33 protein-coding genes and 1 tRNA gene are annotated in these 44,816 nt (G+C 42.9%); 21 read left to right on the top strand and 13 right to left on the bottom strand.

From position 1 onward, the window contains the following. A partial coding sequence (locus KAH81_09600; GenBank protein MCK5833906.1) for a T9SS type A sorting domain-containing protein occupies positions 1-1,818 on the top strand: 1,818 nt, incomplete at its 5' end. A 79-nt stretch (positions 1,819-1,897) separates the two neighbouring features. Here the strand turns inward: KAH81_09600 and KAH81_09605 are convergent. From KAH81_09605 to KAH81_09615, 3 genes are all read right to left on the bottom strand, one after another. Then, a complete protein-coding gene (locus tag KAH81_09605; GenBank protein ID MCK5833907.1) occupies positions 1,898-2,704 on the bottom strand; it encodes a diguanylate cyclase in 807 nt (268 codons plus the stop codon). A gap of 2 nt (positions 2,705-2,706) precedes the next feature. Further along, positions 2,707-3,504, bottom strand: coding sequence for a sensor domain-containing diguanylate cyclase (locus tag KAH81_09610; protein ID MCK5833908.1), 798 nt, complete (start codon positions 3,502-3,504; stop codon positions 2,707-2,709). Between the two features lie 356 nt (positions 3,505-3,860). Further along, positions 3,861-8,045, bottom strand: coding sequence for a hypothetical protein (locus tag KAH81_09615; GenBank protein MCK5833909.1), 4,185 nt, complete (start codon positions 8,043-8,045; stop codon positions 3,861-3,863). Positions 8,046-8,303: 258 nt separating this feature from the next. On the opposite strand from KAH81_09615, the gene KAH81_09620 reads away from it, so the two are divergent. The 4 genes from KAH81_09620 to KAH81_09635 all read left to right on the top strand — a co-directional run bounded on the left by KAH81_09620 (position 8,304) and on the right by KAH81_09635 (position 11,514). Beyond that, the gene (locus tag KAH81_09620) at positions 8,304-9,350 is read left to right on the top strand and encodes a DUF933 domain-containing protein (protein ID MCK5833910.1); all 1,047 of its coding nucleotides are present in this window, start codon (positions 8,304-8,306) and stop codon (positions 9,348-9,350) included. 3 nt (positions 9,351-9,353) lie between these two features. Next, positions 9,354-10,559 (top strand): DUF401 family protein, encoded by a 1,206-nt coding sequence (locus tag KAH81_09625; protein MCK5833911.1) that lies wholly within the window; start codon positions 9,354-9,356, stop codon positions 10,557-10,559. A 125-nt stretch (positions 10,560-10,684) separates the two neighbouring features. Next, on the top strand, positions 10,685-11,161 hold the full coding sequence (locus KAH81_09630) for a hypothetical protein (GenBank protein ID MCK5833912.1): 477 nt from the start codon (positions 10,685-10,687) through the stop codon (positions 11,159-11,161). 101 nt (positions 11,162-11,262) lie between these two features. Beyond that, positions 11,263-11,514: a hypothetical protein gene (locus KAH81_09635; GenBank protein MCK5833913.1), complete on the top strand. Its 252-nt coding sequence runs from the start codon at positions 11,263-11,265 to the stop codon at positions 11,512-11,514. A gap of 213 nt (positions 11,515-11,727) precedes the next feature. Here the strand turns inward: KAH81_09635 and KAH81_09640 are convergent. After that, positions 11,728-11,801: transfer RNA gene (locus KAH81_09640), tRNA-Gln, on the bottom strand. A 147-nt stretch (positions 11,802-11,948) separates the two neighbouring features. On the opposite strand from KAH81_09640, the gene amrB reads away from it, so the two are divergent. From amrB to KAH81_09685, 9 genes are all read left to right on the top strand, one after another. Continuing rightward, positions 11,949-13,514, top strand: coding sequence for an AmmeMemoRadiSam system protein B (gene amrB / locus KAH81_09645; protein ID MCK5833914.1), 1,566 nt, complete (start codon positions 11,949-11,951; stop codon positions 13,512-13,514). Between the two features lie 7 nt (positions 13,515-13,521). After that, complete coding sequence (locus KAH81_09650; protein ID MCK5833915.1) at positions 13,522-14,445, top strand: UbiA family prenyltransferase; 924 nt, start codon at positions 13,522-13,524, stop codon at positions 14,443-14,445. A 10-nt stretch (positions 14,446-14,455) separates the two neighbouring features. Further along, entirely contained in the window at positions 14,456-15,199 is a 744-nt protein-coding gene (locus KAH81_09655) for a hypothetical protein (GenBank protein MCK5833916.1), read from the top strand. Beyond that, positions 15,199-17,292, top strand: a complete 2,094-nt coding sequence (locus tag KAH81_09660) for a DUF3857 domain-containing protein (protein ID MCK5833917.1) — start codon at positions 15,199-15,201, stop codon at positions 17,290-17,292. Before KAH81_09655 ends, KAH81_09660 begins: the two co-directional genes overlap by 1 nt. Positions 17,293-17,374: 82 nt before the next feature. Continuing rightward, positions 17,375-18,388: a peptidoglycan DD-metalloendopeptidase family protein gene (locus KAH81_09665; GenBank protein MCK5833918.1), complete on the top strand. Its 1,014-nt coding sequence runs from the start codon at positions 17,375-17,377 to the stop codon at positions 18,386-18,388. Next, complete coding sequence (locus KAH81_09670; GenBank protein ID MCK5833919.1) at positions 18,366-19,475, top strand: hypothetical protein; 1,110 nt, start codon at positions 18,366-18,368, stop codon at positions 19,473-19,475. The genes KAH81_09665 and KAH81_09670 overlap by 23 nt, the downstream gene beginning before the upstream one ends. Next, on the top strand, positions 19,465-20,649 hold the full coding sequence (locus KAH81_09675; protein MCK5833920.1) for a hypothetical protein: 1,185 nt from the start codon (positions 19,465-19,467) through the stop codon (positions 20,647-20,649). Before KAH81_09670 ends, KAH81_09675 begins: the two co-directional genes overlap by 11 nt. Then, positions 20,650-22,824, top strand: a complete 2,175-nt coding sequence (locus tag KAH81_09680) for a hypothetical protein (GenBank protein MCK5833921.1) — start codon at positions 20,650-20,652, stop codon at positions 22,822-22,824. Further along, entirely contained in the window at positions 22,796-23,119 is a 324-nt protein-coding gene (locus KAH81_09685; GenBank protein MCK5833922.1) for a YbaB/EbfC family nucleoid-associated protein, read from the top strand. Before KAH81_09680 ends, KAH81_09685 begins: the two co-directional genes overlap by 29 nt. Before the next feature lie 2 nt (positions 23,120-23,121). On the opposite strand, the gene dnaX is transcribed toward KAH81_09685, so the two are convergent. After that, a complete protein-coding gene (dnaX, locus tag KAH81_09690) occupies positions 23,122-24,684 on the bottom strand; it encodes a DNA polymerase III subunit gamma/tau (protein ID MCK5833923.1) in 1,563 nt (520 codons plus the stop codon). Positions 24,685-25,026: 342 nt separating this feature from the next. Here dnaX and KAH81_09695 point away from each other — a divergent pair, with 342 nt between their 5' ends. From KAH81_09695 to KAH81_09710, 4 genes are read left to right on the top strand one after another with little or no spacing between them, the layout of a single operon-like run. Next, entirely contained in the window at positions 25,027-25,992 is a 966-nt protein-coding gene (locus KAH81_09695) for a terpene cyclase/mutase family protein (protein ID MCK5833924.1), read from the top strand. A gap of 7 nt (positions 25,993-25,999) precedes the next feature. Continuing rightward, complete coding sequence (locus KAH81_09700; GenBank protein ID MCK5833925.1) at positions 26,000-26,641, top strand: histidine phosphatase family protein; 642 nt, start codon at positions 26,000-26,002, stop codon at positions 26,639-26,641. 24 nt (positions 26,642-26,665) lie between these two features. After that, positions 26,666-27,703, top strand: coding sequence for a hypothetical protein (locus KAH81_09705; protein MCK5833926.1), 1,038 nt, complete (start codon positions 26,666-26,668; stop codon positions 27,701-27,703). A gap of 3 nt (positions 27,704-27,706) precedes the next feature. Beyond that, positions 27,707-30,775 (top strand): ATP-binding protein, encoded by a 3,069-nt coding sequence (locus tag KAH81_09710; GenBank protein ID MCK5833927.1) that lies wholly within the window; start codon positions 27,707-27,709, stop codon positions 30,773-30,775. Between the two features lie 143 nt (positions 30,776-30,918). Here KAH81_09710 and hypD read toward each other — a convergent pair whose 3' ends face one another. From hypD to KAH81_09725, 3 genes are all read right to left on the bottom strand, one after another. Next, a complete protein-coding gene (gene hypD / locus KAH81_09715) occupies positions 30,919-31,962 on the bottom strand; it encodes a hydrogenase formation protein HypD (GenBank protein ID MCK5833928.1) in 1,044 nt (347 codons plus the stop codon). 27 nt (positions 31,963-31,989) lie between these two features. Further along, positions 31,990-32,772, bottom strand: coding sequence for a class I SAM-dependent methyltransferase (locus KAH81_09720; GenBank protein ID MCK5833929.1), 783 nt, complete (start codon positions 32,770-32,772; stop codon positions 31,990-31,992). An 82-nt stretch (positions 32,773-32,854) separates the two neighbouring features. After that, positions 32,855-33,709: a homocysteine S-methyltransferase family protein gene (locus tag KAH81_09725; GenBank protein ID MCK5833930.1), complete on the bottom strand. Its 855-nt coding sequence runs from the start codon at positions 33,707-33,709 to the stop codon at positions 32,855-32,857. Between the two features lie 341 nt (positions 33,710-34,050). Here KAH81_09725 and tadA point away from each other — a divergent pair, with 341 nt between their 5' ends. After that, positions 34,051-35,736, top strand: a complete 1,686-nt coding sequence (gene tadA / locus KAH81_09730) for a Flp pilus assembly complex ATPase component TadA (GenBank protein MCK5833931.1) — start codon at positions 34,051-34,053, stop codon at positions 35,734-35,736. 7 nt (positions 35,737-35,743) lie between these two features. Beyond that, positions 35,744-36,196 (top strand): SsrA-binding protein SmpB, encoded by a 453-nt coding sequence (gene smpB, locus KAH81_09735; protein ID MCK5833932.1) that lies wholly within the window; start codon positions 35,744-35,746, stop codon positions 36,194-36,196. Between the two features lie 35 nt (positions 36,197-36,231). Here the strand turns inward: smpB and KAH81_09740 are convergent, their stop codons facing one another. From KAH81_09740 to ligA, 3 genes are all read right to left on the bottom strand, one after another. Beyond that, complete coding sequence (locus tag KAH81_09740) at positions 36,232-36,462, bottom strand: hypothetical protein (protein MCK5833933.1); 231 nt, start codon at positions 36,460-36,462, stop codon at positions 36,232-36,234. Continuing rightward, entirely contained in the window at positions 36,463-37,374 is a 912-nt protein-coding gene (locus KAH81_09745) for a peptidyl-prolyl cis-trans isomerase (GenBank protein MCK5833934.1), read from the bottom strand. Positions 37,375-37,708: 334 nt separating this feature from the next. Next, positions 37,709-39,739 carry an NAD-dependent DNA ligase LigA gene (ligA, locus tag KAH81_09750; GenBank protein MCK5833935.1) on the bottom strand — a complete coding sequence of 677 codons (2,031 nt, stop codon included), beginning with the start codon at positions 39,737-39,739 and terminating at the stop codon, positions 37,709-37,711. Between the two features lie 403 nt (positions 39,740-40,142). Between ligA and KAH81_09755 the strand changes: the two genes are divergently transcribed. Next, on the top strand, positions 40,143-42,011 hold the full coding sequence (locus KAH81_09755; GenBank protein MCK5833936.1) for a peptidylprolyl isomerase: 1,869 nt from the start codon (positions 40,143-40,145) through the stop codon (positions 42,009-42,011). A gap of 25 nt (positions 42,012-42,036) precedes the next feature. Here KAH81_09755 and rlmB read toward each other — a convergent pair whose 3' ends face one another. Both rlmB and KAH81_09765 read right to left on the bottom strand, forming a co-directional pair. Continuing rightward, positions 42,037-42,765, bottom strand: a complete 729-nt coding sequence (gene rlmB, locus KAH81_09760) for a 23S rRNA (guanosine(2251)-2'-O)-methyltransferase RlmB (protein MCK5833937.1) — start codon at positions 42,763-42,765, stop codon at positions 42,037-42,039. A 1-nt stretch (position 42,766) separates the two neighbouring features. Continuing rightward, positions 42,767-44,431, bottom strand: a complete 1,665-nt coding sequence (locus tag KAH81_09765) for a hypothetical protein (protein ID MCK5833938.1) — start codon at positions 44,429-44,431, stop codon at positions 42,767-42,769. Positions 44,432-44,816 lie beyond the last annotated feature (385 nt).

Below are 44,816 nucleotides of genomic sequence, written 5' to 3' on the forward strand. Positions count from 1 at the left end.
ACGACGGTTCCGCCGGACTTCGAGGTCACATATCTCAATCCCGAGGATTCAGTATGGGTCGGTTGCGAGGATGAAGAGATACTGTTTACTGTCGAGCCTTATGTGCCGGAAAGCCTTATTATATATGTTAATTACGGATTTTATATCGTTGGAGTTTCTCCGGAGCTTTCGGTGTCTGGCGATACCATAACCTACACACCCTCAACGCCTTGGAGCGAAGGTCTCGTCAGTATCGAGGTCCTCGGGCAGAGGCTTTTCTTCAACATCGATATTTCCGATCCGATGATGTTCCCGATTTACCCGGCAGATGGCGCAACCATACCGATTTCAACGAGTGGAATCGAGGTTACATACAATATTCACGATATTCGTTCGGGTATCGATGAATCGGGAATCTCAGTTGTCATTATGGTCAACGCCTTACCCGAAGGATCATTCGGATTGGCTCATGCCGGAGTCGATTATACCGGCCACGAACTCACATTCAATTTCGATGACGCAGGTATCGATGTCGCTTCAGGAGACAGTATCTCGATGATCTTCGCTGCTTCTGATAATGTTCCCGCCATTTATTGCGGGCCGAACACGCGTGTTGAGGACCTTCATTTCACAGTGTGCGATCCCGATTCTGGGAGGCACTATTTGATGGGGTATCTAGTGGATGCAGGCTCGGGGATTCCAATTGAAGGGGCTATCGTTCGGCTTTTCCATTATCTTGGAGGACCGATACCCGGAATGCTGGACACTACCGATATCGAAGGAACATACTCTTTCGATGTTTATTCGGGACGCTATTCGCTTGGGGCCTTCGATCCGATCAGCTCTCATATACCGGTGTTCTATCTGGATAGACCTGATCTTCTGGTAGCCGATCCTATCGATGTTACCAGCCTCGAATCGGATACGATAACCCTCGATACTCTTCACATGATCTCACATGGAACCGGTTTATTTTCGATATCCGGCACTATTATGGAAGAAGCCGACGGCCCAATCGACGCAGCCTATGTGGTCGCTATTTCTAGCGAAGACGACGAAATTCAGGATGCTGTAATCACAGGACCAACAGGCGATTATGAACTCACTGTCACGCCAGGCGATTATTATATACTTGGCTTCCACAATGATTACTGCCCGTCATTTTACGGCGGTTCGTTCGATTATTCCGGGGCGCTCGAGGTGAACATCACAACATTCGATATCTTCGATATCGATTTCGAGCTAATTCCAATCTACAGTGGAGGTGATCGAATTCTCTGGGGCCATATTTTCGGTGAAGATGATGGCAGAATTACCGAATCAATCAGTATCCGCGGTGTGAGAATATACGTGCTCGATGCGCTAAGCGAGCGACCAGTAGGATTCTCGGTCAGTGATTTCAACGGAAATTACAACATAGATTACCTCTCTTCCGGAACATATCGCGTGTTTGCCGACAGAAATGGTTACACTCCCATGACATCGACAGCAACGGTTAGTATAGCCGGTTCGGACTATAATCTCGATATCGAGATGGTTCCTGTGACGGGAATCGAGGAGAAGCCACCGAGAGCTAATTCATTCGATTTGGGACCAATTTACCCAAATCCTTTCAATTCCTCGTGTGTGATCGATTTTTCCTTAGACGAAAAATCCGAAGTGCTCATTGAGGTTTTCGACATGTCTGGTAGGGTAGTCGATATTATTGAAAGTGGAAAACTTTCGCCCGGGAATTATATAACGCTGTGGTCTCCGGAAAAACTCCCTAGTGGAGGGTATCTCATCAAGATGTCCGCAAACGGGGAATTGCTGACAACAAAGGCAATTTACATTAAATAGACTAGTTCTCTATAAACATTTTTCTTTGATGGATTAAGGCTCCCCAGCCGGCCTCGCCCCAATCGGGGGCGGGGCTTTTTTATATGGAAGATATAGGTTGGTCCGAGTGCTCAGCAACATAAAGGGCGCGTTTGGCCGCATCGATAACATCATCGGCAGATGTTGCCGAGCCCATGTTCGCTACTCCTACACGGGCTCTTTGAATTCCCAAGTTTTTTATTTTGGAATAAAGCCTATCGGCAACGCCTAAACTGGAGTCGAGGTCCTCTCCTGGAAGTATCACCGCAAAGGTGTCCCTGTCATAACGAAAAGCGAGATCATAAGCGCGAAGATCATTCCCTAGAATTTCGCCGATGCCCCTGAGAATCCTTGTAACAATGGAGGGAATGCTGTTAACTCCCGGATGAGCTAAATCGCTAATCCTAAGCATAATAAGACCGATATTCGTTCCGAACCGCCGTGCACGGCTCATCTCGCGTTGCAAATGATCATGAATAAGGCTATTTTTTAGCAAGCCGCTTTTGGAGTCCGAAATCATAGCTTGATCTAGCTCGCTTTGCAGAACCCTATAGGAAGTAATATCACGAAGCTGCACTAAGATGCTACCCGAATCGAGTTTAGTCCGGATACATTCGATGACTTCATCCGTATCGGCGGGCTTTATCTCACAAATATCGATTAGACCGGTTTCATCCTGTAAATAACAATCGTCGCAGGGACAATTATCACATTTAAGAAATTCGTAACAGAAGGTTTCCTGAGTGTATCCCTTTTTCCCAAGCAATCGAAGGGCATGCAAATTTGAAAACAATACACGCTTATTCCGATCGATCACCACGATTCCAATTTGGATCTTATCGAGGAATTCCCCGGATAATTCCTTCATGATTATCCGATAACGCAGGTATTACCGCCCCTGTGTTTGGCGACATAAAGCGCTCTCTCCGCAAGACGAACCATGTCCCTTCCAGTAAATGCGCTCGCGGATCCGCCAATACCAATGCACGAATTGATCTCCCCAATGGCATTATGGATGCGCCTAAGCAAGCGTTCAGCAGTCTTTTTTGCAGCATCTTCAGTACAATGTGGCATCAAAACAGCAAATGTATCGCTGTGAAGACGGAAAATAAGATCGTAGCTTCTAGCTGTATCGATGATGATCTCAGCAATCTTCATAAGATGGCTTTCATGCGTCTCTTCGGTATCTCCAGGAATCGAATCAATCGAAATGAACATAAGAGTGACATCAGTGTCTGTGCGTTTGGAGCGATCAAGCTCCTTCTCCAACTCCTCACGAAAACCATCGCTATTGCGAAGGCCAGTTACAGGATCTGTCCCAGACTTCTTAAGCCTATTCTCAAGACTAACATAATCGGAAACATCCCAAACTGTTATAACAAGATGATCGTCATCAAGAGGGTAAGAGCGAACAAAAAGACAAGTGCCATCATCAAAAGTGCGCTCGGCGCTGGCAACCTCGTGGGTCTCAAAAGACATAAAACTCGGCGAACGACCCTCAAGATTAGCTCTCCCCCAAATGGCTTCATAGGAGGTTTTGCCAATAAGCTCCTCGCTCCGTAAAAGCTTCTTCGCCGGTTCATTGATGAATTCAATAATATAATCCCGATTGACTATGAGAAGTCCATCCTCAATAATATCAAGTGCTTTTACAATATGTTCGTTCATCTCTTAGCCTCCTTAGTGATTATTTTAAATATCAAAATACATGACATAAACCAACATGTCAACGAAAAGCTGTCAATAACTAAAAAAATCAAACCTCAAATGTAAATCATAAATGCAAAATAAAAGGCGCTGGCGCGGGTGGTAGGGAAACGAAGGCACGAAATTTGCCATTGCAAATTTCATGACAGAGTAGAGGAATAATGGATTTTTGCGGGTGAAAATAGCTCTATCAAAATTAGATTAGCGAAATAGCAAAAATCGTGACAGCGCCGGTCGTAAGGATAAATCTTAAAAGCGCGCGACTTTTTGATAGGGGATAGTTGCTTCTTATTATTTTTAGCCGCGCACTTTTAATTTTATTTTATTAAACTAATTTTTCGAGTTTGCATGAAAGCCTGATCGTTATTTTGTGTTATAACACACATCTTGCAAAAATATGCACCTGATGGTAAATAGTCTCCAATCATACTTCTTCCATTCCAGGTTGTTTTATAAGTGCCAACTTTCAGGAAGTCCCGGACAATACTTGCTATCCTAATTCCCGCAAGGTTATATATGTCGATGGTTATATACGATTCGAAAGAAACATCAAATTCTATGTCCACTGTAGTATTGAATGGGTTTGGAACCGGATGCGCCAGAAAAAAGCTATTTGGGCAACATTTCAACCCATTTTCGCAAACTATTACCGATAATTCTGAGTCAGCTACACATAACGAATCGCGGAATTCGCTTGTAAGATCGATATAATCCGGCGCTTTTAAAGTATCAAAATAGCAGAAATCTGCCTCGATAACAGCATCAACACCATCAAAAGTCCATTCGGATAAGTCGGAGTAAAAACAGTTATGACCCGAACTACCACTACCAAAATCCAAGTGGCCCTCAGCTAAAACACAAGCATGAGTGAAACCTTCGAAAATGCAATTCCGGGCCGAAGTTTGACTCTTTTCTGAAGTAATCATATTATATTTACCTAAATTTGCATTGAATTGACAAGCGGAAAAATCGCTCTCCCCACGGTTTATAATAGCGGTTCCCGGACCACCGAATATACAATTATAGAATTCCACGCTTGTAAAAACCTCGATTTGGCATCCATAGGAAGAAGGCGTTTGAAAAATACAATTGTCAACAGATATCGAATTATCTTCACTATCAAGCTTTAAACCAGGAGCACCATCAAAGCAAGAACCATAGATACATGACAATGATCTCCATCCAGTTAGCTCGACCGGACAATAAAAATTGCAGTCATTAATTGAAACTCTAGCTCCGCTTTTACAAGAATCACCATCGATGAACATATTATCGCAGTCGATGAAACTCACAGACAATAATGAGCATGCACCGCAACTCCCAGCAGAACCAACCATTTCAACGACACTAGCATTTCTAATGTCGGCATGTTCGATAATAAGACTCCCGCCTTTAAGGGCGAAAATACCACCCAAATTATCATCGATGGTTCCTATTGGCAATCCAATAGAAATTGGATTTTCGACAGTTCCCTTTATGTAAAGGCACGATGCTTTGCCCTCGCAGATAATTTCAGGACCTGCTAGCCCCGAATCACTTTCAGATCGACAACAAGTAACGCTTGTGCCATCCAAAACAAATAGCGTATCCTCAATACCTACAGCAATTTGACCGAATATTTTGACATCGTCCCAAATATGCGTGTTTTCTATAAAACATGTCGCTGTCAAAATTTGAAAATCTTTATATCCAGGTTTTTTAATGAGCAATCGCATTGGAATACTCGGCTCGATATCGAACGGAAGGGCATATTCACCCGAAGTTTTTAGGCTTTCGCTGAAAATAAACCTTATCGAATCGCCTACTTGAATTAAAATCAATACCTGTTCTATAGGAACGCTACATTCGCTCGATGTAATCATTATTACATCTTCTTCCCAGTCGATATCTACGGACATATGAGCTGTATCGAGAATCGATAGACCATCCGAATCCGGGGGATTTGGGAGACTACAGAGTATGTCAAATAATTCATTGTGAGACGGTGAAGATGAAGGTGCAATTGTGCTTTCAGGGAACGCGAGGGCACCATTACCTCTGATATTATAAAAATAGCCCTTACCCTCAGCGATTCCTATACTTGGCTTGAAATACCCAAGACAGGCATCGTAATAAAAAACAAAGCTCGACGAAATCTCCGTGCCACTACCAGTAAAAGTGTGAGATGTCTGCCAGGGTAAGCTATTAGCAGCCATGGAAATCGAGCCAATGGAATTCCATCCATCGATGACATCGATATCCCAGTGAAGAACCCCGGAGCCGAAAATCGAAAATGTATCGGTCGGGGCAGAAAATCTAGCCCAATATCCCTTCGATGGCTCAGGAATTTCTTCACATACATCGATGAATTCATGTAATGCGGGATTCCATTGGAGAACTTGTTCCACTCCTGGAAGTATCTCGCCGAGTGTGCCGTAGCAAACCTCGACTGGAATAGAAATGAAATTCCAGCCTTCGTTAAGATTATAAGTAATTACCGAATCCTCATATTCAAGTAAGATAACTGGCAATTTTACAGTTTTTGTAATGAAGTCCCTTTTTGTGCAAGAAATATAAAGCGTGTCTTCATCGGGGTTAAGGTCCAATGCTGCGGCGATTTCATCAGAAGAAAAACTAACTTGATTACAGCCGTAGGGAATGACTTTGTAAAGTGGGGTTATATCATCGTTGAAATTGGTTGTGACACATATTTTTGTATCGTGAAGCCACCTCGCGGGTCCATCGGCATACACAGTTACATAAAGGCTGTCACCTGTTAAGTCATCGTGAATGTAATAGCAATCAGGGGAGGTCATTACAACATATTTTGAAGGTTCGTTTGGGCCATAAAAGCGAGTGAGTGGATCTCCTAGCAGCCTAGGCGACCAAATAAGGTAATTCCGCCATGCATCGCCGACGAGTTTTTGATATGCTCGAATTCTAGAAACAAAATCATGTGAATCGCCGCCATCGGTTATGCCACCATAATAAAAAAGCGCACCTCGCCCTGTAAATTCATAACCAAACTCTCGGGCGGTTTGGCATCCGCCGGAGATAACACCGGTGGGATAACCCAGCTGGTGAAACAGAAGATTATAAGAGGTTAAAGCCCCTTCCCCTGAACCACAACACCCTCCCCCACTTTTATACCATGAGCCGTAATTGCCGTGGCCAAAATGCCATACAACACCGTATTTATCGTTTTCGAGCGCCGAAACGATTGAATCATTAAGGGCGCGGACTGTCCCGAGTGGAAGCATGCCCATTGTTGTGTCGTGGCAAGTGTAATGCGTAAGATCGAAGCCAACGCTTCGAATAATAGATTCCTGGGCCAGCGCATCGACATAGCCATATATTATATCTGTTGTTTGAGAAACAAACATGAAGTCATTCCAATGGCCACCGGGTAACCATTCACTCTCATTTTGAATAATTCGGTCGACAAAACCTTCAGTGCCATAAGCGCTATAGTTATTAACAGCCCATATCCTTCCAACACCGAGTTGAGGAAGATAAATTGGGAGAGAATATGCAGATTCCGTTATCGGAGGATGTGTAGCATTAAGGAATTTCATTCCGGGAAGACTATCCATATCGCAGTAGTCGGGACCTATCAGGCCAACATAGCTTAAATCGCCGTAACAATCGAAGGTATCAGCTATGAACATTCGTATCCATGTTGTCTCCGACTCTGAGGGATAGATGCTATCGTAGATATCGTATATATCACGAGCGTTGACGGAATGGACTCTCCATCCTTGTTTATAGCGAAATTCGGCCAATTTTGCAGCACATTCTTCGTAATAGCCATTCGAGTGGTCAGCATAGATATAAAGAACTTGATAGCTCGAAGGTTCTGAAATTAAAGTATATGGAAGAGAATGGAGATTCAAAAAGTGTGATAGATATACATCCTCGAGCCATGATTCGAGACTGATTTCGCCATAATCACCATCGGCTGAGAGTCTAAGCTTAACCTTTCTATGAATTCGCAACGAATCACAAGAGGGATTAAACGAGTATAATTGAAAGCGGATAAAGGCTGCGCACAAAGACCTCCAAGGCGATACTCCCCTGACAGTCGCGATATCTTTATAAAGCCAATCATTGGAGGAATACATCAAATTATCCAAACACCATTCGGATTCGCAACCGCTATAGTAGGGCGCGATTTTGATGTCTCCAATCGTAGTGTCATCGACCTCGATAATGTCTAAATGCACATTCTTTGTCGATGGAATAGCGAGGGCAAAATCTAAGATTAGACTTGCAGGAGCATTTGCGGATTCGCCGAAGTTCTTGAACCTTGAATTTGGTGCTTTAATGAAATGGAAACATGAATCTTCGATGAAGAAAGAATCGATTACAATGTCTGGAGTGGAAATAACTATTGTAATAGAATTCGGATTATCCTGTTCGATTTTGATAAAGTTATTTTGTGCGCTAATTGCAGCGACACAGATCAACGCAGTTATTATTGACACATATAATTTAACTTGGTAACGATTAGCTATCTTCATCATTAGCCTTTTGATACATTAATTTAAAGCCAATATATAAATATTTATACACTTTTTCAAGTAATTTATTAATTTTTTGTAAGTCAAAAGAAATTATTTTATTTAAACAAACGATTAGGCAGATAATGAGACGAATTGATGGCGGTATTTAAAGGTAATCCACATATTATTAGCGATGCGACTTTGAGCCAAACTTTCATTCATTTTCATTGCTTTCGAGTCGAAATTCGTATATTCTATTGAAATTTAAGGAGGTATTTTATGTTATGGGCTATGGTCGGTCTCGCAAGTAGTGGTAAATCGACATTATTTAAATTGATGACAAACAAAGGCTCCTCAGGTAAAAGCGGCAAGGGCCTCGACATTGCGGTTGCACATGTCCCCGATCCTCGCGTAAGCGTGCTGGTTGATATATTCGATCCCAAGAAGATAAGCCCTGCCGAAATTGAGTTTGCAGATACTTTAGGTGCGGTTGGTTCGGGGGGTGCTGTTTTCTCCGAGCTTCAATCTGCGGGTGCAATGATATATTGCCTTCGAGCTTTCGATAGTGTTTTCGGTGATCCTACGCCTATAAAGGATTTTCGCGATCTTATGGGCGAATTGGTTCTTTTTGACTTGAATATTCTCGAGCACAAGATGGAGAGCATTGAAAAATCTCTTCGCACTGCCAAACCCGAGGTAAAGATTCGTATCGAGAATGAGATGAAAATTATCGAAGTGCTGAGAGCGCATCTGGAATCGGGTGGCCTCATTCGCGACCTCGAGCTTGATCCCATTCGCGCAGAGATAGTTTCTAATTTCGGGCTTCTCACCGCAAAGCCTGCAGTAGCTGTTTTCACATGCGGCGAGGATTATTATTGTAATAGAGACCGTTTAATTAATGAGTTAGATTCCGCATTCTCAGGTCTTCCCTCACTTGCCATTATGACACTAACCGAGCTGGAGCTTAACGAGTTAGATCATGAATCTGCGGAGATCTTTCGTGAAGAATATAATTTGACTGAGCCTGTTATCGACAGGTTTATCATGAAAGCTTATGATGCAGCGGGGATCATAACATTTTTCACCTGCGGAGAAAAAGAGGTTCATGCATGGCCTATTCGCAAGGGGTCCAATGCTCTCGAAGCTGCGGGGAAGATACACACTGATTTGGCAAAGGGATTTATTCGTGCCGAGGTGGTTTCTTACGAGGACATACTAAAATATCATGGTTGGGCCCAGGCGCGTAATGCCGGGCATCTTCGAGTCGAGGGCAAGGAATATATTGTCGAGGATGGCGACACGATTGTAATTAAATTTGCGCTTTAAAATATGTCCGCTACTCTTGTTGTTATAATTGCTGCGATAATATTTATTGTATCGGTCAGGCTTAAGGTTCCGCTGGGTATAGCTTTCACTGTTAGCGGGATAGTCCTTGGTTTTCTTTCGGGGATGGGTGTTGTCGAGGTTTTATCGACATCGGGTAAATGGCTAATTTCTGAAGACACAATCGGGCTAATACTTATTGTTTACTTTTTGGGTCTCATGGGGGTTATTCTCGGCGAACTCGGTTGGCTTTCGAGAACTGTCAGATCGTTAAAAAGGTTAATACCTAATAGCAAGATAAGCTCTGTTTTACCTGCGAGTTTGATAGGTTTTCTTCCAATGCCAGGCGGCGCGATGCTTTCCGCGCCACTTGTCGAGGAGGGTGCAAAAACGATGGAACTCTCACGGGAGAGATTGACTTTCCTTAATTTCTGGTTCAGACATCTATGGGAATACACATGGCCGCTTTATCCCGGTATTATTCTATCGACTGTTCTTCTCGATGTCCCTGCTAGTAAGCTAATTTCGTCGATGTGGTATCTTTCTGTTTTTTCGATAATCCCCGGACTGGTGATAGGTTTTCGTGGTGTAAAAAACGCAGGCAAGAATGATATTAAAGAAATCGGTCTTATGTTGGCGATAAAGGATTTCTTGATAACGACTTGGTATATCTGGGCTGTAGTTTTTTTCGTGTTATTTCTGGGATTCGAGATACTTCCTATTGTGGCGATTGCGTCAATGATTACTCTGCTTATTTTAAGGCAAAGCGATAAGAAAAGATTGGAGCATCTTAAAAAGGCTTTTTCGATTAAGGTTATCGGGCTTATCGCCGGAGTAATGATATTCAAGGGAATACTTGAATCGAGCGGTACGGTCGAGGTTTTGGCCAAGGAAATAGCAGGTGTTCCCGAGGTAGTATTACTTTTCTTGGTTCCTTTTTCGATTGGGATAATAACTGGTGTTAATTCGGCTTTTGTTGGTTTGGGATTTCCTGTGTTGGTTCCGCTTATAATGAAGAATGGTTTCGATGCGGGGAATTTCGCTTTTGCTTATACCGCCGGATTTCTTGGAGTTCTGTCGAGCCCTGTTCATTTATGTCTTCTATTGACTAAGCAGTATTTTTATGCGAGTTGGTCGGGCATATATAAATTCCTTGCCCCGGCTGTAATTTCCGTTTTTCTTGCATCTATTGTGCTTCTTTTAATTCAATAGATAGTATTTGGCACCAAAAGTGCAATATCGTATATGGCTCTCGGCACCTGCGGTGTGCATTTCCCCTCCTTTCCTTTCCCAACCGCATGCCGGGGGCTTTTTAGATATAAATAACGAGGAGTAATATGGAAAAAACAATATACGGCTTCATTATGGTGATAGTGGGCTTGGCTTTTATCTTGTTTCTTTACCAATTCATGTTAACTGCCAAGATACGTCGTGGTGTCAAGCTCATGCTTAAGTGGTTTGATTATATTATCGATAATCCAACAGATTTCGATTTCAAGACCACCCGCGAATTGGGTGAGGATGTCGATAGATATTTTCAAAGCAAGGATATTGGGAAAAGGGTGATGTATTTCGCGCCTAAGCTCAAAGACTACATTGTTGACAGATACGGTAAATTGCCGGGCGAAACCAATGAGGACGCATTCTGGCGGCTTGCTCATTGGGAGGGTGACCATGTGCGTTTTGATGTCTATTGGACAATGATTCAGGGTGGTTTTGCCGAGTATGCAGAGGCACTTAGTAAGGGCAAACGGCCAACATTCGCGGGTGTTTCAGCACCGATGGCGATAATAAGAAAATACTGGAAGATGTAGAATTAGTTGACAACCCTCGATATTGCTCGGGTTTTTGATATATTAGCGTTGTTTACGCTTTTCGGGATTGCTTACCTTTAAGAAAAAACAGGAGATATCCTATAGTCATTCACAAGCGGACTCGATTAACGCCGATGCAACGGCAAGAGATTTATGATGCCCATTTCAAAAAGAAGAGAAGAGTGTGTGACCTCGCGCGCGAGTATCATGTTTCGAGGCCGACAATATACAAGAGCACAAACGCGCGTTTTCGATGCCTTCACTATGGTATCAAACGACTTGAAAAGGTCGAGGCAATCGAAGAGCGGCTTAAACAGCGTAGCGTTATAACAAGGACTATCCGGGTCAAATGATACACGGCAACACCAAACGGCTTCCGCTTCTCGAAGGCCAGTGAAGAGTCACCGAACTCGGTTTCGTGCAGATAAGATAAGACAATACTTAAATATAAACAATTACAAGCTCGGAAGCCCTGGGCTTTTTTTATAAACAAACTTTAAAATATATGAGGGATTTTCTTGTCGAGTAATAATTGAGGTTAAAATATCTTAACCGGCGAATGTGATTGGCTGGGGAGCAGGGATTCGAACCCCAATTGGCGGATCCAGAGACCGCTGTCCTGCCATTGGACGACTCCCCATCAATACTTTGTTGAATATATTTAGCCGGAATTAACATGTCAAGGTTTTTTTCTTCTGGTGTTCACGCGGTATTGACTTGTTAATAAGAGTTATTATATTGGAATAAATATTCGAGAAGGATTTAGAGGGATTTTATCAGATTTAGTATGACTACAATTGTCTTAATGATATTGCTTCTCTTCGCTGGATGTTCGAGAAGCGAGGGCAACGCGGATGTAAGTGGTTTATCCTCGAAGGAGGAGATTATGGTCAAGCAGGCCGAACTGGCCGGAAGCTGGTATCCTGGCACGAAAAGCGAGTTGCAGCAAATGATAAGTGGTTTCATGGAGAACGCAAATTCACCTGAGATCGAAGGCCGAGCCATCGGGATCATATCGCCTCATGCTGGTTTGGTTTATTCGGGGCAGACTGCAGCTTATGGTTATAAGCTATTTGCTCGTGAGCGGGAGAAATATGCTAATTCGACCGTTATTATTATAGGTTTAAATCATCGTAATGCCGGTTTCAGTGGTATAAGCGTTTGGGCGGAGGGTGCTTGGGCCTCGCCCTTGGGGCAAACTTCCATAGATGAGGCCTTGGCTGATAGCATCCTTAAGGCCTTAGGCGACTCGGGTAGTTTTAGAAAAGATGTATATCGCGGTGAAAACTCTTTAGAAACCCAACTTCCTTTTATTCAATACGCTTTTGGGCCTAGCGTAAAGATTGTTCCGATTATTTTCGGGACACAATCTGTGCAGGCAAGCATTTTACTGGCCGAGGTTTTGTCACATCATGCCTCGCGCGAGGATATAGTCATAGTGGCGAGCACCGATCTTTCTCATTATCACAGTAGCGATTCAGCAAAAACACTCGATCAGAGCTTTATTGACGCAGTTACTTCGTGGGAGCCAGAAAGCCTGATTTCGCGTTTGCAATCGGGCAGGTGTGAGGCTTGTGGTTTTGGCACTGTTCTCACTCTTATGTTTTGCGCAAGAGGTTTCGGCGCAGACAAAGTATTCGAGCTCAATTCCTCGAATTCTGGCGAAAGCCCTCAAGGAGACGAAACTAGCGTTGTGGGATACCTTTCCGCAGCTTTTATGGATAGTAAACACAACGTGAATAAGCAGATAGATGAGACAAACAACGCGGAAAACATTAACAGTGAATACTCATTATCCGAGAAACAGAAAAAGTATCTTTTACAACTAGCACGCAGAACTATCGAGGACTATATAAACAAGGAAGAAATTTATAGCCCAAAACTTCCAGGGGACGAACAGTTGAAGGCTGATGGTGCGGTTTTCGTGACGCTTCATCAAGATGGCCAACTTCGAGGTTGCATCGGTCAGATGATCGCGCAGGGGCCGCTTTATCTGGCTGTTCGTGACATGGCTATTTCGGCGGCTGTGAACGATCACCGTTTCAGGCCGGTAGGGCAAGATGAGCTAGACAAGATAGACATCGAAATATCTGTTCTATCCCCGATGCAAGAGATCGATGATTGGCATAAGATTGAAATAGGCAAGCATGGTGTTTGGCTCAGGAAGGGTTTTAACAGTGGGGTTTTTCTTCCACAAGTTGGAAGGGATACGGGTTGGTCTCGCGAGCAGTTCCTTGAAGAGCTATCTTCGCAAAAGGCCGGCCTTTCTCGGAATGCATATAGAGATTCCTCGACTCAACTTTACATCTTCACCGTTGTTGAATTCGACGAAGGTGAATTCGGATTGCGATAGGTAACGAGTGCTCGAAACTAATACAGGCTGTCGAAGGCCGCTAATTCATAGAGTTTTAGACCACCTCTTTTTCTTTCGCCCGCTTTTAATCCTTCCGATATGGGCACCGCTCCTACTAGGATATTGGGCTTCGGGCGGTAGGGAATCAGAGTGTGGTTATCCATTTCTTTTAGTTCTCGGGTTTTTTCTCGGTGGCTGGATTTACGGTCTCAATCAGATATATGACATAGAGGGTGACAGGATAAACCGTAAGAACCTTCCTCTTGCGCTTGGTTTAATGGGTGTTAATAGCGCATGGATAATGACTATAGCCTCGGCTTTATTAGCTCTTGCTACTGGTTTTTTTATTAGCATATGGACGGGCTTATTCACATTGGTTGGCCTTTTTATGGGCTATTTATATTCTCATCCGAGGTTTGGATATAAGGACAAGCCATGGCCTGCGCTTATTCTAAATGGTGCTGGACATGGGGCACTTGTTTATATTATTGGTTGGTGTTCCGGTGGTCGGTTAGATTGGATGCTGCTGCTGCGTATGTTGCCTTATGCGTTGGCTTTCTCGGGAGTCTATATTGCAACTGCTATCCCGGATATTGCCGGGGATCGGATCACAAAGAAGAACACAGTCGCGGTTATTTGGGGTGAGAAGAAATCTGCTATTATTTCGCTCGTTTTGATAATTTTGGCTTCAGTTTCCGGTGTCTTCCTTTGGGAACCAGCGCTTTTTTTGACAGGCCTAGTCGCCTTGCCTTTTTACATATATGCTCTTTCAAAAGGTGGCACGGCTTTCGTTAGAGCTAACAAAGTAGCGGTTTTGTTTTTAAATTTATGGATTTGTTTCTATGTTTTCTCTTATTTTTTATTTTTGCTTGTAGTTATAATAGGTTCGAGATTTTATTATTCCAAGAGATTGGGAGTCAAATACCCCTGATGGAGGAAGAATGCATTTTTTAAAGAAAGCGATGTTATTGACATTGATATTTTCCTCGATCTTCGCCGAGTCGAACTCGCTGAGAATGGGCGACCATTTAATGAAGCGAGGCGATTTCATGGAGGCACATAAGGAATACAGCAAGGCCCTCGAAGCGGATCGTGAAAATCCTAATATTCTCTGGCGTGTTGGTTCGGCGCTCACTCAAATGGCTCAATCGGAGACCAGTAATCTTCGCCACGACTATCTGGAGCAAGCGACGAATTATATCAATCGAGCTATAGTAGAAAATTCGGAGATTATCGAGGCTCATCTCGAATACGCTCGCGCTCTGGGTTATCTTGCTCTTTTCAAGCCGGATTGGGATGATTTTCGGGTTGCAAGGCGGGTTCGCGAAGAGCTAGCCATTGTTCTCGAAAAAGAGCCGGACAATTCAGAAGCTAATTTCCTTTTAGGAACGTGGCACAGGTGGGTTGGGCCGGTTCCACCGTTAAAGCGCAATCCCAACGATCTGGGGAGTGCATGTGTGGATAGCTCTCTTTATTATTTTCGTAAGGCCTCCAAGTTAGATCCCGATAACCTTTTATACAAACTCGAAATCAGCAGAACCTATGTTTATATTGACTCAGAAGATAAGGCTCGCGCAGGCTTTAACGAGATAATCCACATTAAAGATATTAACCAAAAGTATTTAAATATTGTCGATCAGGCAAAAAGGGAACTTGAAAAACTCGATAATTTGGAGGGTAAATAATGAGAATTTATACAACGGCTATATTGTTTTGCTTTTTAATTTTCTCGGCTTTCGCGCAGCATGTTTCCAAGCGGGATGTTATCTATACTACAGACGGCGAGGAATTTCGTGGAGAGCTTGGCGCTATCGATTCTGATAGTATAGTATTCAAGACTATCTCTGGAGAAAAAACCTTTGCGCGTTCAGAGGTTATTCGAGTGGAGCTTGCCAAGGAACGTCCGGGCGATTGGTGGCTTACCGCAGAAGAGATAGATGATCCAATTCTTAATGATGTTCTTGCAAACCTCCCGAATCCAGAGGATTATCTTGGAGCAAGCTACCTTGTTCTTCATCAATCCGATGAATACACAATAAGCCTCGATGGCACTGTCGAACATGTTTCTCGACTTATCACTCAGGCCCTCACCGAGCGCAGCAAGGATGAGATTTCGCTTTCGCACATGATTTATTTTGGTGATCTTGGTAGCGGCGAGTTCATTCACGGTAGAAGTATCGCCCCAGATGGTCGTGTGCTTCATTTGGATGAATCGGCAATCGAATCCGGTCCCGTATTCGCATATATCCCCGAATATAACCGCTTGATGCTTACTAAATGTGCATTGGGTGAGGTTGCTCCGGGAAGTATCGTCGATATTTCCCAAAAAACTGTTCAGCGGTATTCAAACTCGCTTGATGCTTTTTATTCGACTGAGTTTTTCAGTGGAGAAGAGCCAATTATATCGAGAGAGCTTGTCCTAAGAGTGGAAGCCGGTGCACAAATACATTGGGCAGATATAAACTGGCCTTCGGCTTGGCCAAAATTCGATCTTTCTGACGAGGGGCAATTCACTATATTTCGCTGGTCATTGAAAGATATTCCGCCAATAATTGCTGAATCGAATATGCCACCGGACATTAAATTCACTCCGTCTATCCTTTTATCGATAAGTAATGGTTGGGAAAAGATTGCTGCAGATTTTGCTCTCGCGCTCGATGAAGCCCTCGACAATCCCGATGAGATAAACCGAATAGCAGGTGAGCTTACGAAGAAGAAAAAAAAGCCTGCAGATAAAGCTCGATCTATTTACAACTGGGTAGTCAGTGAAATGCGTTTTATCCCCGCGCCATCGCAGCTTTATAGTTTTGCACCTAAGATGTTAAGTATTGTTCTCGAGAAGCGATATGCTAATGATCTCGATAAGACAGTGCTATTCTATTATCTCTGCAAACAGGCTGGTGTAAAAGCTGATATTGGTTTTGTTTCTAAGCACGAATCCGCTTTCGATAGAGAGGTTCCTTCACTGGGTTTTGTTCCTACACCTGTTGTGCGGCTCGATTTGGAGGGGGATGAGATTTGGGCCGAGCTTTCGAGCGAAAACATGCCCCTCGGCGTGCTGCCTAACTCGATTATGGGTGAACCGGCGATTATCTTCAGGGAAAAGGGTGTCGAGTTTATACGAGTCAATCCACCCAAAACGATCGATGAAGGCGAGAACGAATATCTTGTGGGCAAAATAGATATTAACGGCGATCTCACGGCTGAACTGGAAGTCGTATATAATGGAAGCCGGCAGGAGGAGATCAGAGAGTTAAAACAATCTACATCGGAGGAAATTCGGCGAGAGATGGAAAAGCGCGCTTCGCAGGTTCATCCAAATGCTATCCTCACGGAATGGGAAATCGAGGGTATAGACGATTTGAGTAAGCCTATTTCTGTGGAAATCGAGTTTACCGTTCCAAATTATGCCATCACGGCCGGAGACAAATTCCTTGCATTCACTATTCCTAACTTGAGATATTCTGCATGGGGAACCGGGAAGCCATCGAGAGATTGGCCAATTTGGTTCGATTCGCCATACAGGGGAACTCATGATGTTACAATCGGACTTCCCAAGGGATACGAGGTTTATTATATTCCAAATGATACTTCGAGTGTAGCAGATTCATTGCTTTATAGCGCTAAATTCAAAACTAAAAAGGGTAAGTTCCATTTCTTCGACGATTATGACCGTGGTCGCTTTGCTTTCCCTCCGGACATGTATCCAGCCTATCAGGATTATCGCAGAGTGCAGGCCTCCGTGGCTTCGGCATGGATTGTTCTAACGAAGAATTGAGATGGGATTTCGGCACGGCATATTTTTTCTTTTATTAATTCTGCCCTGTTTAGGTCAGCCCGAGGTAGAAATCAAGACCCAGTTGAGTCAGCAGAGAGCGGAACTTCACAGATTAAACAGGGAAAAAACCTCTTTAACTGATTTCCTCGATGGATTATACCGTGAAAAAAGCCTAATTGGCGATCTGCTCGATGGTTTGAACAAGAAAGAGAGTTTAATCACAGGCGAATTAGGTGCGCTTTCGGATTCTCTTGCAAAGGTTCGAATTCGTTTGGATTCTGCTGTGGTACTACAGGAGAATGTTGTTCGCACACTTTATATGAATGGTGGTAGCGAGGATGTTGCTTTCATTCTCGGAGGGAAGAACTTCGGGGATTTTCTTCGTAGAATAAATCTTTTTAGCTTTCTGGCAATCGAGAGAAGCAGATATTCTAAAGAGATAGAGCAAAATAGACAGTTGGTGGGAACTCTCGTCGATTCGACGAAAGCTCTTCTGGATTCTGTTAAGATTATTAGGGATTTGCGTCAGGCCGAGCTCGATTCACTGACTCATCTCGAAAAACGCAAGAAACAGACTCTCGACAATATAATAAACGATGAGGCTGAATATAGGAATGCTATTGCGCGGATGGAGGAATCGCTGAAAGAGCTGGCCAGGAGGCTCCCAAAACCGGTTCTTAAGGGTGATTTCGCCAAATCTAGAGGCGGTATTCCATGGCCATCTTCATCCAGAAAAATAATCCATCCCTTTGGTATAATTAAGGAAAAGCGTTTTGGGACAACCTTTAAGAACGCGGGCATCGATATTGCTACCGAACCCGAGGAGGAGGTTTTCGTTGTCGCCGATGGATCTGTGGCTCAGATATATTGGCTTAGGGCTTACGGGCAAATAGTTATTATCGAGCACGGAGGTGGTTATTTTACGGTTTATGGCAATCTTGGCCATGTCGATGTTGCGCAAAATCAGAAGATCACTTCGGGATCGAGAATTGGTAAAACGGCGTCCGATGGCTGGCTCGAAGGCGCGAAGCTTCATTTCGAGATTCGCAACGGAAGACAGGAGGTGAATCCGCTTGACTGGCTCGTATCGGCCTGAGTTTCTGAAGGAAATACCCGGACAGGACAGGCTAAAAAAAATGCTTTTCAGGACCATCGAAAATGGGAGGTTGCCTTCGACTATGCTGTTTCGCGGAGCAAACTTTCTAGGGAAGTTTGCCTCAGCGTTGCAGCTTGTTCGTTGGATCAAATGTCAAAATCCGGTAGAATGTGATGGCTTGTGTCATTCATGCAGATTAATCACTAATCTTGACCATCCGGATGTCGAGATAATCATTCCACTTCCGACGGAACTAGACAACAAACCAGAGAAGATAGCCACAGTCTTATCGAATATGGGAAGGAATCCACTTGCGCCATATAGATTCGATAAGCCGCCTAAGATCGGCATCAATGCTATTCGCAAGCTAAACGAAAGCATCTCGCTCACGCCAAATTATGATGGTGGGAAATGGGCTATAGTCCGCGATGCCGACATGATGACCCTCGAAGCATCGAACGCCTTTTTAAAGACACTCGAAGAGCCGCCCGAGGACTCTTATATAATTCTCACAAGCTCCAAACCTGATTTTTTGCTTCCAACTATTCTCAGCCGCGCCCAGTCTATACAATTCCGGCGGCTTACAAGAAAACAGATATCCGATTTCGCCATATCGACTGGGATACCTCAACCCGAAGCTCAGAAGCTGGCTTCGCAAGCCGATGGCAATCTCGAACCAATATTTGCCGCTGGTGATGAAGTAGTGATAAGAACTCGCGAGCTTGGTGAGGATTTGTGGGCTGTCATGTTCTCCGAATCGGACCTTTTGGCTTTCGATTTGACAGATAAAATCGTGAAAGAAACATCGCTTGTGAAATCGATTCTGGAAAATGCAATCTCGTTCTTCAGGGATCATCTTTTAATGCTGACAGGTAACGATTTCCTTATCGCGAATACACCTCAAAAGGCAAGATTGAAAACCGCAGCGGAAAAATTTCAATATACCGACAGACTGATAGATACAATGAATCTACTCGAAAATAAGGCCAGAAGCCTTAGGTTTTATCCTCAATATGACCTTTTTATTTTAGGAACAATCACCGAAGGAAGAAGAATTTTGAAAGGGAAGAGTATTTATGGGTTTTAGGTTCTTTTTAACGCGAATCATAGTTTTCTTATCGATAGGGATTTCACTCGCGCAGGAGCTTCCTCCACAAGTGGGTGAAGCGAAAAAGCTTTTTTCCTTCGCCCAAGATAAATCGATTATCGATTTTGCAGTGGACAATTCACTGAGATTATATGTCTTAAGTGAAAACGAGGACAGCATCGAAGTTTCGGTATATGATACAACCGGTAAGCTACTGAGCAAAATTCCGAAATATAAGGGTGCTATATCTGGTTCTGATGCGCTCCATTTACAGGTTTCGAATGATGGTGATATAATTGTTGTTTGGGGTATCAATCTCGAGTTCGATATGCCTGTTAACTGGATTTTTACTGCGGAAGGAAACGAGGTTTTATCCGAGGACAACCTCCTGAAATATGCGGAATGGCTGCAGGTTTCTCCAAGTGGGAAGTTCTTTACGTGTCAGGGTTATAAAGGAACTTCTGGTATATCGGCTATTTACGATATCGATTGGATTCCACTTGAGTGGGAGAGTAAATCGGTTAAACATGGTTATTTTGTAGGAAAAAGAGATGACGAAGACCTATTGCTATTTACAGAATCTGATTCGCTAGAAACCTCACTCGCTTTGATTAAACTCCAATCCAGAGAGGTCCTTTTCTCTGAACAATTGTCGAGAAAAGAGTCTTCAATTATGCCTTATCGATCGAGAATAGCTTTCTCCGAACGGCTTTTTGTTATGAATTATTCCGTAGAATTAGGTGAAGACATCTTGGGCTTCGATGCCTTAACCGGCCAATTATCCTGGATTGCCGATTGTCCAATCAAGGCCTATGATTTTGCCTTTTCCGATAGAGAAGGTTTTTTGGTGGCGTATGGAGGTTCGAGTATCGTAATCTATGATGATAAAGGCAAAGAGTTGGTTTTTTCACAAGTGGGAAAGGATGGATTTGCGGTCTTTGGCCATGGCATTCCGGATTTTTGTTTCTTTGAAGATCAAAGACTTGCTGTTGCCAATTTCTCGCAACCGGGTGGTCGGACTCATTCGGTTATTTTGTCTTTCGATGAAGACTGGAATTCGCGAGGTGCTGATATAATCAACGCCAATTTTGAGGGATTCTCCAACCCATTGGGCGAATTTATTGCTTTCAATATTAATGGTGAAGTCGGGCTTTATAGGTTGATGTCGAAATAGGTGGCAGCAGATATTAAAAGACTATTTCAACCCTCAGCATTTTGGGTTGGTTGCTCTGGTATTCTCACTCAGACTCTTCTTTTTCGAGAGCTTTCGCTTATATTGCGTTCCAATGAATTAATACTCGGTTTATTGCTGAGTGCATGGCTACTTTCAGCGGGTTTAGGTGCGATTTTAAGGCCTCAGAAGATTAAGCCCTTCAGTCTAATTCTTATAGTTCTGCTATCGAGTTCTTTTTCTATACCCTGGCTATATTTTGTAGCGAATTTATTATCTCCGGGGATTGGTCAGTTATGGCCTTTTTCTCGGGTGATATTTATAATCGTGCTTGTCGTTTTTCCTCAGTCATATTGGGTTGGTTCGGCATTCAGAGCTCTTTCAGAGAAAAGGGCTTTAGGTTCGGATTCTTCACACACATACATTTTCGAGGGGATAGGCTCTTTTTTTGGGGGGCTTATAAGTCTTTTTATCGCTGGATTGGTTAGACCAGATATAGCATTGCCTGTTTTTTCCGCAATCGCAATTTTATCTATGAACCCTCATGATATCGATCTACCGCTCAGGCGTTTTAGACTCATTATCTCTTTGCTTCTGGTCGCCGTGATTCCCTCGCTGGTTTGGGTGAATTCGACCCATGCACGCAAACTCAAAGGGGCAGAAAGCGTAGAGAGGTTTGAATCTATACACGGAGCTATCGAACTTATTGAAAATATGGGCGAAAGCTCACTTTTTCACGGAGGTATATATTTAGGAAACAGCGGCGATTCTATTCGAGCGGGTGAAATTATCCATCCACTTATGGTCACTTCGCCGAAAAACCCAAAGGTAGCAGTTGTCGGAGGGATTCTTCAGGGAACTGTGAGGATAATTGGACAATATGAGCCGAAAGAAATACACGTTCTTTTTGAAGATAAAAGGCTTTTCGATGTCTGTGTGGCGAGTTTTCGAAATTTCAGGTTACTCGCAGATGAGGATATTAGTGTTCTATTTGGTGACCAAAAACGAATGATCAAACAGCTCCCGGAGAAATTGGATCTTGTTTTTATATACAGCGGCTTGCCTTCATCATTAATGGAAAGCAGGAACATGGGAGTGGAGGCATTCGAGTGTATAGCTGAGAAGTTAGATAAAAATGGTCGCCTTGCCGTGGGCTTACCAGTTAGTCCTAACTATTTAAATCCAGAGGAACTGGCATTAATAAGCAGCCTGCTTGGGGCCTCGCGGGTGGCTTTCGGAAGTGCGTCGGTTTACATTGTTGATGGAAGTGCGATAATTATTGCTCCGGATAAAGGCGAGTTTGGTGATTTGATAATCGAGGGACAATTTCTGCCGCCAAAAGGGGAGAACATCAACTCGCAGATGATACGTGAATCCTTAGAGTCTTTCAGGCAAGCCGAACTCGAGGTTCGCCTTTCTGAAATTTGTGTTTCTCCCAATTCTGACAAAAAACCAATTGCTCTTTCACTAGGGATAAAGTTATGGGAGAGATTAGCTGGAGGTTCGTTACTTCGCTCGATCGCGCAAATTCGATATAATTTAATACTAATATTTTTACTTTTGATATTTTCATTTCTTTTGATGCTGAAAATTGCTTTTAAAAAAGAGCGGCTATTTTCCCTAGGAGCTATCGGAGCAATGGGTTTTTTTGGCATGGGTGCAAGCATGGTTCTTATGTATAGTTTTCAGCTTGCTGTTGGCCGCCTTTATTCGGCGTTAGGGCTTCTTTCATCGATGTTCATTTTGGGAAGCGTAGTAGGTGCGCATCTTTTTTCTAAGCACAAGGGAAAACCAATTATTTGGCATTTGTCAGCACTCTTAGCAATTCCCATCGGGATATTTGCGCTTAATCTCGGTTCGTTGATACCTTCGTTAATAGGGGCTGTCGCGTTTTTCTGTTTTTCAATGCTCTTCGTTGGATTTCTTTGTGGGGGATATTATTCTATGAGTCTGAGATGGGCATTCGCAAATGGTTTTTGGGGCAAGAAAGCCGCATCTAAAGCTTATACACTCGATCTTTTAGGTGCCTCTCTTGCATCTCCTCTAGTGGGTGTTGCAATTATTCCTCATTACGGACTTGAAAGAACACTTTTAATAATTTTAATTTTCATTATATTTGCGGGGATGAGAATTTCAAAAAAAGCTATCAATTGGAGGAAAAATGGCCAATATGAATAAAATGCTCAAGCAAATGCAGAAGCTTCAAGAGGAGATGGCTCGTGTTCAAGAGGAACTTGCCGGCCGTGAGATAACTCATTCCTCTGGTGGTGGAGTAGTTACCGCCACTGTCAATGGCAAACAGGAGCTTATTGACATAAAGATTGCGCCGGAAAGCGTGGATACGAAAGACATAGAGATGTTGGAGGATATGATAATTGCCGCAGTTAATGGTGCAATTTCCGAATCGCTAAAAATGGCACAGGAAGAGATGGCTAAAGTTGCCGGATTGGGCGGAATTCCTGGCATGATGTAGAATTAATTTTCTATTTTCGCATCGAAAGCGGAAAGTAAAGAAATTACTCCTTCAGGTATTTCCTTTTTTGTGGATTTGGCATGCCCCTCGGTCGAGGGCGCTGGGCTTTCTTCTGTCGATAATTTGATTCTTGTTCCTTCGCCCAAAACCGTGGTTACAGCTTTAGAAAGCTCATCGAGATTTTCTTTTTTCTTGAGTATATTATCCACCTGAAATTTGAAGCTATGTGGGAATTTAAAGATAACGCGTCCTTCGTCGAGTATAAATCGAGCTTGCCGGAGCATCTCGGCTTTTCCTTCTCCCCTCGAAGATTCAAATAGTTTAATTATCCTATTAAATTGGGGATCTATGGTCGTTTCGGGAACCTCGCTGTCATTGACCAAAACCTCAGCCTCGGGACGAAGTCTTGGAGAAGATTGAGATAAAGTTATCGGGGCTTCATTTTTGGATTCGACAATGACTTTTCGAATGTCGGCGGTGCTATCGATAGTTGCAATATATATTAAGGTTTGCTCGAGTAAAAACCTCGGCGTGCCGGAGGATTTCAATTTAGCTTGAAGTCCGGAGGCTAATTTGGCCATCCTTAGTATATCTGCAGTGTCGATTTTCTCGGCAAATCGCGCATATTCCTTGAGTGCTTTTTCGGAAACGCCCTCCTGATCAACGCCAATAGCCGCCATAAGCGCGCCGTGAAAATGCATCGAAAGCCCCGATGCAACTTGGGTTATGTCGATTCCTGATTCAAGAAGAACATCTAGTTCTTTTATTGCACATGCAGGATTTTCATCGGCAATGCATTTTGATATTTTTGCGAAGGCATCCAGTGGCAGCACGCCCAAGATTGCGGCGACTTCGTCTGAGCTAAGCTCGCCCTTTGGCGAATATGCTAAAATCTGGTCGAGAAGCGAAAGGGAGTCTCTCAGACCACCATCGGCGCGTTGGGCGATTATGAAAGCAGCATCATCGGAAAGTAATAAGCCCTCCGCTTTAGCTATAGTCTTAATTCTCTCGGCGATAACATCGGTAGGGATCCTTCTAAAATCATATCTCTGGCAGCGGCTGATAATTGTCGATGGCAACTTGTGGGGTTCAGTTGTTGCGAAAATAAAAACTACCCGCTCCGGAGGTTCTTCGAGTGTTTTTAAAAGCGCGTTAAAGGCCTCCTTCGTGAGCATGTGAACTTCATCTATAATGAAAACTTTGAATCTCCCTCGAGGGGCATATTGCACACGCTCTCTGAGAGCCTGTATCTCCTGAACTCCCCTATTAGAAGCACCATCTATCTCCAAAACATCGGCATTGCGTGAAGCAGCTACCGAAACGCAGCTCTCACACTCTCCGCAAGGTGTAGGAGTAGGTGCGGAAAAACTCTGGCAATTTAATGCCTTAGCAAGTATCCTCGCCATTGTCGTTTTTCCAGTTCCGCGCGGGCCGCAAAACAGATACGAATGCGAAATGCGATCTTTGGTTATCGCCTTCTTCAGCGTCTCAGTGATATGTTCCTGCGCTGCAACCTCATCAAAATTTTGTGGTCTACACTTTCTCGCTAATACTAAATAAGACATAATCCTCCAATAATAAGGAATTAATATAATCAGAAGAATAAGGTTTCGCAATGCCTAAGGGGAGCTGGCGCGAAATTTACCTCGGAGCAAAATGGTAATCTAAAAGCAGAATGCTAGACCGACCGGACGCAAGCGTCGAGCCAAAGGCTCGACAACCGACGTCCCTCAAGGAGGATTTAGGATTTCAAAAACACCAACCATTTAATCTGTCTTAATTGCATTAATAAGTTTACTCTAAAAAAGATTTAGTATCAACTAAATGTAAATCCATTAGAATAGCGACAATATTAAACATCCCTTGACCTTACAATTTCTTTCGGTATATTTTAAGTAGATAGAATTATGGATAAAAATATTTGCTTCACAAAAGAAAGAGTTGATAGGGGTGTCATGTCCGATTGGACATCAGTACTCAAAGTAAATCCTATCCCGGAATTACTCGAGTTTAACGAAATTGGATTGATTAACCGTGTAAAGCGTGACCTTCTTTCGACACAGCAAGATTGTCCATCTGAACCTGTTTGTGAGGCTATCACCTATAAAGCGATAGCCCGCCGTCAAAAACCAGATGGAAGCTGGCGCGAATCCGGAAGTAAAAAAAATGAAGAGGTTTGGACTTTTATAACTACACTTCGTTCACTCTATCTTCTTCTAGACCTCGGGTCGAGTATAAACGATGAGATTTTCGAGCACGGCGTCCAATACCTCATTGGCACACAGACAAAAGAAGGCGATTTTCGTGGTGCTTACGGTGCTACTATCCCCGCCCCTGATTATACAGGTATGGTTCTGGATGTTTTTCTCAGAGGCGGCTTCGATGACGACCATATCATAAATAATGCCTTCGATTGGCTTTTATCCATTCGTAGAAACAAAGGCGGTTGGGCGATACCCGTTTTGCGCAGCAATTCTAAAAAAGATCCCTCGAGTCATAATGTAACAGGCATGACCCTTCGAGGTTTTGCCTCCGATCCGAAAAAGCAGCATGAAGATGTCGCCAAAATAGCTGCCACTTTTCTCGCTGAATCCTTTTTTAAACCGGATGATTATCCCGATAGGCGCCGTGCAGAGTATTGGGGCAAATTAGCATATCCATTCTGGTTCACCGATATTCTCTCCGCGATGGATGTCCTTTCTCGGCTTGGATTCGGTCTAGAATTTGGGCGCATTGAGCGCGCTTATCAATGGCTTTTAAAACAACAACAACAAAACGGTTTTTGGATTAATGAACTCCATAAGAGGGAGAAAACTCCTGACCCATGGCTCACTTACGCCGCCCTTAAAACTATAAAATCTTTCAACGAGTAATTCCCCGATGAAAGAATCAATTACGACAGTCTATCTTGTGAGACATGGAGAAACTGTTTCTAATGTCGAAGGTAGATTCCGGGGAAGAGTTGAGATTCCTTTGAACAGCGATGGAATTCATCAGGCCCATGAACTAGCCGATTCTCTATGCAATATTCCTTTTTCTGCGATATATTCTAGCCCGCTTCCGAGGGCAATGCAAACCGCTGAACCAATAGCTCTGAGTAGATGCACAGATATTATTCCACATCCAAAATTCAATAATATCGACCTAGGAGATTGGACGAATAGACTAAAATCGGATATAATGGCAGAATACTCCGAGCTTTGGGAAACATGGATAACGACCCCGGAACACATGCAGATCCCAAATGCTGAGACTATCGAACAGGTGAGAATGCGTTCATTTGATGCTATAAAGCGGCTTGTTGACACTCATTCAGGCGAGCGCTTCGCGGTAGTAACCCACCGAGCTGTCTTAAAACCACTCATCGCCGCGCTTTTAAATATTCCTGAACCATATTTCTGGAAACTCCATCTGGATACGGCAAGTTATTCTATTTTTAGATATTCAAGAATTAGGGGCTGGACGTTAATCAACTTTAACCTTACACATCACCTTTCAAACTGTAGCGAAGAGGTTTTTTAGGTTATTAAAGGCAAGCGAGCGAATATGCGTATTATATTAATGGCTTTCGCTATATTAATCTTATCCTGCTCACCTAAGCCTTCATTTGAGGTGGCAAAAACGCTATTCGAAGAAATAGTCGAGGCAGATTCCACCCATGCTGAAAAGGTTATTTGCAATAATTGGGTAGCATTCGATGTTCTCGGGAAAGCCTTCGAGAAAGATTCGAGACCTTCCGAATACTACGGTTTATTTACAACTTTCTTTATGGCTTCGACCAACCGTTCTCTCTCCGAGGCCAATAATATTAACATTTCTGTTGCTCTGGAATACATGGGCAATTTAATCGCCTCGACTCGACCGGGGGGTATTGTTGTAGTCTCGGGCGATGAAAACTACTACCTTGCTCGTTTCATTCAGGAAATCGATAAGAGGGGAACAGATATAGCTGTCATAAATCTGGATTATCTTGGCAACCGGGAATATCAAAAGTATATCAAGAAACATCATGGAATAATTCTTTCTCGGGAGTTAATTGAGAGGATATCGAAGACACACCATAAAAAGCTGCTGCACGAAATTGCGGTAAAATGGCTAATAGAAGAAAGTGGACGCAGTGTTTTTTTGGGGATGGAATTCCCTATTTTACCTTTTAGTGAAAGTTATCTTGTTGGACCGGGCAGGCTTTATTCGAGTGAATTAACTCCGAAAACCCATAAGGAGTTTTTATTATCTCTTTTCGCGGAAGGTTATTCTTTTAAGCAAGCCAACAAGAATTGGGATAAGCTCTCATCCTGGACGCAAAGCATGATTCGGACATATAGCGATGGATTAAACCATACAGCTATTAGTTGGTTTGAGATGGGTGATACGGTTTCCGCCGAATCCCTTTCTGTAATTGCATTTGAGCGCCTCGAATATGATTGGCAACCTGTAAAATTATATTTTGTATTACATGGGAATTTAGGCATGGAAGAACTGAATATGCTTATCATGAGGGTAGAGCGGTATTTATCGGTTTATCCGGATGATCGAAGAGCTGTTTCTGTTCTGGCGGATTTAAAAACACAAACGAAACGGTAGAATATGGGAGATGAAAAAATAGGGGTTTCCGGCAACGAATTTATGCAGGCCTATTCTGCGGTTTTAAATTCGCGTTTTGTTGGAAGAGAGAGAATCACATCGCGCTTCAATGAAATACTCGATTATCCCCGCACAGGTAAACCGATGCCTACCGTTATCCTCCGTGGACAAAGCGGTTCGGGAAAAAGCTGGCTATCCTGCCGTTTTGCACAGGAGATAGCAGAACGCAGAATTCCATTGGTTGTGCTCGATGGTCGCTATCAGGTTGCACGACTTCCCGGGGGTTTCGAGTTCATTTCGCGGGAGTTAGATAATCGCTATGAAATAAAGACCCCGAGATTCAAGAAAATTTATGGGATTTATGCTCGACGCTTCCTGGGTATAGATTCTCCAGATAAACCTAAAGAGGTTAGTTTATTTAAGGACATTTTAAGGTCTTTTATAAAGGACCACGACGAGGATTCGCCAATACCAAAAGCTATCCGCAAGCTTCATGGAGAGGATTGGGAGAGGGTTTTGCCATCAAAACCTGTTTATGAGCATCTTAATTGTCTTGCATTGGCTCTTTCTGAGGATATTGAATCCTCTACACAAAGGAAAAAATATCCTTTTGTGGCTTTGCTTATAGATAATTGGAATGATAAATGGAATCGATTTGCGCCGCACTGGTTTAGTCTTCTCAACTCATCGAGTCGTCTTTTAACGGTTGTTTGCACTTCGAGTAATTTTGTTTTTAAAGATTCGGTCGAGTTGCCAGTTCCTTTTTTCGATGAAGCCGAAGCGAGGTCTTCGCTGAGGAGAAGGGGAATTGAAGCAAATCACGCAGTCGCGTCGATTATTTCTGAAAGCGGCGGAAATCCTGCTATCATCTCTCTAGCAGCCTCTTTAGCCGAATTGATTTCGCGTTCTGGTGATATAATCAGAGGCGACACTTTTGCATGCCAAGAAAAGGTAGCCTATTCCGACCAATTAATCACAAGCATTCTAGAGAAACTTCGGGAAAGCGAAAAAGAGGCTCTTTATTCTGCTATAAATGCCTCCGGTCTCGATATTTACAAGCTTGGAGAGTTATTCCCGGAGTATCCCGATTTGCAAGAAGGTTTGATATCGACTTTCGGAATTTTCCCTTTTGAGCCGATATTCTATGAGAATTCCCCGATTTACATTCATGAAAATTTCAATAATAAAATCAGCTTTCAGAGGGATTTACAGCATATGCCGGGGAAACAGGGGATCAAGCTTAGGTGCGAGAATCTCGTTTTAACGCCCGACAATGAGGCCTTCGAGGCGCTCGCAACCCATATCGAAACCGACATCGAACCTTATGCGGCTTTATCGAATGCTATCGAGAAAATAATTCATTATTCTCAGACCGGCCAGATTGGTCTTGCGGAGGATATATGGCGTTCAGTGGAGCCTAAAGAACATGAGCGCTCATTAATGGCTATTCATCGAGGTGTCGGCGATTCTCTTCTTGAAAAAATCCTCTCGCCATCAGCGCGGGCGACTTATTATGATAGGATCGAATGCAAATTACCGGAAGAGGAGGGTAGGCGTCGGCTTGGTTATGCCCGTGCTCTTTTCGATAAGGGTAAAATAGACTCGGCCTTGGATGAACTTCATGACACAGTAACGCTACTTTCTTCTGCTATAACCGAGAGTTCGGGATTGGAGCCATCTTTGTGGTTTGTTCGTGGGGAGATATTAGCATTTGCCTCGAAGCTTCTTTTTCCTGCAGGTGGATACAGAGATTCGCTTTCCGCTGCGACAAAAGCTGCCGAATCATTAAAGCGCGCGCGTGATGGGGGCCTCGATTGCGCTGGTCTCGTGTCATTGAAGATTTCCGATGCTTTGATCTCGGCATCGCAGGCCTGTAAGGCATTGAATGAAACGAAAACCGCATTAACTTGGTTAGAAAGAGCGCGAGAAAATATTTCTCACGCTGCAGAAACCAGAAACCTTCAATTACCAGATGTAACCATTCTTTCAGCACGGACTCTAGAGATGAAAGGCCAAATTTTTGTTCAGCGCGAGAGTTACGATTCTGCCGAGGAGTTTTTTGAGGCGTCAATTTCCGAAGTTGAAAACCTTGCTGGAAGATTCGATATTACCAATCCCAGCATTATTCTTTTTATTGCCGGAATATATTCTTCTCTTGCCGATTTGATGTATCGCTCTGGTTCAGAAGAATCGGCATTTGAATTTATAAATAAAGCTATAGCGAATTATGATAAATATGAAGATGCCATTGGAGGGCATGATTGCGACAGTCTTTTTGGCCTTGGCAAGATTATGCTCTTGAAAAGCGGGATACTCTCGACAGATAAATCGAGTGCAGCAATCTCTGCAGCTAGAGAGGCTGAGAGTTTTTTCAAACGCGCATGGATTGCTAATCCCAATAATACTTCGGCATTCGGGAGGATAGATTCTCTTTTAACTATCGCGGAGCTTTTATCGGAAGAGGATCGCCCGGATGATGTTTTGTATGAAGAAATACAGAGGATTCTCGATGAGAAAACCTCTCTAGATGGCATTTCCGTTCCCATTTTAGAACGCAAGATAAGGCTTTTTCGTGCTAAGGGGACATCGCTTTTCCGCAAATACAAATATTCTCAAGGGGCAAGATATTTTTCAGGGGCTATAAATCTTTATGGCGAACTCAATCATTTGGCACCAGACATCCCATTTGCTGGCGAGGTTGCGGAAATGCAGATGGCGCTTTCCGTGGCACTCCGCAAAAGCGGAGAGCCTTCAGAGGCATTTGTTTGTCTTCAGCGAGCTGAAGAGGCCTTCGAGTTTGCCGCCAACCGCCAAACTCAGGAAGGTCTTAAACGAATACTCCATTCCTCTATAGGTATTTATAATGAGCTAGCTTCTATCGGCAAAGATGAAGAGGCTTTTGAGATAGCTCTGTTTATTCTCGAACTCTCATCACGCGTTGGTGGCCCAGAGGTTCTCGAGGTTGGGCACGAGCTTCTAATATATTGGGAATCACAAGAGTTAACCTCCCGCGAAAAAAGACGGCTCGAAGAATCAGCGACAACTCTCCGAGAACTTTGGGGGGAATCCTAACCACAATATTGACCCCTTGGCTTGTCTCAAAATAACTGAGCCTAAAGCTAAAATGCTAATCCTATAATTTATCCGAATACCAAGCACAATTCAAATTAAATGCAGGCTAATGGGGGGCGCCCCCCTGAGAGAAACCAAAAATATTATATCATGCGATATTTGAAATAAGCGGCGCAAGCACCTTCAGAAGAAACCATACACGGGCCAAGAGGCTTTGTCGGGGTGCATTTCAAGCCAAATTGTGGACATTCGGGGGGGATAATTTTTCCGAGAATAACCTCTCCACATCGACATCGTGGATCGGGTTTAATATCGAAATGTGGAATAGTAAATCTGTTTGACGCATTGAATTCAGAGAATTTATCCTTAAATGCTAATCCGCTATCAGGAAGAGAGCCTATCCCTCGCCATTCTGCGTCGGCGGTTCTAAAGACTTTGTTTACTATAGCTTTGGCTTTTGGGTTACCTTCAGCCTTGACCGCCCTCGAATATGAATTTTCCAAATTAGCCGAACCGGAAATAGCCATCTTCGTGAGGCGAAGGATAGTATCGGCCACATCTTCGGGTTCAAATCCAGCAATTACGCAGGGCAAATTATAATCATCTGAAATAAATATATAAGGTTCTTCTCCAATTATTGCTGAAACATGTCCCGGAAGAATAAAACCGTCAATCGCTATATCTGGTTGTTCACACAAGAATTTCAATGCCGGTGTAACTGTCTTCATCATTGGAAGTATCGAGAAGTTGTGGATATTTTGTTCGCGCGCAAGAATAGCTGAAGCAGCGATAGTCGGCGATGTAGTTTCGAAACCTACTCCGAGGAAAACTATTTGGGAATCCTCGTTTTGCTTTGCAATTTCTAAGGCATCGACCGGTGAAAAGACAACTTCCGTGCGTCCACCCTCAGAGTTTATATCCTGAAGACTAACGCCATTAGATGGGACGCGCAACATATCGCCAAATGTTGTTATAATCACATTATTTAGACCTGCGAGATAGAGCGCTCGTGCGATATCTGATTCTGAAGTCACACATACAGGACAACCGGGGCCTGAAATCAACCTGATTTTATTCCCAAGAAGTGAGCGAATCCCCATCCGAGCGATTGCCATAGTGTGTGTTCCGCAAACCTCCATAAAACTGAGCCGCCGCTCCTTTGGAATTGATTCGAGGCATTGTTTCAGAGAGGTATGTATGGTATCCTTGTTCAATTAGACTCCGGCCTTTTTCCCGATAACTCCCACGGAGAGTCCTGTATAAGCAAAAGGTCGAACATACTTGAGCTTGTTACGGATGCCCTTACGAATTTGATAGAGTCCAGGGATTTTTAAAGGTATCAGCGGAAGATGTATGCCTATCTTCCAGAGCGCTTCGCGCGTTGTGCGGTAGAATAAGCTGGGATACATCCATTCAGCGTAAAAATCTACAGGCTTGTAACCATATTTTATAAGTTTCTTCTCAACCTGTATCAAGGAAAACTCTTTCTCCCAACCCGCAAACCATTTTCCCAAAGCTATTAAAATGTGTTTTATTACAGTATATACATGCCACCTCTGGGGAACATCCACTATAACATAACCATCTGTTTTGGTGACACGGGCGTTCTCGGCTATGATTCCCTCTTCCTCTCGAAAATGCTCGATAAGGCCCTGATGAAAAACCAGGTCGAATGTGCTATCAGCGAAAGGAAGGGCAAAGGCATCACCGCCAATTGGTATAGTCTTGTGTTCGAGAGCAGCATTTTGCTTATCGATAAGTTTGAGCGATGCAGAAGAATAATCGAGTGTATAGACCTCTGCTCCCAGTGCGGCGAGATCGAAACTGTCGCGCGCAGAACCTGCGCCGACCTCGAGTATTCTCTTTCCAGATAGATCGTCGCCCCATATCCTTTTAACGGCAACGAGTATTCTACCGGAATTATCGTAAAGTTTTTTTATATCGCGCTTTTTCCACAGTTTATCCCAATGTTCTCTGTCTGATGTTCTTTGCATCATTCGTCTTTCTATTAGAATTTTTTTTATAATTTATTGATAACGCCAATAGTAGCAAGTCCATTTTTTATGAAACTCCGTAAAGTTACATTTTAGAGAGTTTTTTTACAATGGCATTTGTGTGTTCTGGAGTGCTTCCGCAGCACGAACCAATTATATTTGCTCCAACTCGCTCGAGTTCAACCGCTATATCGGCCATTTCTTCTGGTTCGAGATGCCATATAGGTTTGCCATCCACTATCGAGGGTAATCCCGCGCTCGGTTCAGCACAGATAACACCACCCCATTCAGCCCGCATAGCGGCGATTATATCTATCATATCTGATGGAGCACGACCGCAGTTACTACCGATTCCAAAGGGCTTTATTAGCCCGAGTTTAATCGCTGCTTCACGAGAGATAATATCTTTCGATCCTCCGCTATCATTGGCAATTGATACCTGCACTATTATCGGCAGTTTGGTTATTTCTTTCGCTGCTATCAGTGCTATCTTCGCCTCTTCAATATCGGTCATAGTCTCGATTATTATTAGGTCGGCACCACCTTCTTCGAGAGCCTGTGCCTGTTCAGCAAAAACGGAATGTAGCTCTTTCGATTCTAAATCGCGTTTTGAAAGAACCGGACCGATAGAACCCGCGACAAGGCCATCGCCAGCAGATTTAGCAAGACTAATCGCTATTTTGCATAATTCGTAAACTCTATTTTCCAGACCAAATGTAGCGAGATTTACTCGCGATGCACCGAATGTATTTGCTGTTAGAATATCTGCCCCAGCAAGGCGATAATCTCGATGTATTCTCGCGAGAGCTTCCGGCTTCTCGAGCATGAAAGCCTCAGGGGACTGGCCGTTTCCTAAACCATATTCCATAAGCATGGTCGCTATGGCACCATCGGCGATAATAGTTCTTTCAAAGGCTATTGATTGAATTTCCCCCATCATTTATATAGTATAAGCAGCTTATTTAATTCAGTCAAGATTTCAAACATATATCCAGCTGAAAGTGTTCAGGGGGCGCCAAATTTCTTAGCCCCAAGAAAAGTTAGCTTTCCTTGGGGCTGAGAAATCAGCGTAAGGCCGAAGTTAAATATATAGCAAAAAACCTCGATTATCTACCGCCCTTCCGCTCACCTTCGCGCTGACCATCGCGAAGGCCGGTGCCCCCGTGATATTATTTTTCTGATTGCCATACGTTTATGGTTTGGATAAATATAGATTGACTATTTTATTAAATTACACTAATTTATTTAGATATTAGAAAGCAACCTTTAGAAACCACAACTATGGCTACACAAAAAAAACAAGTCGGTGAAATACTCATTGAAAAGGGCATTATCAGCCTCGAACAACTCCAACTCGCTCTTAAAAGACAACAACAAAAGGGCGGTAAACTCGGGAGATTACTAGTTCGTATGGGTTTCGTTTCGGAGGATGATATTAGTCAGGCTATATCTGAACAAATTAATATTCCGCATATTTCCCTTAAGCCAGCAGATATTGATTCAGCTGCAACAAATTATATCCCCGAGGACATAGCCCGGAAATATGGTATTATTCCGGTCAACATAGAGGGTTCTCAGTTGATTGTTGCGATGGACGATCCTCTTAACTCAATCGCACTTGATGTATTGAAATTTACCTCTGGAATGTATGTTGTCCCTGTGCTTGCGGCTAGATCTCGTATAATGGAATCAATCGAGAGTCTTTATACTCGGAAGAAAATGACCGAAGATAGTATCCTTCGCTATGCTGACGACGGCTTGGTTATTCAGGAGGAGAAGGATTTATCTGACCAGAAACTTCGTTATGAGTCTAAGCTCGCAGTGGCGGTCAAGGCTGTCAATATGATCTTGATTGAGGGAATAAAGAGCAATGCAACCGATGTTCATATTGAAATCGATGGCGATTATTTGCGTGTTCGATATCGTATCGACGGATATTTACGCGAAAAATATATATTCCCAGTGGAATATCACAGCGGTATTGTCACACGCATTAAGGTTATGTCTGACCTGGAAATCAGTGAGCGTCTCGCGCCCCAAGAGGGAAGTTGCCGCATTGAATATGATAAGCACGATGTGGATTTACTGCTTTCAACAATCCCTACAGTCCAAGGGGAGAATGTTGCGATAAGCATTTTAGTTCAAGAGGTTGAAAAATACGATTTAGCCAAACTTGGTATGACTAAGGACACTTTAGCTGTTGTTCAAAAACACGCCGAAAAGGCTTCGGGGCTTATTATCGCTACCGGTCCGACCGGAAGCGGTAAAACAACCACAATTTATTCTATCATTCGCTCACTCAATACCATGGGGCGCAAAATAATAACAATCGAGGATCCGGTGCGATACCGCTTTCCTTTGGTTAATCAAATATCTATCAAACCATCTTCGGGTTTGACGTTCAAAACTGCCCTAAGTTCGGTTTTAAGGCATGACCCTGAAATAATATTTATTGAAGAACTCCAGGATTATGACACAACAGAACTTGCTGTGCGTGCAAGCCTTACTGGTAGGCTAATGATGACTACTCTTCATGTAGCCGATGCCGCAAGTGCTCCGTTTCGTCTGATAAAAATGGGTCTCGACCCATTCCTGCTGGCCGATACTATCGATCTTATTATCGCACAAAGATTGGTTAGGAAGCTTTGCCCATTCTGCAAACAAGAAAAGGTTGTTACAATAGGTGGCCGTAATATAAGATCATTCGAAGCCATTGGTTGCCCTCGATGCACAGGAGGTTATAAAGGTCAGACTGGCATTTATGAGATTATCCCGGGTGACGTTCTATCGAATGAGTTATTAAAGAAGGAGATCAACGCCGGAATTATTCGCGAAGCCGCCCGCGAGAAAGGATACAGGACAATGTGGGAAAGTGGCATATATCTTATTGCACAAGGCATCACAAGCCTGGATGAAATACGACGCGCGTTACCTACTGATTTTTCAAGATACATTCTAACCGAGTAGTGTCATTATGTCTGTTAAGATTACCAATCGAAAGGCTTATTCGGATTTCGAGTTTGAAGATAAATACGAGTCTGGAATAGAGCTTTTAGGACCCGAGGTTAAATCTATACGCTCAGGAAGAATTAGCTTGAAAGAGGCCTATGCTCGCATAATTAAAAACGAGGTTTGGATTATCGGGATGCATATAACTCCATATGATCACGTTGGTTATATCGAGATAAATTCGCGCCGAAGACGGAAGTTACTCCTTCATAAATATGAAATCCGCAGAATAACAAAAAAAGTCGAGCAGGCCGGTTATACTCTCGTTCCACTCGAGCTATATTTCGATGAGAAAAACAGGGTAAAGATTCTTCTAGGGCTGGGAAAGGGACGGACAAAATACGACAAGAAGCAACATCTTATCGAAAAGCAAAAAATTCGAGAGATCGAGCGAGCGCTTAAAGAGAGAAACAGATAAAAAAAGGCCGAGTAAAAACTCGGCCTTTTAATTAATTATGTTTTTTTCCGAAGCAAATTATTTTCCTCAGATATCTCATCCAATTGTTTCTCAAGTATCTTCTGTCTATCTGTAGGTTTAGTAATTATATACTTATACATCATTAGCAGAGAGACCATCAGAATCGCACCGGCAATAGTCACATGATAGAATGCCTCGAGATTTAAGGCGCTCGAAAGTATCATCGCTATTGATAAAATTATTATTGCGAGAGCCCAGAAAAACATCTATTCGAATACTTTATCCAAGTTTTCGTAATAAATAGTAACAATGGCTTTTTTGCGGAGTTCCTTCTTTTTTTGCTCATAAACTTCGTTGAATTTGCGCTGAATAAGTTCCCGTTTTATATCTTCTTTGACCTTTTCAAAGGCTGTTTTTCCTTCGGGCGTTTTCTCGATGACTTTTGCAGTAATATAGTTATCGCCATGCTGCTTAATAGGGCCGACGATATCACCGACTTCGGCGTCGTTTAAGACAAGCATCATTTGCATATATGGATCTAAGTTTTCGTCGGAACTGTTTGTCCCATCATTCATTTCACCATTTTCTTCGTTTCTATTTTTATACAGATGCATGTCCTCGATTTGAAATCGAGTGTTTTCGATGTCGTCTTCTTTTATGTTTTTTAACTCCAAAACATCCTCTTTGGCCTTTTCTTCGTTCTCAGACCAGATCTTTATTACCTTAGCCATTGCAGGTTGACGGAATCGCCCCTCCATATCATATTCTGCGCGAATTTCGTCTTCACTGGGTTGAATAGAAGCCTTAATTACTTTTTCCTGATAAAAATTAATCAATAAATTCTCTTCAAAATTGGAAACCATTGCCTGAAACTCTGGATCATTATTCAAGTCAGAAGCCTTTGCTTCTTTGATAATTAGCTTATTATCTATTACTTCATTCAGTATTCTCTCTTTGTCATCATCCATAAGGCCGCCTCGAGAATTACCCTCGTTGGACATCGAATTAAACTCCTTGAATCGATAATACATCTCAGGCTGGTAAGATTCAATATCCTTGATAGTTACACTCTGATCGCCAACTTCCGCTACTATATCAGCCGGTGCATTGCCTTGAGCAAGAATTGTAGCCGAAATAAACGCAATGAAAAGCGCTAAATAGAAATTTCTTTTGTTCATTTTGTCTCCTGTTTTTGTGTTTATCTTTATTAATATGTTATTCAAAACTAAATATCAATTCCATCTTTTATTATAAACGCGCACTTAGATATATGAAAGTTATTTTTTCTGAAATATAGTTTTCTCACAATCGAGATTAAGAACAAACAAAATGACGAAGCATCTAGGGGCGTCGAGATCTTTTTTTATTTGAAAGCTCGCTTTCAAATAAAAAAAGATCAGGCGAGCGGCCAAAACAAAAAAATACTAATATAATATTGGGCTGGCCGCACGCCATTTTGCTCTGTAGGAGCAAAATCCGACGCCCCGAAAATCAGGTTAAAGCGGAATCGAGCTAATAAATAACTCTTCGGCTTTTAAGTAATCTATTTAGGCCGGATTCATCGATGGTTTCAACACCAAGCTGACGGGCACGGTCTAATTTGCTTCCGGGGGAATCTCCATAAACCACAAAATCGGTTTTAGAGGACACGGAAACGGTTACTTTAGCCCCTGCCCTTTCGAGTGTAGCTTTTATTTTATCCCGTGAAAGCGACAAGGTGCCAGTAATTACAAAATTAAGACTATCTAGCGGTTTAGCGCCAAGGGTTGTTTCAGTAAAAAATGGTTCTACACCCACATCATTCAGCTTATCGAGTAGATTTAGATTTTGTGGATTGGTAAAAAAGTCTTTAATGGAATTTGCGATTTCCGGGCCGATACCTTCTATAGAAGTTAAATCTTCGAAATCCACATTTTTTAGTAAATCCATTGACTTAAATCTATCGGCGAGGATTTTTGCGATAGACTCGCCGACATGGCGTACACCCAAGGCATATATGAACTTCCAAAGAGGTCTTTCTTTTGAATGTTCGATTGCCTTAATAAGATTTCGAGCGCTTTTTTCTCCGAAACGATCTAATAATAAAATTTGTTCTGCTTGTATTTTATAAAGATCAGCAACATCGAAGATAAGGCTTTTATTTAAGAATTGCTCAATCTGTTTCGGCCCCAAGCCATCGATATCCATAGCTAATCGGCTAGCCCAATGTTCGATAGATTCTGCGACTACAGCAGGACAGCTAACATTTGGACACCGTCGGAAAACATCGCCCGGTTCTTTAACTAGCCTTGCTCCGCACACTGGGCAATCCTCAGGGGGTATGATATCAATCTCTTCACCAGTGCGAAGTTCCTCCAAGGGTCGGACAACTTCGGGAATAACATCCCCAGCTCTTCGAACAACCACAGTATCGCCAATTTTTAAAGCAAGCCTTTCGATTTGCTCTTCATTGTGCAGGCTAGCGCGTTTAACCGTTGCGCCGGCAAGTTCGACTGGTTCTAATAATGCTACTGGTATGATAGCGGCTGTGCGTCCAACATTCCAAAAAACCTCTTTAAGTCGTGTTACCTTCTCGTAAGCAGGAAATTTCCAGGCTACAGCCCACCGAGGACTTCTAGAAATCTCACCAAGTAACCTTTGATAGTCTATGTTATTCACTTTGATGACTACACCGTCAATTTCAAAATCTAGGTTTTCGCGCTCTCTTGATATATCTTCAAAATACGCAGCGACTTCTCCATAACCTTCACAGGTTTGCGGTTTAAAAATTGGCTTCATTCCAAGTCGAGTGATAAATTTAAGTTCCTCGGTATGGTTTTTAGGTGGAGTTTCTCCCTCGAGTTCCAACGCGCCTAGACCATAAAACATGGCATCTAGCGGACGCTGAGCCGTAATCTTTGAATTAAGCTGCCTAAGGCTTCCAGCAGCGGCGTTGCGCGGATTGGCAAATGGTTCCTCTCCGCGCAAACATCTTTCCTTATTCATATTATCGAATCGCGCTTTTGGAAAAATAACCTCACCGCGAACCTCGACTCTAGGATGGCTTTCTGAAAGTTTTAGTGGAATCGTGCGTATCGTTCGGGCGTTAAGTGTTACATCTTCCCCAACGATACCATCTCCTCGAGTAGCTGCAAGCCTTAAAATCCCATCGAGATACACAATCTCGATAGCAAGACCGTCGAGTTTCGGTTCGCAAATATATTTAATTTTCTTATCTCGCGAAACCTTTAAAGCATCGCAAACCCTGTTGTGAAAATCCATGAACTCGTTTTGCGACATTGCTTTACTTAAACTGAGCATTGGAGAGCTATGACGAACTTGGGCGAATTCCTTAGACACCTCGGCGCCAACGCGCTTGGTTGGAGAATCGAGTGTTATTAATTCGGGGTGTTCCTTTTCAAGCGCAGCAAGCCGATCAAAAAGTGAGTCATACTCCGCATCGCTTATCTCCGACCTGTCTAAAATATAGTAATTATGGTTGTGTCGGCGAATCTCTTCCCGCAAAAGTTCAATCTCTCGAGCTATTCGTTGCTTATCTTTCATAACACTATAATAATTTATACGAGCTAAGCAGTCAAGAAGGTAATGATCTGAAAATTCAGCCGCCGGGCCGGTCGGCACCAAATTTCTAAAAATGTATTCTAACGGTTGTCGCACTGCAAATATAAAAGTGATTTCTCGGCGCAAAGTGAAAATACCGAAAAAATAATCATGCGGTATAATCTATGCCGCCCGGCCCGGCGGCAAGCATATTTTTGAAGCAATGTTCTTTAAACAATTAGGTCTATTTATTGAGTTTGTATAATACCGATTTCAATCTATTATGATTGAATAATTGCAATGCAGAAAAAATGTTAAAAAATTCTACTTGCAATGAACCTACTTGCGATATATTATTACCGTTTAATGTCAATATCCATCGTTTTGAGGTTGGAGGTTTAGTAATATGGCTCAATCGGCAGTTCTGAGATTCCTAAGAAAGAGAATGAAAGTGATATTCTGGTTTACTGCTATCGTTTTCATTGGGCTTGTTATTTTTGGATGGGGCGCAGATATCACAGGAAGGTCTCGCAGAGACCTCGATGCTAACATCGCGGGGAAAGTGGAAGATTATGAAATTACATACCCGATGTATCGTAACGCCATTCAATCCGAATATGAACAAGCATACCGCGAAGAAAGACCAATCACCGAAGCTGAATCGGAAATAATCGCCGATAGGACATGGTACACATTGGTTAATAGGTATATTGCTGAAAAGCAGTTCAAGGCTAAGGGCTTTGGAGAACTCACTCCGTCCGAGATTTTTGAATCGCTTAGAAGAAATCCTCCCGAAGCCGTTAAAAGGCTCCCTTCTTTTCAACAGGATGGGGTTTTTAGCAAGGAGCTTTTTCAACAGTATTTGGGAAATCCTCAAGTCGATTGGCTTCCGGTGGAAATGCTTGTTCGCAATAAATTACCATATGACAAACTTCGCCAAATAATCAGCGCAACCTCGTTTGTCAGCAATGGTGAAGCTATATCCGAATTCGAGTATAAAAACACTCAAGCTGATGTCAGTTTCATCTCTATGGATCCATTCTCAATCGAAGATGTATCCATTGACACAAGTTCTGCATCGCTGGAAGCTTATTATACCAAGAATAAGGAAAAATATCGCAGGCAAGAAACGGCTATAGTAAATTATGCCAAACTACCCGTTTACCCCTCTCCTAGCGATACAATGGAAGCTAACGCTTTTGCAGAAAGCCTACTTGTTCGAATTCAGGATGGCGAAGATTTCGCATATGTTGCGGAATACTTTTCCGATGATCCCGGAAGCAAAGAAAATGGTGGCTATTTAGGATGGATTACTCGAGGCCAGATGATACCCGAATTCGAAGAAGCGGTTTTTTCCGCCGATTCAGGCGAATTAGTTGGTCCGGTTCTCACACAATTCGGCTATCATTTGATCCGTGTCGAAAACAAAGAAGGCGAAGAGGATTCTCTCAGAGTCGACGTGTCTCACATCCTGCTTACAATCGAACCTTCCCTAGATACTGAAGACTCTGTCACTACGCTCGCAAGAAATATTGTGATTGCAGTTGGAGATAGTGACAATTTTGCTGAATACGCCGAGGCTCATGGAGTCGATTCCATGGGCATATCAATACCGACTATAGAAAATGGTCCTGTGCCGGGTATAGGCTATTTAGAACGAGCAAAGACTATGTTGTTCAAGAGCAAAGAGGGTAGCATTGAGAGCTTTGCTGTTCGTTTCAACGAGAGACCAACTGTTGAAGGCTTGACAGTTCTTCAACTGGTTAAAAGATATTCCGCCGGTATTCCAACATTTGCTGAAATTCACGACGAAATCGCAGCCGATATAGTTAAAGAAACTCGTGAACAAGCCGCTCTCGAATTACTTGAAATGGCCAAGGGTTTGATAGATGCTGGCAAAGATATGCCAACCGCCTCCAAAGAAGTCGGAGCTATCTATAATACCACCGGTCTTTTTAGCATGAATATGTGGGTGGAGAGTGTCGGTAACGACCCGATTTTTAAGGGACGAGTGTTTGGTCTAGGTCAACAAGGCCGTATCAGCAAAACCTTCCTTGGCCAGGACGGAAAGGCCTATATCGTTAAAATCGAACAATTCATACCGGCCAATCCACAAGATTTTGCAAATCTTGCTGTATCAATTAAAAATGAACTTCTCTGGGGATACAGACAGGATATTTATGATCGCTGGTTCACAGATCAAAGAGATAAAGCGGAAATTGTCGATAATAGGTTCGCGGAAGAATTCGCTATGCCTTCCGAGGAAACAGAATAATCAAACATAACTCTTTATCACAGAATTATAAGGCCAGCTTAAAGCTGGCCTTTTTTTGTGTTAATTCCCAAAGTATAATCGATGCCGCCACAGATACATTAAAACTATCGAAATCCGAGCTCTGCGGAATAGAAACAACTATATCGGAATAGGTTCTTACCTTCTTTCGCAGTCCATCTTCCGATCCCATAACAACAAGAAGCTTATTGGAAGGAAGAAAGGAAGCTATCGAAGCCGAATCTTCAGATGGCATATCCGCACAAATGATTTGAAAGCTGCGCTCTCTAAAAAGATTCAATGTATGCATTAGGGATTCAACCCTCGCTATAGCGATATGCTCGGTGCCTCCAGCACTTGCCTTACAAACAACCGGCGTAATATCCGAGGAATTCTTCCTTGGAATAATTATGCCATCTACACCAAAAAGCACAGAGCTGCGAATAATCGCGCCTAAATTTCTAGGATCGGTAATTCCATCCAAAGCGAGAATGATACCACTGGAAAGATAGAACAAGGAATCTATACCGACAAATGAATATTTGTCGGCACTAGCAACTATGCCTTGATGGTCGGTTCTTCCAGAAATATCATTTATTTCTGCCTTTGATACTATCGATAGAGAGGTTCTATCTATCGATAGATAATTGCGAATTTTTTTATAGGTGGCTTTTGTAGCCCAAACACGATGGATACGCCTGAAATTGGCAACCTCGATCACAGCGTTTTTTCCATAAATAAGCTCGGTTTCATTCATACTATCTCCAATAATATGAGCAAGTTAATCTGAATTCAGACAAAGCGTCCTTATCTATTTTATCATATACTGCAAGTCGGTATTCTGCAAGCCATATTATAGGGCCGGAGTTGAAATTACTTCTTAACCTCAATGCCCAATAACCACTGTTATCGGAATTTATATCTGTTTTAGTGCGTTTCAAAAGGAACCTTATTTCGAACGGTTCAAAACCATTTGAGAATATCTCGACATTTGTGGATATACCATCGTTAGTCTTCTCGTTCAAGTTTGAACGGCGAAATCTGAAATATCCCGAGGCATTTAAACCAGGAACAAGTGGCCAATACCCAAAAAACCTCACTGTTTTCTGAAGTCTCTCCCCTGTCGAAAGCGTCCTCTTTTCCCAAGCCAATTCACCTCTTAACCTTTTACCATTATCAGAGCGAAACTGGAGGGCTGCCTTACTCGCAACACCCCAATCTTCAGTCATAACAGTGCGCCATGCGCTTTGATCAAAATCAAGCGAAATTTTATTCTCTATCTTAGCAGTGAGCTTAAGTTTCGCTCCCTCCTCCCCCGCTTGCTTGGAATCCATAATTACATCGGATTCGCCCAATTCGATATTTGTTTTGCGGTAATCGGATTCGCCATTACCGTGTAGTGGATAGAACTCATCGGAATATTTCCAAGCAGCCACGAGCGAACGAACATTCTCGAATTTCGTAACAACGCTGATATCGGCGCCTATGTTACCCGACTCCGAAAAGCCAATTTCATAATCTAAACTGGTTACATCGAAAACAGAATTCCCGAAAACGGAAGCACAGCCTTGTGTAAATACAGGCGCTGTTTCCAAAGTATTTTGCACTCTTCCAAAAGAATAAATAGCACCGATTTTATGTAATTTCGTCGGCGAAAGACATAGCTTCGAGCCTAAAGCATCTACAATAACCGAATTATAAACCACTCGACTTAAGACAAAACCGGTCTCAATATTCCCGAATAAACCTTCATATCGCAGGCCATTAAATAGATTATCCACCGGTGTTGATAGAGAACTCCAGTTTGTATTGTCGCGCCGAGCACCCGGAACATGAAATGCCTTACCCAAAATAAGCCCATTACCAAAACCCTTGCTGAAGCTCCCAAGTGTTAAAGCACTATTCTTGTATTTTACATCTAAGGTTCGTCTTCTGAAACTGAAACTCTCTTCATCGATAAAACGACACTCCGCTTTAATAATCTCTGTTCCGATGTCGATTGTTCCATTTGTAGTCGGTATGTCATTCTCGATAAGCTTCCCATGAGTGTAAATCTTGGCGTTCCCATGGACAGATCGCTTTTCCTCTTCCTCGAAATATATAAAAGCCTCTATTCGCTCAAAATCAAAGGGAAACCAACGAATAAAAACATCCCGATTTGCATAATATCCAGCATTGCCGCGTGCCTCCTCAATAGCCTTTACCCATCGTTCATCAACCCCCGGAACAACTAAAAGCGGCGTGAGGTCACTACATACAAGGTTAACTTTGTCTCGCATAAGCTCAAGTAACTCATAATATTGTGTGTAGCTTATTTCCTCACGCGAAAGCGCTTCCAAAATATCATCCTCGGAGGTTAAATAATCCCCCGGATCGAAAGCGAAAACCGAAAATATAATAAGTAAAAAAACGCTTTTCTTCATATCCGATTGTGTAGCAAACTGAGAATCACAAATCAAGATTATCAGTTATAGACTTGAAAAAAAGGGTATTTAATCGTCTTAAATTGGGGATATGAAGTGTCAGAAATTGGGGATATGGCTGCTTATGTCATGATATAATGATTTTTACACCTTAAGATATCTGAAAAATATCCAGTTTTATAAAATAAAATATATTCCAATCATCGGGGCGTCGGGCGTTGCGCATTCAGCCGCAACGCAGATGGCCGGTCGGCCAATAATGTCAGTCCGGAAACTATATTCCTCTCCGACCGGACAGCAATTTCGATGAACGAGAAAAGCTCGCTTTTCGAGAAGCCAGAAATCCCGACGTCACAGCAGCGGAGCAGCAATATGAGAGTTAATG

Source organism: bacterium (assembly GCA_023145965.1).
Lineage (GTDB): Bacteria > UBP14 > UBA6098 > UBA6098 > UBA6098 > UBA6098.

Coding starts and splice junctions, on each gene's coding strand:
- KAH81_09605 (MCK5833907.1), bottom strand. CDS start 2,704: ATGAAGGAATTATCCGGGGAATTCCTCGATAAGATCCAAATTGGAATC.
- KAH81_09610 (MCK5833908.1), bottom strand. CDS start 3,504: ATGAACGAACATATTGTAAAAGCACTTGATATTATTGAGGATGGACTT.
- KAH81_09615 (MCK5833909.1), bottom strand. CDS start 8,045: ATGATGAAGATAGCTAATCGTTACCAAGTTAAATTATATGTGTCAATA.
- KAH81_09620 (MCK5833910.1), top strand. CDS start 8,304: ATGTTATGGGCTATGGTCGGTCTCGCAAGTAGTGGTAAATCGACATTA.
- KAH81_09625 (MCK5833911.1), top strand. CDS start 9,354: ATGTCCGCTACTCTTGTTGTTATAATTGCTGCGATAATATTTATTGTA.
- KAH81_09630 (MCK5833912.1), top strand. CDS start 10,685: ATGGAAAAAACAATATACGGCTTCATTATGGTGATAGTGGGCTTGGCT.
- amrB (MCK5833914.1), top strand. CDS start 11,949: ATGACTACAATTGTCTTAATGATATTGCTTCTCTTCGCTGGATGTTCG.
- KAH81_09655 (MCK5833916.1), top strand. CDS start 14,456: ATGCATTTTTTAAAGAAAGCGATGTTATTGACATTGATATTTTCCTCG.
- KAH81_09660 (MCK5833917.1), top strand. CDS start 15,199: ATGAGAATTTATACAACGGCTATATTGTTTTGCTTTTTAATTTTCTCG.
- KAH81_09675 (MCK5833920.1), top strand. CDS start 19,465: ATGGGTTTTAGGTTCTTTTTAACGCGAATCATAGTTTTCTTATCGATA.
- dnaX (MCK5833923.1), bottom strand. CDS start 24,684: ATGTCTTATTTAGTATTAGCGAGAAAGTGTAGACCACAAAATTTTGAT.
- KAH81_09695 (MCK5833924.1), top strand. CDS start 25,027: ATGGATAAAAATATTTGCTTCACAAAAGAAAGAGTTGATAGGGGTGTC.
- KAH81_09700 (MCK5833925.1), top strand. CDS start 26,000: ATGAAAGAATCAATTACGACAGTCTATCTTGTGAGACATGGAGAAACT.
- KAH81_09705 (MCK5833926.1), top strand. CDS start 26,666: ATGCGTATTATATTAATGGCTTTCGCTATATTAATCTTATCCTGCTCA.
- KAH81_09710 (MCK5833927.1), top strand. CDS start 27,707: ATGGGAGATGAAAAAATAGGGGTTTCCGGCAACGAATTTATGCAGGCC.
- KAH81_09720 (MCK5833929.1), bottom strand. CDS start 32,772: ATGATGCAAAGAACATCAGACAGAGAACATTGGGATAAACTGTGGAAA.
- KAH81_09725 (MCK5833930.1), bottom strand. CDS start 33,709: ATGATGGGGGAAATTCAATCAATAGCCTTTGAAAGAACTATTATCGCC.
- tadA (MCK5833931.1), top strand. CDS start 34,051: ATGGCTACACAAAAAAAACAAGTCGGTGAAATACTCATTGAAAAGGGC.
- smpB (MCK5833932.1), top strand. CDS start 35,744: ATGTCTGTTAAGATTACCAATCGAAAGGCTTATTCGGATTTCGAGTTT.
- KAH81_09740 (MCK5833933.1), bottom strand. CDS start 36,462: ATGTTTTTCTGGGCTCTCGCAATAATAATTTTATCAATAGCGATGATA.
- KAH81_09745 (MCK5833934.1), bottom strand. CDS start 37,374: ATGAACAAAAGAAATTTCTATTTAGCGCTTTTCATTGCGTTTATTTCG.
- ligA (MCK5833935.1), bottom strand. CDS start 39,739: ATGAAAGATAAGCAACGAATAGCTCGAGAGATTGAACTTTTGCGGGAA.
- KAH81_09755 (MCK5833936.1), top strand. CDS start 40,143: ATGGCTCAATCGGCAGTTCTGAGATTCCTAAGAAAGAGAATGAAAGTG.
- rlmB (MCK5833937.1), bottom strand. CDS start 42,765: ATGAATGAAACCGAGCTTATTTATGGAAAAAACGCTGTGATCGAGGTT.
- KAH81_09765 (MCK5833938.1), bottom strand. CDS start 44,431: ATGAAGAAAAGCGTTTTTTTACTTATTATATTTTCGGTTTTCGCTTTC.